Source organism: Bacillus sp. ISL-7, from assembly GCF_018613065.1.
In genome coordinates, this window is the sequence record NZ_JAGGQW010000043.1 from 1 (window position 1) to 57,671 (window position 57,671).

The following is a 57,671-nucleotide window of genomic DNA, read 5'->3' on the forward strand; positions in this document are numbered from 1 at the left end:
CCAACTCCTATCTATATCATGGCTTTTGTTTATATCGTTATGTTTTATGTTTTAAAGTATACCATGTTTGGCCGCCATATTTATGCCATTGGTGGAAATGAAGAAGCAGCACGATTAACAGGGATTAAGGTTGAGAAGTCATTAATTAATGTGTATTCCATCAGTGGATTATTAGCAGGTTTAGGTGGGGTCGTTTTAGCTGGCAGGCTGTATTCTGGTCAACCAACTGCAGGACAAATGTATGAGTTAGATGCAATTGCCGCGGTTATTTTGGGTGGAACTAGTCTAACAGGTGGTAAAGGAAAGATACAAGCAACGATCATTGGGGTATTAATTATGGGCGTTATTAGTAATGGCTTAACTCTAATGGACGTTAACTATTATTGGCAGCTTGTTGTCAAAGGTGGAGTAATTGTTGCCGCGGTATTATTAGATCGCTTACGTGGAAATAGTGCAGCTTAATGGAATTCAACAGATGTATTTAACAAAGTAGAGAACAAGAGTAATAAAGGTAAAAAAAGATAAAATATCTTTCCATTAAGTGGATTTTTTCATTGAAAGTAAGACATTTTAAAGGCTGTCGAATGATCGACAGCCTTCATTCTCCATGCAATTTTGCGATCAAAAAGGGGGTATTTGATGAAGTACTTGCTTGGAATAGATCTTGGAACATCTAGTGTGAAGACATGCCTGATTGACTATACTGGTACAGAGTGTTTTTCAGATAGTGAGGTATATAGCATAAATACCCCAGCAAGAAATTGGGCAGAACAAGATCCTGAAGAATGGTGGAGAGCTACAAAGAAGACCATACAGCATTGTTTACAAAAAGTGGGGAGATATGAGGTTGAAATTACTGGAATTGGTTTTTCAGGACAAATGCATGGTTTAGTAATACTTGATAAAGACAAACAAGTAATAAGACCAGCGATCATTTGGTGTGACCAAAGAAGTCAGCAGCAAATCCACTCCATACATAATAAAATAAATAAGGAAGAAGTAGAAAGGCAAACACTGAATTCACTTTCTCCTGGTTTTTTACTACCTTCTTTAATGTGGATAAAAGAACATGAACCTTTTAATTATGAAAAAATAGATAAAGTGGTTTTACCTAAAGATTATATACGTTACAGAATAACTGGTGAGATTGGTACAGATTCAACAGATGCTTGTGGAACATTAATATTTAATATAGAAAGAAGAGAATGGGCTGAAGATCTAATTAAAAAGTTAGGGATAAATAGGAACCTTTTTCCACTATGCCGTGAGCCATACGAGATCGCGGGGTACGTAACTCGAATTGCAGCCAATGAAACTGGATTGAAATTAGCAACCCCTGTCGTATATGGTGGAGGGGATCAGCCGATGCAGGCTGTTGGGAATGGCATCCTTTCTTCGGGGACAATTTCCTGTACGATTGGAACAGGAGGACAGTTATTTTCACCTGTAAATCAAGCAGTTCATGACAGACTATATCGTACAAATACATTCTGTCATGTGAAAAACTGGTACATATTAGGTGCTAATTTAAGTGCAGGACTATCATTAAAATGGTTAATGGAAAATATTTTATATATCGCAGACTTTACTAAGTTAAACAAAGAAACTAGTAAGATTCCATCAGGAAGTGAAAAGTTACTCTTCCTACCATATTTAAATGGAGACAGAACACCCCATATGGATGCTAATGCTAAAGGGATGTTTTTTGGACTTCAATTAAAGCACAATCGTTACCACATGTTGAGAGCGGTGATGGAAGGTGTTGCTTTTTCATTGCGTGATTCATTAGAGATTTTTAATGAACTGCAAATACCTGTTGAGCAGGTTATCGCTTCAGGTGGATTTATCCAAAGTGATTTATGGATGCAAATTGTAGCAGACGTTTTTCAAAAAAGTATATGTACTACCTTGACGAAGGAACATGCCTGTAAAGGAGCAGCAATTATGGCAGCTGTAGGTACAAAAGTCTTCAATTCAATGGAAGAAGCTGTAAGTGAAATGGTAAAAAAGAGTGATAGGCTAGTAGAGCCAAATGAAAAGAATGGATATGTATATAATGAGCAATATGAGCTATTTAAATCTCTCTATATACAAAATAGAGAACTGTTTATGATATAGATCTAGATACTTTGTATTCTAAATTAATAGAAGCGGTAAGAATGGAGAGTGGAAAATAAATGAATAAAACATCCCGCTCAGTTATGTGCGTTGGAGAGCTGTTAATCGATTTTTTCTGTACAGATATTGATGTTAATTTAAAAGAAGGTGATCATTTCCTAAAGAAGGCTGGAGGTGCCCCAGCGAATGTAGCAGCTGCAATTTCAAAGCTAGGTGGGGTGGCGAGTCTTATTGGGAAAGTAGGAAATGACCCATTTGGATCATTCTTGATAGAAACTTTAAACGAGGTGGGTGTAGATACATCGATGGTTGTTACCGATGATTTAGCACCAACAACCTTAGCATTTGTTTCTCTCCAAGCAGACGGTGAAAGGGATTTTGTATTCAATAGAGGAGCAGATCAACATCTAACAGACGAAAACTTAAATTTAGATAGACTAAGTAGAGCAAAAATACTACACTTTGGATCCGCAACAGCGTTACTTGATAACCCTTTTAAAACAACCTACTTTAATGCAATGAACTTTGCGCAAAATAGTGGAATATTCCTATCATTTGACCCTAATTTCCGTAAGGATTTATGGAAAAATAGAATAGAAGAATTTATTAGTTTAGCTAGAAAAGGTATATCCATGGCTGATTTTGTAAAAGTAAGTGAAGAGGAGCTTGAACTTATCACAGGAAAAATGGATAGGTATGAAGGAATAGAGAAGCTCCATCATTTGGGAGCGAAAATTGTGGCTGTGACTCTTGGAAGTGAAGGAACTCTTCTTTCAAATGGAAATGATGTGGGTGTAATAAACAGTATAGAAATAAATTCAATTGACTCTACCGGTGCTGGTGATGCATTTGTCGGTGCTGCTTTATATCAGTTTGCAAACTTGGAGTCCATTAATACAATTCTTAATGATTTTAGTAAACTGAAGGAGATCATTTTATTTGCAAATAAAGTAGGGGCACTTGTATGTACAAGGGTAGGAGCGATATCTTCCTTACCAAACGAAGAGGATATATTAAAAATTTAGTCATTTTTACTCATGCAGGAAGTTTAAAGAGTCTGATTACAAGAATAAGATAGAAGTCATTCTTAAAGCAGTGACATTTATATTCAGCAAAGAAAGGAATCGTGGCATGATCTGCCGTGGTTCCTTTTTATATGAAGGCTGAGAAATAAAAAAATGCCGTGCCGATTTAGTTGGTTTTTTTTTACTATTTTTTTATAACGGTAATCCATTATTAACCCCTAAATTTATACGATATAAAAGTTTTTTATATGTGGTTATAATTTTATATCATTTTATTTATTTCAATAATTGCATTATTCTTAGACATATAAATACTTCTCTAATGAGAAACAGAATCATGGGGGATATTGTGCATGGAAATACAGAAAACCCAAAAAAATTCTTGTCGATACTTTCATGGTCCAAATCTTGGCTATAAAATGGAAAATGCAGTCGTTAGTTTCTTTCACTGTCAACTAGTTATATGTAAGATCCAGAAACTTAATTATTAGAAGACTAAGAGCTTTATAGTGTGGCTCAATTAAAGCTATCTCGTAGAAGATGGTACCAGTAGTTCAATAGGGGAGTATATTATGGAAGCAAAATATTGTAAAGAGTCACGAGTTATAAGAACAAGTCGTGTATTTCCAAATGACGTAAACAATCACCATACATTATTTGGAGGAAAATTAATGAGTGATGTGGACCAGGTAGCTTCTATTTCAGCGGCTCGCCATAGTCGCAGGGAATGTGTAACTGCTTCAACCGATTCAGTTGACTTCTTATATCCTGTTCGTACAACAGATTCGGTCTGTTTTGAATCATATGTGACATGGACAGGGACGTCGTCTATGGAGATTTTTGTGAAAATTATTGCTGAAGATTTAAAAAGTGGTAAACGTACAATTGCAGCAACAGCTCTATTAACATTTGTCGCACTTGATGAACATAAACGTCCAACACATGTTCCACAGGTTATTCCGGAAACAGAAGAAGAGAAAAAATTGCATGAGACCGCACCAGAGCGAGCAAGGGTTCGCAAAGAAAGAAAACAAAAGAGCAAAAAATTAGCTGCTTTTTTAACAACAAATTATCCTTAAAGTCAACAAAGCTTATGTTAATTTAGTTAACGAATAGTATATTTTTCTCTTCTTATAACAGAAAAACTTCACTAAACAACGGTTCAGTGAAGTTTTTTCGTCATTGAGACTATGCAAGGACTCTCTCAAGTATATCAATGTCTAACCTGTTTCCATCCAATAAGGATCCATCTGCTGCCTCCCCGGCCACTTCCCCTAAGCCCTCGTCTTCGATGAATTGAGCCAGCATCGAACGAACGGCTTCATCATCATCTATTATATGAAAAAGTAACAAATCAGCCTTTCTCCATTAAATGATTGGCCGATAAACGGATAGTGAAAATGGACCCTGTTCCTTCTAATCTATTCTGCACTGTAATATCACCTTCAAGTTGTTCAACTATTTCCTTTACAAAGGATAATCCCATTCCCGTTGATGGATTTCCGGAATAATCATATTTAGTGGTAAACCCGGGCTTGAAAATTAAATTTTTATGTTTCTGGATAAAACCAGGGCCATTATCTTTGATCTGGAATTTAACCAAATGGTTTTCCCTTTCAATACTAATGGTAATCTTGCCCGTTTTATCGATGGCTTCTACGGCGTTAGTGACGATATTATTGATAATCGATAAAAGGGTAAAAACATGGTAAGGGGGATGAGCTCCTGTAATGGAATATTCAACTTGAATATTTTTTCCAAGGATACTGGCATATTTTTCATTTGTTCGTTTGATAATGGAAACTAGTTCAACCAGGTTCATATAATCTGTAAAACTTTCATCAGAAATAAGTTTTGAAAGTCCCGCATAAATACGTTGGTTATCTTTTTTTATTTCATGGACTTCGCCGGCTATTGTCAATGCCTGCCTGCCGAGGTCCTTGACTGTATGGGCAGTCGTCCCTTCGATTTGCAAAACATTTAAGCATTTGTATAGATCATATGATTTTTTTGTGATGTTTTCAGCATCTAGCAATGTTTTTTTTAAATGAATTGATTCCTCGTATAAATTGGAAATGAGCATGAGCATATGCTCATTTTGTTTTCTTATATGTTTTTCCCTTGCCTGAGCCTCATATAACTGCATGATCGTGAAAAAGCTGACAACCAGAAAGCTATGTGATATCGCCATAATCAGAATTTCGCTAAGTGCTGCCAATTTAATCGTTTTTCCCAATACAAAATATTGCATCAGTATCTCTGTCAAATCCGACAATATTTCGATGGTGATGCCAATCAATCCAATTAAAATAGGACGGTGATAAAATCGGTTTACTTTTGCCAAATAAAATAAACAAGCATAGGCAAAATAAAAGAAAAAACTAGGAAAATTAGCTTCAAAAGAGGAAGTCAAATTCATATTACCTTGGTTGATGAATTCTAGTAAAATGCGAAAGACCACAACTTGTATAGCTGTCAATAAACCAGACAAAATAGCGGGAATTTTTCGGAACAATAACAAAAAGAATAAAAATATTGGTACACCAAAACTGACCCGGAACGTTTCATTAATCGGATAGAAATTTAATTCACCCGCCAAAGGGACTGTAATCATCATCAAAACGAGTATGAATAGGTCTTTTTTTACTAAAGGACTGATGTTCAAGCAGATCACTTCCTAATTTTTCTGAAAATTAGTATACAGATAGATTGGCCACAATACAATGCAAACTTTATTATTAGATACTCCAATTTTATTCGAGTAAAAAATTAAACGAAAGATAAAAAATTTTCTGTAGGTTTTCGTTATCTTTTGTAGTTCTAATTATAGAATCAATAATATCATTCCATCAGAAAATAGAAAGCGTTTTCTTTTGAGCGTGAAATGTTTTCCCTAAAAAAGAATTTAGAAAGAGAGGGTTGGAAGAGTTGATTCACATGATTAAAAAAAAGGAAAGAGATCAAATCGGGAACCAAAAGCAGGATTGGTTGGATGAATGGGTGGATCATTATCGTTCCTATGGTACAGAAGGACGATGTGCAAGCTACATTCCTGCTTTGGGAAAGGCAAACCCGTCACAGTTAGGTATTTGTATCGTAGGATCAAATGGACTAGTGGTCAAGTCGGGTGATTGGCAAGTCCCTTTCACATTACAGAGTATCTCAAAAGTGATCAGCTTTATAGCGGCATGTGTAAGTCGCGGAATTCCTTATGTGTTAGATCGGGTCGATGTGGAACCAACTGGAGATGCCTTTAACTCCATTATCCGCCTTGAAATGCATAAACCAGGTAAGCCGTTTAATCCCATGATCAATGCAGGAGCAATTACCATCGCATCACTGCTTCCGGGAGAATCATCAAAAAATAAATTGGAGTTTCTTTACAAATTTATCGAAAAAATGATAGGGAAACGTCCGAACATCAATGCGGAGGTTTTTCAGTCAGAATGGCAGACTGCCAATCGAAATAGAGCAATAGCCTATTATTTAAAAGAGACAGGTTTTTTAGAATCAGAGGTGGATGAAGCTTTAGAAGTTTATCTGAAGGTGTGTTCCTTAGAAGTAAATACGGAAGATATAGCCCTGATTGGAATGATTCTTGCTCATGATGGATATCACCCAATTCAAAAACAACAAGTACTGCCTGTTGAAGTGGCCAGACTTTCCAAAGCCTTAATGCTTACCTGTGGAATGTACAATGCTTCAGGCAAATTTGCCGCCTTTGTAGGAGTACCAGCCAAAAGCGGGGTATCGGGAGGTATTTTAGCAACTGTTCCCCCAAGTATGAAAAGAGAACTGCCTTTTCAAGATGGATGTGGAATTGGTATTTATGGACCAGCTATTGATCAGTATGGCAATAGCCTGACGGGTGTTAAGCTATTGAAACATCTATCGCAAGAATGGAATCTGTGTATTTTCTAAAAACATTCTTATCAGAAAGATGTAATCGTCGAATTGTATAAAAATACGATTGTCCATGGAAGATTTCATTGGACATTTGAAAAATTCATACGAAACTAAGAAAACGATGCAATAAAACTTTTATTATTTAAATTATGGGGTGATATTAATGGCATTAACAACTACTGTAGAACGCCTAACCGAAGAACAGAAAAAAGAAAAGGAATCTCTAGATTTATTTCTTTCTACACAAACGGTCATAAAAGAGGCGTTGGATAAATTAGGTTATTCAAATAATGAATTTGAATTATTCAAAGAACCTATCCGAATGCTTACTGTCCGCATACCTGTAAAAATGGATGATGGTTCGATCAAAGTGTTTACCGGTTTTCGTTCCCAACATAATGATGCAGTAGGTCCGACAAAAGGAGGCATACGCTTTCACCCAGAAGTGAACGAAGAAGAGGTAAAAGCCTTGTCTATTTGGATGAGTTTAAAGTGCGGCATTGCGAACCTCCCTTTCGGAGGTGGAAAAGGCGGCATTAAGTGTGACCCGAGATTAATGTCGTTTGCAGAACTGGAAAGATTGAGTCGTGGTTATGTTCGTGCCATCAGCCAAATTGTCGGGCCTACAAAAGATATACCGGCACCCGATGTATATACAAACTCTCAAATCATGGCTTGGATGATGGATGAGTATAGCCGCCTTCGTGAATTCGATTCTCCAGGATTCATTACGGGCAAGCCCCTTGTTTTAGGGGGGTCAAATGGACGTGAAACGGCAACAGCCCGGGGTGTAACCATCTGTATTGAAGAAGCGGTAAAGAAAAAAAACATTGAATTGCAAGGTGCCCGCATAGTGATTCAAGGTTTTGGGAATGCAGGAAGCTTTTTGGCCAAATTCATGCATGATGCTGGAGCAAAAGTGATTGGTATTTCGGATGCATATGGTGCTCTTTATGATCCACAAGGGCTTAATATTGATTACCTGCTCGATCGACGCGATAGTTTTGGTACAGTAACAACTTTATTTAACAATGTTATCACGAATCAAGAATTACTGGAAAAAGAATGTGACATTCTGGTGCCGGCTGCCATTTCCAACCAAATTACAGCACAAAACGCCAATCGTATTAAAGCTTCCATCGTAGTGGAGGCAGCTAACGGGCCAACAACCCTTGAAGCAACCAAAATTTTGGATGAAAGAGGAATCCTCCTTGTTCCGGATATATTGGCAAGTGCAGGTGGTGTCACCGTATCTTACTTTGAATGGGTTCAGAACAATCAAGGATTTTATTGGTCAGAGGAAGAGGTGGCTGAAAAATTACGAAAAGTAATGGTCGATTCTTTTGAAAATATTTATCAAACAACACATGATCATCAAGTTAATATGCGCTTAGCAGCGTATATGGTTGGTATAAGAAAACTGGCTGAAGCCTCACATTTCCGGGGCTGGATCTAAAATGCGAGATTTTCTACAATTATATGGAAGAAGGAGATTTTCTTGTGGATTATCACTGTCCATTCAAAAAACAATCTAAACATGTTTGAGTTTGACACTGAAGAAGAAGCAAAAGAAGCTTTCGAAAAAATGAAGGGCTCTAAAATTCTTACTGAGATCCTTTACCTGTCGAAGATCCACTAGCGGGTCTAGATATCCAACGTAAGACAAGTTATGTAGACTATATTGGAGGGAACAAATCAATGGGCCCCAAATTGGTTAGGTTAGAGGGTCATCTCACATGCCCATTAAGCTAACAAAATGGGGTCTTTTTTTCAATGGTTTCTTTCCACAGCGAAAAAAGAAACATTTTCTTCCGCTGCATAAGCATCCATGTCTATACGGAGATCAGCTAACGCTGCAAATGATGCTGATGCAATAAACCCTGTTAAAAAATGATCTTTTATTAAGATTCCAGCAGCAGGTGGCACCATCGCCGGCACTGACCTACTTCGATTCGAACCATTTCTATCAAACTGATGTCCTAATTACTTCAATATAAACTACTAAATTTTAAAAAGGGGTGGTAAAATGCCACAATTATTACAAAATATGATTGGTATAACAAATGAATTCCTTTGGTCAAAATTACTAATTATTATGCTTGTTTCTTGCGGGATTTATTTCACATTTAAATCGAAATTTGTACAGTTTCGAATGTTAAAGGAAATGGTCCGTGTTTTAATGGAAGGGAGAACTAGTTCTAAAGACAACATTTCCCCATTTCAAGCGTTCTGTATTGGTATGGCCGCTCGCGTTGGGACGGGTAATATCACAGGAATTGCGATTGCGATTGCATTAGGCGGTCCTGGAGCGGTATTCTGGATGTGGATTATTGCTATTATTAGCTCAGCATCCAGCTTTATTGAAAGTACGTTAGCGCAAGTATATAAAGTAAAAGATAAAAATGGTTTCCGCGGGGGCCCATCCTATTATATGGAAAAAGGATTAAACAAACGTTGGATGGGAGTATTATTCTCCATTTTAATTACGCTTTCTTTCGGTCTTGTATTCAATTCTGTACAATCAAATACCGTTTCAATTGCTTTTGAGAACTCATTTGGTACAGATCGTTTAACTATAGGGATTATCATGGCACTTGCTTTCGCTGCGATTATCTTTGGCGGTGTGAAGCGAATTGCAAAAATGGCTGAATACAAGGTTATGATTCTAGCTGTGTTATACATTGGTATTGCATTATTTATCATAGCTACGAACATAACAAAAATGCCGGAAATTCTTTCTCTTATTGTTAAAAATGCGTTTGGCCTTGAACAAATAGCTGGCGGTTCAATCGGCGCTGCACTCATGAATGGAGTTAAACGTGGTTTGTTCTCGAATGAAGCTGGAATGGGGAGTGCGCCAAACGTTGCCGCAACGGCAACAACAAGTCATCCGGTTAAACAAGGACTTATTCAAGCATTTGGCGTATTAACGGATACACTGATCGTCTGTACAAGCACAGCATTTATTATTTTACTTTCTGATGCTTACAAACAACCAGGGCTAAGTGGTATTGCACTTACACAAGCAGCATTAAGTGAACATGTCGGTTCCTGGGCATCAGGCTGTCTGGCTATTTTTATTTTTCTATTTGGATTCGGTGCGTTAATCGGTAACTATTATTATGGGGAAACAAATATTCGATTTTTACACAAAAGTAAAGTATGGTTGATACTATACCGAATAAGCGTGTTAGCCATGATTTTATTCGGTTCCATTGCAAAGGTCCAGTTTGTATGGGATTTAGCGGATTTATTTATGGGCTTAATGGTTATCATAAACTTGATTGCTATTACATTACTAGCAAAAATAGCCTTTGCTGCTTTAACGGACTACATGAAACAGAAAAAAGCTGGTAAAGATCCTGTCTTTTATAAAGATTGTATTAAAAATCATGAAGGCATTGAATGTTGGGAGCACACTCCAGCTACTTCAAGTTCAATAAAGGAAAAAGCGATGTAAATAATACAAAAAGATGTTCAGATACAGCACACGGGCCAACAAGCTTATCATCGATGGAAAACGGGAGAGATGACAGCTGTGAAGGCGAGAAAAATAACATTATATAATAGAAGGAACTCGTAAAAAAAGTTGCCTTTGCTCAACGAGAGCAAAGGCTTTTATCAATTGGGAATACTTTATCATAATCACCAGCTTTATATATTTATATATCTTAATGTCTACTAACGTGTATTCAAAATTCTAAAACGGATTTCATTTTAGTAAAAATGAAATCTTGCTTTGAGTAATAATTTAGATTCACATGGAGAAAATAAGAAGGAAAAATCAATCACCAATAGGAGGAAAAAACAATGACAATGGTACAAGAAATTATGACAAAGGATGTTAAGGTGTGTGCATCACATGACTCTGTGACAGTAGCCGCAAAAATAATGCGTGATATCAACTGTGGTTCTGTTCCAGTTTGTGAAGGTAGAAAAGTTGTTGGAATGATTACAGATCGTGATATTGTATTGAATTGTGTAGCTGATGGGAAAGACTGCAATTCCGTTCATTGCCATGATAGTATGACTTCGGATGTAATCACTTGTTCGCCTGATACAGATGTACATGAATGTGCTCGTATGATGGCAGACCATCAAATCCGTCGCATTCCAGTTGTACAAAATGGTGAAATGATTGGTATTTGTGCCATTGGTGATCTATCAACAGTCAACATTCATGTAAACGAAGCTGGAGAAGCATTAAGTCATATTTCTGAACAGATTCAATAGGAACTGTTAGTTACATCCATTCCACCTGTAAAAGGCAATTAAAGAAAAACCAAAACAAGACAATAATTTGGGATAAACCTAAAAGTACTTAAAAATGGTTTATTCCTTTTTTTTTTTAATAACTTTTAAATTACCAATACAATTTTGTTAACAATATTGACAGAAAAGGGTAACTATCTTATTATTCTAATTGTTAACCTATTGTTTATTTTGGTTTACAATTAGTATTACAAGGTTAGGAGGTAGAATGTATGCAAGAGGGAAAGTACTATAGCATTAGAATGAGAGCTGCCAAGAATGGACCTCATGAACATGGAGGAAAGCATATATCCGGTGGAGAACTACTTTCAACATATAGCAATATGAAACATGCAGTGAATGCTTTATTGGAAAAGGGCTTAACTCATTCAAGAGGAAACCCAGATTTTATGCAGATTCAGTTTGAATCTATTAACGAGCCTATAAAACTAGTTAAGCCATTACAAATTGCGACAAATGAAGTGGAATCAGTAGATGAAGGGCAATCATTCGCCAGGAGACTTTTGGAGAGAGAGGGGATCCCAAGAACTAGCATTGAAAAAGCGTATCAACTGATGACTGAATATTCAGGAATCAGGGGTGCGATTTTGATTGATATCCATTCAGGTGAACGAATTGATGAACGGAAAGAAAAGGGCTTGCGTGTTTCCAGAATGGACTGGTTGGACACGAATTTTGAAAAATGGGCTGACTACTATAAGATGCCTAAGAATTCCAGAGTGAGGGAGGCACTTGTACTTGCAACAAAGGTGAATGAGCATCCAGCTACTGTCGCAGAATTATGTTGGTCAGATGATCCTGAGTACATAACAGGCTATGTAGCTAGTAAAAAGCTAGGCTATCAACGCATTACAAAATTAAAAGAATACGGAGATGAACACGGCTGTCGAATCTTCTTTGTGGATGGCTTAAGCGATCTTCATTCATACATACACTACCTAGAAAAACAGCCAATTTTTATTCAATGGGAGGAAGAGAATGACACAAGAGCTAATTGAAAAAAGTAAAAAGTATCTTTGGCTGCCTTTCACTCAAATGAAAGATTATGATGAAAATCCTTTCATTATTGAGAGTGGAAACGGAATTAAAGTAAAAGACATTTATGGTAAGGAATATTATGATGGATTTTCTGCTTTGTGGCTCAATGTACATGGCCACCGAAAAAAAGAATTGGATCAAGCGATTAAGAAACAACTTGAAAAAATAGCCCACTCTACATTGTTGGGGATGACAAATGTTCCAGCAACAGAGCTTGCTGAAAAACTAATTGAAATAAGTCCTGAAAAGTTAACACGTGTCTTTTATTCAGATAGTGGAGCAGAAGCGATGGAAATTGGTCTTAAGATAGCGTTTCAATATTGGATGAATATTGGTAGACCAGAGAAACAAAAATTTATAGCGATGCAAAATGGCTATCATGGCGATACGATTGGGGCCGTTAGTGTTGGTTCAATCGAGCTTTACCATCAAGTGTACGGCCCATTAATGTTTGAGAGTTTTAAAGCACCAATTCCTAACACATATCACTCTAAGAGTGGTGATCCTGTACAGTGCCGCGATGAATGTTTAGATATACTTGAACAGCTCTTGATTGAAAATCACCAAGAAATAGCTGCACTTACTATTGAATCAATGGTCCAAGGAGCCGGAGGTATGATTGTGATGCCAGAAGGATTTTTGGCGGGTGTACGTAAGCTTTGTACAAAATATGATGTCTTAATGATTGTTGATGAAGTAGCAGCGGGATTTGGACGTACGGGGAAAATGTTTGCCTGTGAACACGAAGGTGTCCAACCAGACATAATGGCAGTTGGAAAAGGGATTACAGGAGGCTATTTGCCAATTGCTGCTACATTTACAACAGAGGAAATCTATATGGCATTCTATGATGACTACGAAAAGTTAAAAACGTTGTTCCACGGTCATTCTTATACAGGGAATCAGCTTGGATGTGCAGTTGCAATTGAAAATTTACGTTTGTTAGAATCTGAAAATATTGTAGAACAGGTAGCCAAAAAGGCAGAGTATCTCCATTTACTCCTACAAGAGCTGCAATCGCTTCCGCACGTTGGGGATATTAGGCAACTTGGTTTTATGTGTGGAATAGAGCTTGTTTACTCAAAGGAAACAAAGGAGCCCTTTTCTGCTCATAAACGAGTAGGTTATCAGGTTACTTTAAAAATGAGAGAGCTTGGTATGTTAACGAGACCATTAGGTGATGTCATTGTATTTTTTCCTCCGCTTGTTAGTACTAGGGAAGAAATTAAAGCGATGGTCATGATCATGAAAGAAGCTATCAATGAGGTAACAAATGGGGTGACGAGTGTTGGATCTTGATAGATGGTTAAGCCATCGATTAGACAAGACCAAAGAGGCTGGTTTGTATCGAAAGTTTCGAACAATGAATACGGCTCCGCTTCCTGAGATGTTGATTGATGGTCAGAGACAGATCGTCTTTTCATCAAATAATTATTTAGGGCTGGCGAATGATCGACGTTTGGTTTATGCGGCAGAAACGAGCCTACATGATTTTGGAGTAGGAAGCAGTGGCTCAAGGTTAACGACAGGTCACACTGAATGGCATCAAAAACTTGAAGAAAGAATTGCAAGCTTCAAGCAAACGGAGAAAGCTCTCCTGTTTTCAAGCGGTTATTTAGCGAATGTCGGTGTGCTATCGTCATTGCCTGAAAAAGGGGATGTCATTTTAAGTGATCAATTAAATCATGCCAGTATTATCGATGGCTGCCGGCTATCCAATGCTGACACAGTCATTTATAGCCATGTCGATATGGGTGATCTTGAAGAAAAGTTGAAGGAAACAGCGTCATATCAGCGGCGTTTTATTGTAACAGATGGAGTATTTAGTATGGATGGTACGATTGCACCTCTTGATCAGATGCTCTCACTTGCTAAACGTTATCATGCCTACGTTATTGTTGATGATGCACACGCAACAGGTGTTTTGGGGGAAAATGGCAGGGGCACAAGTGAATATTTTGGTGTTCATCCTGATGTGGAGATTGGAACCTTAAGCAAGGCTGTTGGTACGGAGGGTGGTTTTGTTGCTGGTTCGAAGGTGTTAATTGATTTTCTGTTAAACCATGCGAGAACCTTTATTTTTCAAACAGCCATGCCGCCGGCAATATGTGCTGCTTCGTATGCAGCCATAGAGATAATTGAAGATAGTAAAGAAATACGCCAACTGTTATTTTCAAATGTAAAAAAAATAAAAATCAGTCTTGAAGAAATGGGTTATACCGTGAAGGGGGATCTTACACCGATTATTCCTGTAATCATTGGGGATACCGAAAAGGCTGTACAATTTGCGAAAAAATTACAGGAAAAAGGAATACATGCACCAGCGATTCGTCCACCAACCGTCCCAATTGGAGAAAGTCGTATCCGGTTAACAGTCTCCTCCGACCATGGTTCAAAAGAAATCGATTACTTGCTAGAGTCCTTTAATTTCATCGGAAAAGAGTTGAATATGATTAAATGAACGGTTTTTTTGTAACAGGAACAGATACAGGAGTTGGAAAAACCATTATTTCTAGTGGACTTGCAGCTGTATTAAAAGAGAAAAATGTGGATGTTGGCGTATTTAAGCCATTGTTGAGCGGTACTTCACGTGAAGATCCAGAAAGTGATACAAGCTTACTGAAGCAACTGTCACAAACATCTTTATCCTATGAAGAGATTACCCCTTTTGAATTTAAAGAACCACTTGCACCGTATGTTGCAGGGAAGCTAGAAGGGAAGATAGTGGGGATTGAAGATGTATTAAGTCACTGGGAAAAGATTAGAGGAAAACATGAATTTTTCATCGTAGAAGGTGCTGGCGGTATTTCAGTCCCACTGGGTGAACATTTCTTAGTTAGTGACTTAATTCAGGCGTTACAGCTGCCAATTGTGCTTGTAGCCCGACCTAATCTTGGTACAGTAAATCATATTTTTCTAACGGTTCAATACGCAAAAAGCCTAGGTCTGACGATTGCCGGAATCGTGATCAACGGCATAAGTGAATGTCCTGATCTTGCGGAAAAAACAAACCCGAAACTAATTGAAGAGTTATGTGGTGTGCCTATATTAGGCATCACACCTAAACTTAAAGAAATAACAAAAGATAACATTCAAAAAATGGTAAAGGATCACATAGATGTGACATTACTAATCAATCAAATGGAGGTAGGAAAATGAATAAATGGATGGAACTTGCAGATCAAGTGTTAGATGGGAAGGAAGTAACAAATTAGGAGGCCCTTTCAATCTTAGAATGTCCAGATGAGATAAATTTAAGAGTTTAACAGAGATGTGAGTTACACATCTCTGTTAAACGATCGTGATCGTATTTTAGGGGGCGTGACATGACAACCGATTTAAATCAAACCATACCATTTTCATTTACTTCTCCTGAGTTTTTTAAAAATCCTTATCCATTTTACGATAAGCTGCGTTCCATTCATCCGATCTATTGGGGAAATCTATTAAAATATCCAGGATGGTACGTGACAGGATACGAAGAGGCGATAGCGATTCTTAAAGATACTAGATTTAAAAATCGCACCCCGCTGCCTCAGACTTCAAAAAAATATGAGCGGCTAAAAAACACCCAAAATGACATGATGCTTTTTAAAAATCAACCAGACCATAAGCGGCTGCGTTTACTGGTTAGTAACGTATTTACTCCTAGAATGGTGGAACATCTTCGTCCTTATATCCAAGAAACGGTAAACGATTTACTGCAACAGTTTCAAAATAAGAAAACAATGGATGTGGTTTCCGATTTAGCGTTTCCTTTAGCAAGTCTCATTATAGCGAAAATAATAGGAGTACCTCAAGAAGAGCGATATCAATTTAGAGAATGGGCGGCAAGCTTAATTCAAACCATTGATTTTACCCGTTCGAGAAAGGCGTTAGACAATGGGAATGCAATTACTATAATCTTAAGGGATTATTTTAAAGAACTGATTAAAAGACGGAAACACTGCCCTGAAGAGGACCTTATCAGCTTGTTAATAAAGGAGGAACAGCAAGGGGACAGGTTAACAGACGAGGAATTATTGGCAACCTGCATTTTACTTGTTATTGCCGGTCATGAGACAACAGTCAATCTTATCAGCAATTCAATCCTTACCTTATTGAAACATCCTCATCAACTGATGGACCTAAAGGAAAAACCATTACTTATTGAAGGGGCGGTTGAGGAGTTTTTGCGCTATGAGAGTCCAACACAGATGACCGCTCGGATTGCTTCGGAGGATATCGAGATCCATCAAACAACTATTAAAAAAGGCGACCAGGTATATATCCTTTTGGGAGCTGCCAATCGCGATCCGAATAAATTCCATGATCCTCATTTATTCGACATAACGAGGAATCCGAATCCCCATCTTGCATTTGGATATGGCACGCATTTTTGTTTAGGTGCCCCGTTGGCACGGTTAGAAACACAAATTGCGATTAAATCACTCCTGGTTTGGAAAGACAACCTTCAATTAGCGGTTCCTGACTTGCAATGGCGAAAAATGATTGGGTTTAGATCGTTAAACGAACTGCAAATTATATTTGACTGAGTTAGGATTTAGAGATTGCATATTTGGAATAGTGAGTACGTACGGTAAAAGAAAACGGACACAAACTTGGACTAACCTAAGTAAATAAGACAATATATACGTTTATGAAGTGAATGTCTATAAAAAAGATCAATCCCTTATTAAAATGGATTGATCTTTTTATCAAATTCTAGCTTTTATATCCAAAGCTTAAAAAGTCCTTCATTAATTCCTAAATTATACATATAATAGATTCCAAACATGACACTTATTGCTCCTGTTATCAGGATAAGGCTGCGACTTAATTTAAAACGTTTCTTGCTCATTACAAATGGAATGCCGAGAATCGTTGTGAATATTAACATACCTATTGTTGTACCTACTCCAAATATAAAAATATACAAAACACCTTGCCAAACTGTGTCAACCGCGCTCATCGTAAGTAGTACCAATGCCGCACTTCCTGCAAGTCCATGAACAAATCCAATGAACAATGATTTAAAATAGGATACATCTTTCTTGTTCAAATGATCATTCTTTGAATGTTCTTCTTTTAGATGAGAGTGTTGTTTGTGCTTTCTAAATTTAAGTAAGCTCGTAATACCTAAATAGATAAGCATAATACCTACAAGAAATTCTAATGACATGGACCATTTATCCGACAAATCATTTTTCATTAGGATTAATATAATCCCAAGGATAAAAAGAGTGGCAGTATGTCCAATGCCCCAAAATACCCCTGCTAGAGAGGCATGCCATAACTTTTTGCTATTACTGGCAATAGTTGATACGGCAATGACATGATCAGGTTCAATTGCATGTTTAATCCCCAAAATGAACCCAAGTGCCAACACGGAAAACAAAGTAATCTCCATCAAGATCCTCCCTTAATTTCGATACCCTTGTTGAATACTGAATCCAAATTTTTCACCTTAATATTTTCTAAGAAAGCTTGGGGTTGTATCAAACCATTCATGACTAATCATATGATGGACATTCTTAAATATTCTTTCAATTTCCTGTGTTGAGTTTGCTAAAACCCGTACGGTAAATCCTTTAACAGCTAATTGGGATAATCCAACTTTATAGGTATTCGTTTCTGATTGGATCACATGATATAACCGATCCAGTAGCTCAGAGGTGGTTTGTTCCCCGATAACTAGCATAGAGCCCAAGTGAGAAAAACCTTCCATAAGTCCAATCGTTTCCACATTATGGTTTGCTGGACTTAACTTAATATGATCATAAGTCACAAGTTCATGATCCATGTATATTTCATTCATTAATTGAAGCCGGTCATAGCTAAATCTTTTCCCATCTGGAGACCAGCCTGGCGTAATGATATCTGAATAAAGAAACGTAGCGCCTTTTTCCATGTGGATAACATTTTTTTGTTTATATCGCGCTTGTCGATAGGCAATCAAAGGATCGGGAGTATACTCCAGAAAGCTGCCTTTCTTCAAAAAGATTTCCGTTTCCTGATATGCATGTGTATGGGGGGTTCTATACACTTTCGTAGCAGACTGTGTCGTTAATGTGAGTCTAGCCTGTTTCTCTAATGCAATTTGTATGCGGTATCGATCACCGTCTAAGTAGCCTCCCCCAGGGTTTAAAATATAATAGCAGACTTGTCCCGAATCGTTGTGATAAATAGGGCGCATTACTTTCAATGCGCCCTGGAAATATACACTTTTTGCAACTGTTTTTCCTTTTCGATTTTCAACAGCTAAACGTAATTCTCCTGTCCAACCTGTCATTCTAAGCCAATCCCTTTAAAAGGGTGTCCTGCTTGATCCAGTTGATGACTTCATCAAGCCCCGAATTATTTTTTAAATTTGTAAAGACAAACGGTTTATCGCCCCGAAAAACCTTAGTATCTGATTCCATTACTTCTAAGCTTGCGCCAACAAAGGGAGCTAAATCTGTTTTATTAATAATAAATAAATCAGATTTAATCATTCCCTGTCCGCCTTTTCTTGGAATTTTTTCACCTTGGGCTACATCAATGATATAGATAGAAAAATCAACTAACTCCGGGCTAAATGTGGCCGCAAGATTATCTCCTCCACTTTCAACAAAAATAAGTTCAACATCCGGATGTTTCTCTTTTAATTCATCGATGGCTGCAAAATTCATTGAGGCATCTTCGCGGATTGCTGTATGAGGGCATCCACCTGTTTCAACACCGATGATACGATCAGAAGGTAAAACTCCATTTTGCATAAGGAATTTAGCATCTTCCTTTGTATAAATATCATTTGTCACAACTGCCATGCTAATTTCTCCATCTAAATCTCGGGTAATCTTCTCAATTAACAATGTTTTTCCTGCTCCAACAGGACCGCCTACGCCAATTTTTATCGGTTCCATTTCAACACGTCCTTTCCTAAGACATAAAAATACGAATATTCACACGCTCATGCATCATTTGCGCTAATTCTAAACCTGGAGACACAATTCCAAAATCCTCTTCGTCCAAAAGTTGAATTTTTTCGGTTGCCTTGGCTAAAGCAGCTTGGAACTCTTGAATGATTTTTTGCCCGGCTGTTTGACCTAACGGAATGGCACGTACCGCATTTTGAACTAGACTTGACACGGTAGAATATAAATAATAGAGCGTTGTGTTTTCTTGTGAAACACCAAGATGATGACCAATCATCGTAAACACAATGGCCGGATGTCCAAAAGATTTCTTTTGATGGATTCGTTCTCTATATTGGGCAAGTAATGGATTCTGATATAAAGATTCCACAAGCTTTAACATCCGTTCACCCATTCTCTGTGACCCATCTCTTGTTTCTCGTGGTAAATTCTGAACCATTAACAACCGATCTATTTTCCAAACCTTTTCCATCTCGTTATTTTCTAATGATTCATAGACAAGACGAGTTGCCAGCCCATCTGAATAGACGAGCTGCTCATTTAAATAAACTTGAAGCCACTGGGCAAACGTGGCTTGATCGTGTACGATATTTTCCTGAATATAACTCTCTAAGCCATATGAATGACTAAAAGCACCTGTTGGAAAGTTAGAATCACAAAGTTGAAACAAAGACAGTGTTTTGTCAATCATGACTATGACCGATATGCCGAAATGCTTGCTTTACTTTCCTATCTTCGCGTTTAAAAGGGATTTGCAACTCCTGCAGCAATTCTTCCACTAGGTAATCATATTGTACGAGCATGTCATCCTCTTCAAATTGCGCTGGAAGGTGGCGATTTCCCAATTGATGAGCAATCGTCCCCATTTCCTTCAAGGAACGCGGGCTAATAACGAGTACATCATCTGATACAACATCCACAATAATCATATTTTTATCATCCATAAATAAAACATCACCAGCCACAAGATCACGTGGATTTTTTAGTCGAATCCCTATTTCTTTGCCGTGGTCTGTTGTCACTCGCTGAATTCGTTTCACTAAATCAGAACTTTCTAGATATACCTTTTCCTTATGTCGTTTTAAAAGTTCTTCCATTTCCATTTCTTCTATATTCGTTACAATACTTTCAACAATCATTGTTTTCACCTCAAAATAAGAAATAGCGTTGTCCCATTGGTACTTCGTCAACAGGATCACAGGTAATCAGTTCCCCATTTACTTTTACTTCATATGTTTGGGGATCTACAGTAATTTCAGGAGTTTCGGAATTAAGCTTCATATCCTTTTTTGTTAATTTTCGAATTCCGTGAACAGGGAGAATGATTTTTTCCAATCCCAATTTCTCATGTACTTTGCCATCAAAGGCTGCTTGAGAGATAAAGGTAATCGAGCTTTTAGACAGGGCTTTCCCTATTGAAGCATACATCGGTCGATAAATAATCGGCTGTGGTGTCGGAATGGATGCATTGGCATCACCCATTAAGGCTTGAACAATAAAGCCATTTTTTAAAATGAGTTCAGGTTTCACACCGAAAAACGCTGGATTCCAGAGCACAAGATCAGCAATTTTCCCTACTTCTATAGAACCAACATGATCAGAAATACCATGTGTAATCGCTGGATTAATGGTAAATTTGGCAATATATCGCTTTACTCGGTTATTATCTGAATACTCGCTGTCACCTTGCATAGTTCCTCTTTGTTTTTTCATTTTATCTGCAGTTTGCCATGTACGTAAAATAACTTCCCCAATCCGTCCCATTGCTTGTGCATCTGAGCTGACCATACTAAATACTCCCATATCTTGAAGGATATCTTCTGCTGCAATTGTTTCCTTTCTAATTCGGGAATCAGCAAAAGCGATATCTTCTGGTACAGCAGGGTTCAAATGGTGGCAAACCATCAGCATGTCTAGATGTTCATCAATCGTATTCACGGTATAAGGCAAGGTTGGATTCGTAGAGGACGGAAGAACATTCATGAATCCAGCCGACTTGATTAAATCAGGAGCATGACCACCCCCTGCACCTTCCGTATGGTACATGTGAATAACCCGATCCTTAATGGCTGCCATTGTATTTTCCACAAATCCCCCTTCGTTCAAGGTATCGGCATGAAGGGCTACTTGTACATCAAATTTATCAGCTACTCTAAGTGAATGGTCAATAGCCGAAGCGGTAGCTCCCCAGTCTTCATGAACTTTAAGACCAATGGCACCTGCACGTATTTGCTCCGCAAGCGGTTCTTCTGCTGCAGCCTGGCCTTTCCCAGTAAAACCTACGTTAATGGGCAATCCTTCAGCAGCTTCGAGCATCCGATGAATATTCCATTCACCAGGAGAAACGGTTGTTGCTCTGGACCCTGCAGTTGCACCGGTTCCTCCTCCAATCAGAGTGGTCACACCGGAGGTAAGTGCTGTATCTACCTGAGCCGGGTTAATAAAGTGAACATGTGTATCAATTCCACCGGCCGTTACAATCATTCCCTCACCGGCAATAATTTCAGTGGAGGCTCCAATCACAATATCGACACCATCCATGACTAATGGATTCCCTGCTTTTCCAATTGCAGCAATGACCCCATCACGAATACCAATATCAGCTTTATAAATTCCGGTATAATCCAAAATGACGACATTTGTAATCACTACATCCGGTATCCCATCTCCACGAGTGACAAGGGGATGCTGCCCCATACCATCTCGAATAACCTTCCCGCCGCCAAAGACGACTTCCTCGCCGTAAGTTGTAAGGTCTTTTTCAATTTGAATGATTAAGTTCGTATCGGCTAAACGAATGGAATCACCTGTTGTTGGTCCGTACATTTCGGCATATTGTTTTCTCGTCATTTTAAAGCTCATTGATTAGACCCTCTTTCAATGGAACCATCTGTTTTATTGTTAAATCCATATACTCGACGTTCTCCACCATAGGGAATCAATTCTACTTCTTTCTCATCGCCAGGTTCAAAACGAACGGCAGCACCTGATGGAATGTTCAAACGTTTCCCGAACCCTTCTTCTCTATTAAATTGGAGAGATTCATTTACTTCATAAAAGTGAAAATGAGATCCGATTTGGACGGGACGGTCGCCGGTGTTGGTTACAGATATCTTTGATGTCGTTCTTCCAGCATTACAAATAATATCTTCTTCCTTTAAAAATAGCTGTCCTGGTTCCACTTCAATGTGTTCCATAAAGTTAAGCCTCCTGTTCATTCTTATCGAATTGGATCATGTACAGTTACCAGTTTGGTTCCATCAGGAAATGTAGCTTCTACTTGAATATCGTCAATGATATCTGGAATGCCATTCATGACATCTTCGCGAGACAAGATTGTTGCGCCAAATTCCATTAATTCGGCAACCGTTTTTCCATCCCTTGCACCTTCTAGTACTTCATAAGTAATTAGCGCAACAGCTTCTGGGTAATTTAATTTTAAGCCCCTTTCTTTTCGTCTTTTAGCAAGATCCGCAGCAACGACAATCATGAGCTTATCAATCTCACGAGGTAATAATTGCATGGTAAACCTCCTCTTTTTCATATAATTACCAAATGTATTTTTCTTAATTAAGAAAATACTAATATGTAGTCATCTTTTAGAAAAGCAAACATAAATAGCTTTTCCATATAGATTTGATTTAATCTTTTATTTTTTCATTTAGAAATTTTTTTAAGGAGAAGTGTTGTCGATGCTAAAAGACAATAGTATATATTTGCCAGAGGAGGCTTACTTATCAAGGAGGGAGTTTCCTTCAATTATTTTGGCGTCGCTGAAAGGGGTCTCTCAAGTCATCTTTATTGAGAATGCTGTTTCTGGTGTCCTTATTCTAATCGCTATTACTCTTTCATCTTATGAATTAGGAATTATTGCTTTTTTGTCTTCTCTTATCGGTACATTAATCGGAAAAATAGGCGGGGCAAATGAAAAAAGTGTAAATTCCGGTTTATACGGGTATAATTCTGTGCTAACAGGCATTGCCCTTACATTATTTTTAACTGGATCTTCTCGGTGGATTATTGCTTTAGTAGGGGCACTTATTGCGGCGATCTTTGCAGCTATGATGGTCCATTTTATGAAAAATGCTGCACTTCCTATTCTTACGATCCCTTTTATCATCCTGACTTGGTTTATGCTATTAGTTTCTTACCGATTAAAAGTATTCCAATTAAGTAACACCTTAGTTCCTCAAAGTTTATCGCACTGGAAACTAGATATTGAAGGTGAGGTAAATTGGACGGATGGAATTTTTAATGGAATTGGACAAATATTTTTTCTGGATAATATCCTATCTGGAGTGTTGCTGTTTATTGCTGTTTTTTGGGCAGGATGGAAACTCGGTCTTTATGCTGTAGTAGGAAATGCGGCTGCTTTGCTTACAGCTTACGGACTTGGAGGGGAGCACTCATTAATTATACTAGGGCTATATGGCTACAATGCAATATTGGCATGTATGGCAGTAGCAACTGTATTTAGCACTGAAGATAATCGATTTAAGAGTATTTCAGGGATTGCAGCTGCTTGTTTAACAGTCCCACTTACTGCTAGTACCAGTACCTGGCTTTTACCATATGGTCTTCCTGCCCTAACTATGCCTTTTGTCCTTATTACTTGGCTTTTTTTAGGGGCGAGAAAAGTTTTGCCAACATTGTAACTACGAAGGATTGACCTTTTGAGTGATTTTGTGGGACAGTCCATCAACTGTCACCTTTTTATTTTCCAATGTTATTAAAGAATTCCACGGGGACGGTTCTAATTAGGGAAGTGTAGATCACCAGAGCGGTCCCCCTGGTTTCCATCTACTAAATTGATAAATTTCCTTATTCCTTTACGGATTTGTTCTTCATTAGCATAGGAATAGCTTAAGCGCACCCATGAGGATGGCTGGTTTAATGGATCACAAACACGACCAGGAACAATGGAGATTGATTGTTGAAGGCATTTAACTAATAATTCATCTGTCGATTGATGGTTGGAAAGCCGTACCCATAAGTTTAAGCCACCATCTGGGCTGGTCCAGTGCAAATCTGTTACCGCTAGTTCTTTCTCCATGATTTCCTTTCTTATTTGTAAGGCAATTCGTAGTTTTTCAACGTGTTGTTGCAGTCTGGGTGATGAAAAGTAATGAAGGAAAATCTTTTGATTCAGGAGTGGAGATCCGTTATCAGCTAGTGATTTCACCCCTAGGAGTGGTTTCATAATGGATGATTGTGCATTTACTACCGCAATTCGTAGTCCAGGTGAGATATATTTGCAAAAGCTCCTTACATAAATCACGATTCCAGATGTGTCATAGGTGTAAAAGGGAGGAGGCGGCTCTTGGTCAAAATAGATGTCGTGATAGGCGTTATCTTCGATTAAGAGACAGCGATATTGCTCAGCTAATTGGACTAATTGCTTTCTTTGTGCGGCTGGGACCGTGTATCCAGTTGGATTATGGAAGGTTGGATTCATATAAAAGAGTCGTGGCTTGTATTTTTTCATCATAAATTCAACATGCTCTAAATCGTATCCGTCAGGTTGGATGTCCACGGTTACAATATTTGCTCCTTGTGCTCTAAAAGTATCAATTGCGGCACTATAGCTTGGCTGTTCCATTAAAATGGTGTCTCTTGATTTAACAAAAGCTTGAGCAATGAGGTAAATCGCTTGCTGAGAACCAGTCGTGATTAACAGGTTATCCGCTGTCGTAATCGTTTTATACTGGTTAATAAAATATTCGCACAGTGCTTCCCGCAGCTCCTTGTCCCCTTGAACGGTTGAGTAGGTTGCCAGTACTTTGGGATAGAGATCAAACACTTTTTTTACGTAATCGGATAAAAAGAGATTAGGCAAGAGGCTGGGGTCAATTAACGCCTGTGAAAAATTATAGGAAACCGGAACTTGATGAATCTCGGATAAGTGATTTTTTTGTGCGTATGCTGAAATAAGAGGATTCTCTAGATTTTCAAATTTCGCTCTTCCACTTAATTGAACATAATATCCTGATTTATCTTTGACATATACTTTATTTTGTTGTTTAAGCAACTGATAGGCTTTTAAAACCGTTAATCGATGAACATTCATTTCCTCAGCTAATTTTCTTACAGAGGGAAGCTTATCCTCTTCCTGCCACTCATTGCGTTCAATCCGGTGTAAAACATAATCATAAACTTGTTTAAATAGATAATCACCATTGGTCATGTCCTTCCCCCATTTCTCCTTGATTGTACCACGATTCCTTATTGAACTGTTCTATTGATGATAATCTGTTCTATCCCCAACCTCCTATAATGGATAAAAAAGGAGGAATTGTTAATGGTGATGATTGGTTATTTGTTCATGTGTTTGATTTTTGGTACGACCTTTTTAGCAATAAAAATAGGGATAGATGCAGGTATTCCACCCTTTTTCTCTGCTGGACTTCGGTTTTTTATTGCAGGTTTTATTCTTTTTGGGTTCATGGTCTTGCGAAGAAAAACCACGATAGGTTTGTTATTTCGTAAGGAAATGCTGATTACAGGGATCGGTTTAACCTTTGGGACGTTTGCAACTTTATATTGGGCAGAACAATATGTGACGTCTGGTGCAGCCGCTGTGCTATCGGCTACCGGTCCGATGATAATTTTATTGATCCAAACGACCATATTGAAGAAGAAAGTGAATCAAATTTCTTTTATTGGATGCCTTGTAGGTGTTGTGGGAGTTGCTCTTCTCATTTTGCCAAGCTTTACTCTTCAGGGGGAACGGTACTGGTTAATGGGGTGTCTCTTGATTGTCATTGGCGAGGTATTTTATGCTTCTGGGGCCATTTATTCAAAACATGTGATGGAAAAATTTGAATCAGCTTCCCCCATTGCATTAAATGCAGCCCAAATGATGCATGGGGGAATCTTACTCATTCTTTTGTCTCTTTTTACAGAGGATATACAGTTTACTAGCTTGACTAGTACAGCATCCATAGGCTCGTTTCTTTATTTAATAGTTTTTGGCTCAATGATAGGTCATACTCTTTTTTACTGGCTAGTCTCGAGGACCAATCCTGTTTTTCCGTCTACCTGGCTTTTTATTTCTCCTCTCATTGCTATGGTACTAGGTGTTTTGTTTTATCGGGAATATCTTTCTTGGGAATCAGGTATAGGTGCTTTAACGGTTATTTTGGGGACGATTCTGGTGCAGAGTGGCAATCGCCAAAGAATGGTGCCTGTCACCACCCGAAGTATGACGAAATAGACCTTAGATCGGATTGTACTTGAATCCGGTCTTTTCTTAATATAGAAATAGGTGAAAAATTCCGTTTTATCCTTCTACTATAATAATGGTTAAATATGAAACGTTTTAACTAGTAAAGCAGATTCAAGACAGTCGATGTATCCAAGAGGAACAGAGATACTGAACCGGCGTCAAATAACAATAGTTTCTGTAGATGAATTATACCGGATTGCAGAAGAATTAGGGGGAGACTCGGGCTTCCAGTGTGGTTAGGAGCAAATCTCTTGGTAAAAGAATTTCCGGAATTAACCAAGCTCACCATTGGGTCACGGATCCTTTTTCCAAGTGGTGCAGGATTAATATGTATGGGAGAAAACCAGCCTTGTACGCTACCTGAGGATGAAATCCAAAATCATTATGAAAACCATGAGAAGTTGTCTTTCCGTTTTGTGCGTGCAGGTTATAAGCGACGGGGGATCGTATGTGCAATAGAAAGACCCGGGGAAATTCACGAAAATGACCAAGTTAAAATTTGGATTAATGATTTTGCCAATCCGATGCAATAATGAGAATGATAACTTTGATAGATAGTAAACCATGAGGCAGCTCAGCAGCTGACTCATGGTACAAAAGCAATCATTATTCTATTAATCCATACTTTTTTAATGATTCGATTAGCTGGACTTTAGGTTGAAATCCAGTGATCCTCCCAACAAGCTGGCCATCTTGAAAAAGCAATAATGTAGGGATTCCCATTACCTGAAACTCGCTGATAAACTCCGGATTATCATCCGCATTCACTTTTACAATTTTTAGATCAAATTCTAGATCGATTTCCTCCAATACGGCTCCAATCAACCTGCAAGGAGGGCACCATGGGGCCCAGCAATCGATTAGCACCCACTTGCTTGTTTGGATTTCCTTAAGAATTACCTGTCCCTCTGCCTGTAAAATGCTCATGAACTATCTCACCTTTCTGTTCGTCGTTGATTGTAGTATATGATGAGGTATAATATAAGTAAAATTAATACTTTGAATATTATACATAAGTAAAATCTAATGTATGGAAATGAGGAATCCTATGACTCTATTTCAATTAGAGGTTTTCTTAAAGGTAGTGGAAACAAAAAGTTTTACAAAAGCTGGTGAGCAAATCGGCCTCTCACAATCGGCAGTCAGTCAAGCGGTAGCAGCATTGGAATCAGCGCTAAATATAAAATTATTAAACCGGCACAGGACTGGTGTCAGTTTGACGGAAATCGGCAAACGAATCGCGAGCTTAGTTAGAGATTTAATCATGATTAAAACAAAGATCATTAATGAGGCAGCTGGAATCACGGGACTTGAAACGGGAACGGTTAGAATCGGAAGCATTTCGGGCATGTCAGCCAAACTACTGCCAGGAATGATCAGCTCATTTAAAAAACGGTTTCCCGGTGTAGAAGTAGTGCTCTATGAGGGGAATTATGAAGAGATGAGAAATTGGATTAAATTGTCAGTCGTGGATGTTGCCGTGGTCACGGAAGAAAAGCATGAATTCGAATTTTTTCCATTACTGCAGGATAAAATGGTCGTTTTTGTACCAGAAACCCATCCACTGAGTCATCAATCATCTATCGAAATAAAGGATATCGCCAGTGAACCTTTCATCATGCCAAAAGAATGTGGTCATGTCATCCGGGCGATCTTTAAGGAACAAGGTTTCTCACCTAAAATTCAATTTGAAGTCAGTGATATCGCTACTATCATCGCAATGGTTCAAGAAGGGGTTGGAAATACGATTCTTCCGGAGCTGGCCATCCCCTCCACCTTGTCCAAGATCACTGCTTCCTATTTAAGCCCGCAAGTGTACCAAAATTTAGGGCTTGAGGTCCGTTCAACAGAGTATACAAGCCCTGCGATAACAGCATTTATTCATGAGGCACAAGAATTCACTAAGAATTTATCATTGGAATTGTTTAACAGCTATCATTCCGTCATAGTAAAAAAAAGATAATGGATTTCATGCTTGCAGCCAAGTTAATTTTTTAGACTCCCTGACATAGAAATACAAACCCATAATTAATATAAGGATGTGAAAGGTAATCATTCCAATAAGTTTAGGGGGCGCTGAAAATAACGGGAGCAAGCAATAGGCATATCTTGTCAACTTTTCAAGCACTTGTTCAAGCTATTATTCCAGCAACTACTTATTTTTCAAAACCTTTTCAAACAGCGGGTGCATTGGAATTAAGAGTTTATGAGTATGTTATTTGGATCTTGGATCATTCAATTGCTCTTCCGGTAAAAAAGCAGCTAAATTTAGTCAATAACCCCATGTCAAAAGCAACGGCTGAATTGCTGGACTCAGGGGCTGCACAATTTATTCGGACGGGGCAGATTCAATATCCTTTTAATGTGTATGCATTTCCTGGAGGAGGTCCGTTCACAACGCTATCGCCAATTGACCGTTTAAACCATTTCCCTAATAGAGCGGCTGGAAATTAATTTTGAAACCTTGAATCTACCTTATCAAAACAACCCCGGGCTTATTCGGAATATGATGGATGTACTCAATCAACTCACCCAATTTGGCCTCTATTCGGAATGGCCGGGATACGGTACGACACGTTTGTTTTCGCCTGAATATAGAAGAGTCGAATATTTTCACATGGATGGATCCAGACCCAATATCCAGGTCCCTCAAACGGATATCGTGATTTTCGCGGGTGCTTAGCATCTTTGCCGCATAAGAAGGTGAAGGACTAACGGAAAATCAGTACGTGATTGTCATTGGAGCAGGCGGAGGCGGGGCCGTTACCGCGAAAGAACTGGGAGAGATGGGACTAAAGGTTTTGGTTCTAGAGCAGGTCCTTGGTATGGTAACAAAAAATGGCCCTATTCAAATCAAAAGCCCGGAGCCAGATTCAGTTCGTCACCTGAAGATTTAGATGTAAGGCTCCATAAACAATTATTAAACAAGTTTGAAATGAATATGAATGATATGGTTTCCGGCAGGTTTCGGTGGGGACCTGCGGACCAAAGCCTTTTACTGCAGAAGATCGGGAGCAATTTAGGAGGCTTTTTAAACAAATTATTTCTCAATATGAATAATAATGGCGAACAGTGACAGGTACTGTTCGCCTTTTATGGTTTATCTAATATAAAGGCACGTGTGGAACATCATTGTGAAACAAGAAAATCCGGGGGTTGACAGGCACGGAAACACTAATGATTTAGTCGTTTTTTAGCTGAATTTCGTTCTGAAGTAATTGGAATATGTTTCAGTGCTTTACCTAAGCCGTAGTGGGGCATATTTCCATATATAGATTCATAAGATCCATTTCTTATTTGATAGGTTTCGTGGTAAATTCCAACAGCATCATTGTTTCCTACCTTTTTATTAAAATTTTCCCATGCACTCAAATGCTTCTCATTTTTTGCATAAGCGTGTAGGTCTTCCATTGAACGCCAATATTGGATCAATGCAGTCGTTCTAAGTCCAAAATAGCTTTCCATCGATAAAAATCCCAATTCATCTTTGTTCGTATAAAGCTCCTTAATCATTCCAGGCATTGCATTAAATACTGGTAACCACTTATGAAGTGCAAATCGCTTGTTAACTCTCATTCCAATGATAAAAACGACAATATCCTCTGTATTCTCAGTGGTATAACGCCCAGTATAGATATGTTTGGCCATTACTAATCTCCTCCTTAGTTAAAAACTCTCAAGAGTAAACTCGCACCAGTCCATGGCAGCCTTCGTGGTCCTTTTTCCATAATCTAATGTAAACAACCAATACATTGAATCCTCCTCGTTATCTTTGTGATTAACAATGGCCAGTTCGATCGATAAGTAAGTTTGGTAACGCTCTTCTAACTTTTTCTTGTAATTCTCTAGAAGCAAGACCGTCTTTTCTCTGGACTGATAGCGGCCAAAAAACAATTTGAGCAAAATTTCATTTCGTTCAACAGGAAGTTGTTCTATGGGATGTTCCAACCAATTTTTTAAAGTTTCTATTCCTTTTGAAGTGAGGAAGTACTCATTTCTATCCGGCTTTCCTGGGTTTGATGAAGTACGAACTTCTGCTAATCCCTCTTGGACGATTAATTTAAGAGTTGGGTATATTTGACCGTAACTTATCTTCCAGAAATGATTTAAGCTCTGATCAATGAGCCGTTTAATGGCGTAACCAGATTTGCAGTCAGTGGTTAAAATTCCTAAAATCGCATAGAGTGTATCGTTATAATTTTTCAAATGTCCTCACCTATCTAAAAGATATATAATCTTTAGATATATATTATTAAATAAACTAAAAAATAACAAATTAATTTTCAGAATAGAAAAAATAATTAAAACTTGTTATAAATGGACAAAAAAACTAATCAATCGTTTTGATTTTTCATGAGTAATATTAATAGAACTATTTAATTTTGAATTTAAGGAAATTATTAGAAGCATTATGAATATATAAATAAAGGCAATAGCCTAATTTTTTAACAGGGGGAGTTTTTTAAGTGTCAAAAAAAGTTTTAATCCTAGCAGGAGATGCTGTAGAGGCATTGGAAATTTATTATCCGTATTTTCGTTGTCTTGAAGAAGGCATCGAGGTACAAATAGCAGCACCATCAAAGAAGAAGCTGCAAACAGTAGTCCATGACTTTATTGGATGGGATACTTATACGGAAAGCAAAGGATACTTAATTGAAGCACAGTTAGCTTTTGAAGATGTAAATCCGGACGAATTCGATGGGCTCATTATTCCAGGAGGACGGGCTCCGGAATACATTCGCTTAAATGAAAATGTTCCAAAAATCGTCGCGCACTTTTTTGAAGCAAATAAACCTGTGGGGGCCATTTGTCACGCAGGTCAGGTATTAACAACCGTTCGTCAATATTTGGAAGGTCGAGAATTGACCGCCTATATCGCTTGTAAGCCGGATGTAGAAGCAGCAGGGGCAACCTATATAACAAATCCGCTCCATGTTCAAGGTAATCTCGTTTCTGGGCATGCATGGCCAGATCTTCCGGGGTTCATGAAAGAGTTTATTAATCTGTTAAACCAATAAGACTATGACTATTATCTGATTATCACTTAGTTAACTATAACTAGAAATAAGACATAATGGATACAGATTCAAGGGGCAGCTTGAGGAGTGGGCTGCCCTTTATTTTAGTTAGTATTTATCTCGAAAAGAAGTGTCAGCAATCCTGTCTACATAAAATTCACCGTTCAAATAATTGATTACAGAGACACTGCAATTATCATGGTGAGGATAACCGCCCATTTTTGCTAATTGCATTAAGTAGTTGCCTATTGTTACCCCATGTGAAAATACTAGGACATTTCCACCCTCATTTTTATGCTTATGAATGATTTCATCGATAGCAGAGCTTGTTCGTGAAAATAGCTGTAAATAGGATTCCCCTCCAGGTGCTGACATATTTAAATCGTTAAGACTAAATAATGTCTCTAGGATATTCCCATATTGAGCTAGAATTTCCGTTTGTAATAGGGATTCCAAAACACCAAAGTTCATTTCCTTTAGACGTGGATCAGTAATGATGGGGATGTTTCGATGGCCAATGGCATACCTAGCCGTATCTACTACTCTCTGGCTTTCACTTGCGTATACTGCTTTAAATTCTATTTCAGATAAACCGATTCCTACAGATTTAGCCTGTTCAATTCCTTTATCTGTAAGTGGTGAATCACAAAATCCCTGTAATCGCTTCTCTACATTAAAATGGGTCTCCCCATGCCGAACAAAATAAAGCTTCACTTCTTTTTCAGAGGACACGCGTAAACACCTGCTTTGTATTGGAATTAATTGATTGATAAAATAAATTTTACCACACCTTTCGAGTAGTTTGTAATTAAATACACCAAGCATTTCCAGTCCAACCTAGGTTGTGAGGTATTATTTTTAGGAATTGTTTGTACGAAAGTGAGTTTTCTTTTGAAAAAAGTCTGGGCAAACATAAATGCGGTATTAATTGCAGATAATCCAAAGGCATTTGTAACTAGAAGAATATCAGAAGCAAATCTTGAGTCTGGGGGGATTCGTGGGGTTCGCCACTTTGGAATTAACAGTAAGGCTGATTCAAGGCAACCGATGCATCCAAGTAACAGGCGAACAGTGACAGTACTGTTCGCCTGTTATTTGTTATATAGATTAAAGTTGTTCGTGGAACATCGTTGTGAAACAAGAAAATCGGGGGCGTGACAGGCACGGAAACTCAATGGTTTAGCCGTTTTTTAGCTGAATTTCGTTCTGCAGTAATTGGAATATGTTTCAGTGCTTTACCTAAGCTGTATATAAAGAAGGTAGGAAATGGATTCTAAACATTATAACGTTATATTGACTTGAGTGAAATTACGTGGTAACCTACTCTTGTAAGAAAAACAAAAAAGGTAGATGTAACCGTATACAAGTACCCATTTTATTAGGTTTACCGAAAAGGATGAGGGAAATGAAAGATTGTTTTGTATTACAGAATGTAAAACTTGTCAATGGAAATTCAGTAGACATCAAAGTAGAAAATAAAAAAATCCAAAACATTGTTCCGGCGGGAACTGGAAATGGCGGGGAGGCAATTGACTTTAATCATAAAGTAATTGTTTCCAGCGGCTGGATTGATTTGCATGTCCATGCCTTTCCTGAATTTAATCCATATGGAGATGAAGTGGATGAGATTGGCTATAAAACAGGAGTAACAACGATTGTTGATGCCGGCAGTACTGGCGCTGATCGTTTGCCAGACTTAGTAAACAGCTGTAAAAAGTCGAAGACGAATGTTTTTGCCTTTTTAAATATTTCACGTATTGGTCTAAAGCGAATCGATGAACTAACCGACCTTTCTTGGCTGGATGAAGATGCTTTAAAAGGAGCCATAGCCGAACACAAAGATTTTATTATTGGACTGAAAGCAAGGATTAGTAAAAGTGTTGTGGGTCCAAATGGAATAGAACCATTAAAAATGGCCCGGAAATTTTCTAAGGACACTGAGTTGCCGCTGATGGTTCATATTGGTTCAGGGCCGCCGGATATTAATGATGTCCTCGATTTACTTGAGAAAAAAGACATTATCACCCATTACCTAAATGGGAAAGCCAATAATTTATTTGATGAAGCTGGGAAACCTCTTCCGAAGCTGCTGGATGCCATTAAACGGGGAGTACATTTGGATGTTGGCCATGGAAATGCTAGCTTCTCTTTCCAAACGGCAGAGCAGGCGAAAGAGTATGGTATTCACTTCGATACGATCAGCACGGATATCTATCGAAAAAATCGCTTGCACGGCCCAGTTTATAGTATGGCCAGTGTACTATCTAAATTTTTGTATTTAGGATATCCCTTAAAAGAGGTTATTGATGCCGTTACAGTTAAAGCGGCAGACTGGTTGAATAAGCCGGCACTCGGAAGAATTTCAGTCGGAGATTTAGCTAACCTCACATTATTTTCTATAGAGGATAAAGTGACTCAGTTGATAGATTCTGAAGGAGAAGAACGAACAGCAGAGCAGAATATTGTCGTAAAAGGAGTGGTAATCAATGGAGAATACATTGAATGCTAAATATGGTTTGAAAAGGGTTATCAATGCAAGCGGGCGAATGAGTATTTTAGGTGTTTCAGCTCCCACAGACACCGTAATGGAGGCCATGAAAATAGGCGGGCAAAATTATGTTGAAATCGCTGATTTAGTCGATAAAGCAGGACAGCATATCGCTGGGCTGCTTCAATCAGAGGCAGCGGTTGTCGTGAACTCAGCATCGAGTGGAATCGCTCTTTCGGTAGCAGCAATCGTGACTGAAGGAAATAGACGAAGAAGCGAAAGACTTCATCAAGAAACGATTCAAAAAAATGAAATCATCATTCTGAAGGGCCATAACGTTCAATACGGGGCTCCGGTGGAAACGATGGTTTTTCTCGGCGGCGGAAAATTAGTGGAAGTCGGTTATGCCAATGAGGGCAAAGCGGAGCACATTGCCGATGCCATTACTGAAAATACGGCGGCGATTCTTTTCGTTAAATCTCACCACGCTGTTCAAAAAAATATGATTTCGGTTGAAGAAGCATGGGAAGTGGCGCAAGCGAATCATGTTCCATTGATTGTCGATGCAGCTGCGGAGGAAGATTTGAAGAAATATGTACAAGTGTCCGATTTAGCGATTTATAGCGGCTCGAAGGCGATTGAAGGTCCAACGGCTGGTATCGTTGCCGGAAAACAAAACTATATCGATTGGCTTAAGGTTCAACTGCACTGCATTGGCAGAAGCATGAAAGTCGGTAAAGAAACAACCTTTGGACTTTTGCAGGCATTGGACGAGTATTTTGTCAAGATCGACAATAGCGAAAGGGAAAAAGCCAGTCTGGCTGTTCTCAAATCACTTGAATCCATTGACGGTGTAAAAGTAACGATTGTACAGGATGAAGCGGGACGTGCCATTTTTAGAGCTCGGATTCAGATTGATCCGGCTTTGACGAAAACAACTGCGAAGGAAGTAAATGACCAGTTAAGGAATGGTGAAATTGCGATTTATACCCGTGATTACGGAATTCGACAGGGCTTTTTCGATCTTGATCCACGACCATTACAGGGTGACGACATTTACGTAATTGAAGCCCAATTAAGAGCCATTTTAGGAGGAAGCGAACAATGACAAACATCGAAAAACGTTTTTATCACAACCGAGTCGCATTGAATGTGCTGGCTAATAGTATTGAAAATGCAGTCGAGGTTTTTGAAGCGGCGGAAGGCCATGTACTAGTTGGGGTGCTTTCCAAGGATTATCCTACGGTAGAGGCTGCTGTGACAGCGATGAAGGAATACGGGGCAGCGATTGATGAAGCCGTATCAATTGGCCTTGGCGCTGGGGATAATAAACAAGCAGCTGTGGTAGCGGAAATCGCTAAATTTTATCCGGGTAGTCATATCAATCAAGTGTTTCCTGCTGTCGGGGCAACACGTGCCAATTTAGGGGAGAAAGAGAGCTGGATCAATTCTCTTGTATCACCAACTGGAAAAGTAGGGTACGTTAATATTTCTACTGGTCCTGTAAGTGCGGCAGTTGGTGAAACAGCCATTGTTCCAGTCAAAGCGGCGATTGCCTTAGTGCGGGATATGGGAGGAAATGCCTTGAAATACTTCCCGATGAAAGGCTTAAAGCATGAGGAAGAGTTCCGTGCCGTTGCACAAGCTTGCGGTGAAGAAGGGTTTGCCTTAGAACCAACTGGAGGCATTGATTTAGATAATTTTGAGACCATTTTAGAAATTGCATTGGAAGCAAAAGTGCCTAAAATTATTCCTCACGTTTATTCTTCTATTATTAATAAGAAAACTGGAAAAACAAATCCTGATGATGTGAGGACACTACTCGCCATTACAAAAAAATTGGTTGAAAAGCATGCCTAAACAAATTGTTGCATTCGGTGAAGTAATGATGCGTTTGCAGGTGCCGGGATATGAATTACTGACTCAAGCTAACACATTACAATACTCTTTTTCAGGCACGGGAGTAAACGTTGCTTCTGCGATGACCAAGCTAGGCTATGATGGCTATCTTGTGACGAAATTACCAGAGGATCCTTTAGGTGATGCAGCCATTTCTTTCTTACAGCGATTGGGAATCAATCGGAAATTTGTTTCTAGAGGCGGAAAATATCTTGGGTTGTATTTTTTAGAAAATGGTTTTGGACAGCGGGCGAGCCGGGTTACCTATACCAATCGCCTGGAAAGCAGCTTTAATACCGCTCATGTTTCGGATTACGATCTGGATTTGATTGCCGAGCAAACAGATATTATTCACTTTTGCGGTATTACGCTTGCCATGACCGATGGTGTTCGTGCTAGTATGAAAGAGCTGGCTAAAAAGGTAAAAGAAAAAGGCGGATTGGTTTGTTTCGATTGTAATTACCGCCCTTCCTTATGGGAGGGAGGGTACAGTGAGGCGAAACCTCATTATGAAGACATGCTGGCTTTGGCTGATATCGTCATGATGAATGAAAAAGATGCGATGTATATTTTAGGAATGGAGACAGCAGAAACCTCCCGGGAGGAACAGCTGAAAGACCTCATTCCTAAGGTGGCAAAACACTTCGATATTCAAACGCTTGCGGGAACACACCGAGGGATTAATAGTGATAATACCCATTCTATACGGGGATATTTGTATAAAGATGGGCAGTTTCACTTCTCAGAAAAGATTTCTTTTTCCGTGTATGATCGAATTGGAGCCGGAGATGCTTTTACTAGCGGGATTTTACATGGGGAACTGGCTGGATTTTCACCTGAGAAAACAGTCCGGTTTGCAGCTGCAGCAGGAATGCTGGCCTGCACCATTGTTGGCGATACCCCGATGTCGACGGAAGATGAGATCTTGTCCGCCATGGCCGGAACCATTGATGATATAAAGAGATAAAAGGAGCGAGTAGGGAATGAATGTGAATCGAAAAAAGGGACCTATGTACTTACAAATAAAAGAAATATTGAAGGATCGTATTTTACATGGTGTTTATGCAATTCACACGAACATTCCCTCCGAGCCTCAATTAGAAGAAGAATTTAATGTAAGCAAAATTACGATACGGAATGCCATTAAAGAACTGGCTCAAGAAGGATATCTGGAGAAGAAAAGTGGTAAAGGAACAAAGGTCATCGCGAATGTATCGTCTGCGAAGCTTTCAAAAGGAAAACGCTTTACGGAACTATTAGTAGAAGAAGGCCACCACATCACCAAAAAGGTGTTAAATATTAAAAAGGCTGAATTGTCTTCAGACTCGGAACTTTATTCTTTATTTGGAAGCCATTGTGTCCAAATTGAACGACTCTACTTATTGGACAACGAGCCCTATATTCATTTCACTCATTACATCTTATTAGACATAAGTGAGGAAGAATTAGAGGATGTCAATTTCGGATCTTTGTACCGCTTTTTAGAAGAGCAAAACATTAGACTGGAATCATTCCGAGATGAGTTTGCTGTTTCGATTGCACCTAGTCATGTTAGTGAAAGATTAAACGTAGAAAAAGACACAGTGGTGTTAAAAAGAATTCGTCGTTCCAGTGATGATGAAGGAAATGTATTGGAATATAGCGTGGGTTACTATAATACAGGTAAACAAAATTATATTGTTAATTATAATGATTCCATTCAGTAACCCATTTTTTTGAATAGTATGTAAGCGATTTCTTAGGGGAGAGTGAGAAAATATGAGTTTATATTTAATAGGTATTACGTTGGCAGCGATTGTCATCGTAATTTTAGGAGTATCGTGGTGGAAATGGCATGCATTTATTAGTTTAACTGTCGCCGGCCTGTTTCTTGCTGTTTTTTCTGGCGTACCAATGGACAAGATTGTCACAGCCTATGAAACGGGAGTGGGCGCTGTCCTTGGACATCTGATTGGAATTTTAGCGTTGGGAACCATCTTAGGTAAAATGATGTCTGACTCAGGTGCGGGCATGCAAGTAGCCGATTTCTTTATCAAAAAATTCGGTGTGAAATACCTGCCATGGGCGATGCTTCTTTCTGGTTTTATTATTGGGATTCCTGTGTTTTTTGAGGTTGGTCTAGTAATCTTGCTGCCTTTGGTTATTTCGATTCGCAAATCTAATAAACAAAACATTCTATTAATTGGTATCCCGGTGCTTGCCGGATTGTCGATTGTGCACGGATTAGTTCCTCCGCATCCTGGTGCGATGACAGCGATTGGCATTTATAATGCAAACTTAGGACATGTAATGCTTTATTCATTAATTATAGCTTTTCCAACGGCCGTCATCGCCGGACCTTTATTTTCAAAATGGATTCAAAAACGGGTAACTCCTGTTGGAGAACCGGAATTAATCCGCGTGGTGACAAAGTCAAGCGGGTTACCAAGTATAGCGATTTCGTTTTTCATTATCTTGCTGCCTGTTTTATTAATAATGTTAACGGTAATTGCCCCATATCTTTCACTGCCAGGTGCTATTGAAAAATTTCTATTGCTTATTGGCAGCCCGGTTATTGCTTTACTAATTTCATGTTTTGCAGCCTATTTCTTCTTGGGTTTCCGCCAGGGTATGGACAGGACGTTAATTAAAAAATTAACGGAAGAATGTTTATTACCATTAGCTTCGATTATTCTCATAATTGGGGCAGGCGGAGCGTTCAAGCAAATTCTAATTGAAAGCGGTGTAGGGACAGCGATTGCAGCAATGTCCGAGCAAATGTCCTTATCACCGATTGTCCTAGCCTTCCTAGTTGCGGGATTAATCCGAGTCGCTACCGGTTCAGCAACTGTTGCGCTAACAACCGCAGCTGGAATTGTTTCTCCAGTAGTGGAGCATATGTCAGGTGTTAACCTAGAATTATTAGTTATCGCTACTGGTGCAGGTTCATTAATGCTTTCACATGTAAATGATGCCGGCTTCTGGTTGGTAAAAGAATATATGGGATTGACTGTTAAAGAAACATTCAAGACATGGACAGTTATGGAAACGCTCCTTTCTTTTGTCGCCTTTATTTTAGTTTTAATTTTGGATGTATTTGTTTAAGGTCATAGATTTGACTTTTTGAAAAAACATTAGAATACTATAAAAATTGGGGAGTTCCATTAAACAGGAACTCCCTATTTATTTATTGCTCCTAATTATATAAATTACTACCAAGTCTCAGGTTTTTCTTACAGCAGGAGTCGACTCTTTATCAGATTATTCTACATAAAATTACAATTATATTATTTTACTGACTGATTCATTGTTTTTAGTCCGTTTGGAATTCTTTCAAAAATAATTTCAAAATAGGTAGCAACACCATATCCAGAAGTAACCGGAGCGAATAATTGGATGAATTTCCAACCATCTTTCGCATGGTTAGCAATGATTTCATGATAATCTTCCTTTGGCATATTGTTCCATTTACTAAGTTTAATTTTTACTAATTTATATTCGAACATTATTCAAACCTCCATTTTAAGAAATATAGTGATGAAACGAAAAAAATTTAAAATACGTATGGAATCACAAAATTGCTAATAAACAGAATGGCAATCAAATAAAGCGCAGGGTGAACTTCCTTCCCTTTCCCCATTAAAAGCTTCATCAATGGGTATAGAATAAAGCCGATAGCCATGCCATCTGCAATGCTATACGTTAATGGAATCAATACAATAATTAGAAGTGCAGGAAAGCTCTCACTTAAATCGTCCATTGAAATATGAACAATGTTTTGCAGCATAAGAACCCCGATTAATATCAGAATGGGCGAAACCGCACTTGCGGGAACCATTTTAATCACTGGTATAAACAAGATAGAAACAAGAAACATAAACCCGGTCACAACACTGGTTAACCCTGTTCTTCCACCGGCTGTAATTCCCACTGCTGCTTCTACAGATGAAACGGTAGGACTCGTTCCAAAGATTCCAGCAGATAAAACCGAAACAGCTGTAGCCTGGAGTGATTTCTTACTGCTTTCAGGACGGTTTAACATCTTGCTTTGTCCATGGATCAAGCCGATATTTTCAAACACAACTACCATTGCAAATGAAATGGAAGTTAGCCAGAATACGATATTGCCTGCTTGTACCCACGATGCTTGGCCAAAAACGTCAAAGTAGTCATGGAAAGATGCCATGGAAAAAGAAATCCCCTCAAAAGTAGCTCCCCCGAGCCAAATCGATAAAAACGAGGTAATCATAATACTTAATATAAGATTTCCAGGTACATTTTTAATAAATAATATAATTGTAATAATCAAACCAATAAATGTTGTGATGGCAGAGGGACTGCTTAAATCCCCAATGGCAAGCAGGGTGTGCTCAGAATTCGTAATAATACCAGCATTGTCAAACCCAATTAAAATCAATAAAATTCCGATTCCGATGGTAATGGCTTCTTTTAAGGAATTAGGAATGGCGGACGTAACTACTTTCGCCATTGGTGTAAAGGCAATAGCAACGAAGATCAGCCCTGAAACAGAAGTCATCGCCAACGCTTCCTGCCAAGTAAATCCCCCAGATTGAACGATGGTATAGGTAAACATCGCATTGAGCCCCATACCAGGAATGAGGAGAAGAGGGGTATTACTCCATAATCCGACAAGTACACATCCAAAAAAACTGGTTAATATTGTCGCAATGATTCCCGCCTCCATCGGAATTCCGGATGCTGCTAAAATCGTTGCGTTGACAATAATAATGTAAACCGCGGTTATATATGAAATAAAACCTGCGGAAAATTCCTTTGCCATTGTCGTACCATGTTGATGCAATTTAAAAAAACGTTCCATATCAATCCCCTTTTCTAACTACCGGATGAAATCGATAGTTATCATATCATGGACATATACTATACGAAAAATATATAATTTATATGGAAACCATACTTTTTTTATATAGCAGGAGAAAATCAATGGACATTAAACAATTACGGTATTTTATAGCAATAGCTGAGGAAAAGAATATAACGGCCGCTGCTAATCGGCTGCATATGTCTCAACCACCACTTAGCATACAGTTGAAACAATTGGAGGATGAGCTAGGTGTTAAATTAATCGAGCGAAATGGCAAGAGAATGGAGTTAACCGATAAAGGAAACGTACTCTATAATCGCGCTTTGCATCTTGTGAACAGTGTTGAAGAACTAAAAAATGAATTACAAGAAACAGAAGAGGGGAAAAGGGGTGTTCTAGCTGTGGGGATCAATACCTTACCGGTTACAGGATTTCCAGAAATGTTCCAATCCTTCCACAAAAAGTATTCCCTTGTTTCCGTAAAAATCGTTCAAAATGATTCACTTTATTTAGCGGAAATGGTAAAAACGAGGGCCATTGAAATGGCATTTGTACGTTTGCCACTTGAACATCGTGGTTTGACTTATCATCATCTAATTAATGAGCCCTTTGTTTTCGTGAGCAAGAAGAAAGCACACATATTATCTTTGGAAGAAATTTCACATATGCCTCTTATTATTCCAAGTTCTGAGGGCTTAGGTATCTATAATGTTATTCATGAAGCATTTTCTAGACAAAAGCTTCCACTAATAAGTATTGCGGAATGCTCTGATATGCATGTATTAATGGAGATGGTTAAGGGAGGGATGGGAGCAACGATCGTGCCAAAATCTGTTTTAGATGTCTATGGAGACAAAAGTCTCTACTCTACACCGATTAAGGATGCCAATTTGATCTCTTCATTAGGAGTCATTTGGCTTGAACATCATTTTGTCTCCACACCTGCTAAAAATTTTATGGAGCTAGTAAAGGAATACTATAGGCTTTCATGAACATAATGACTAAAGGAATAATGATGGATTGGAGGCCAAGGATGATGGCTGAAATTAAATTTGAAATAAAAGAGACTATTGGGGCAATTTCACAGTCCCCAAAAGGCTGGAGCAAAGAACTAAATCTGATTAGTTGGAACGGAAAAGAGCCCAAATATGATTTACGTGAATGGGCACCGGACCATGAGAAAATGGGAAAAGGTGTTACATTGACGGTTGAAGAGCTAAAGTCGTTAAGGGATTTGTTGAATGGGCTGGGGTTATAATTAGCTCAGGAATTGGGGCCATTAGCTATATAGGGGCCCCTTCTTTATTCATATTAGATCCTTAAATTAGTTCTACTTGGGTTTGGTTACATAGCGGGTTCATGTGAACATTTTTGTTTTTTCTAATGGAATGCTCGCCCTATCATTCGCCCATACTACTATGGGTGATGCAGAATGCCATGTCAAAAAAGTGACGATTTACGGCGATTAGTGGAAGAGGCAAAAAGATATACAAGAGATGGCAAGGTTGCAGACTATATTCCCGAGCTGGCTAAAGCAAATCCAGGTGATTTGTCTATTGCTATTAATTATCCTGACGGAAGATGTATCTCAGCGGGGGATATTGATAAAAAGATTACGCTCCAAAGTATCTCAAAGGTAATAAGCTTAGCTCTTGTTTTAATGGAAAGAGGTTTTCGTTATGTATTTGAACGGGTTGGGATGGAGCCTACTGGAGATCCGTTTAATTCTATTGCCAAATTAGAAACAATGGCACTAGCTAAACCATTAAACCCGATGATCAATGCAGGGGCACTTGTGGTGACTCATATGATTAAAGGGGATTCAGTAGAGGATCGGTTTAATCGGTTATTAGGCTTTATCCGGGAATTGTCCGGCGACCCTTCGGTTGGATATAGTGAGAAGGTAGCCCGATCCGAATTTGAATCTGCTGATTTAAATCGGGCATTATGTTATTTTCTCAAACAGCATAAAATCATCACTGAAGATGTTGAAACATTATTGGATTTATACACAAAACAGTGTGCTGTCGAAATGAATTGTTTGGATTTAGCGAGAATCGGCATGATATTTGCGATGGATGGAGTGGATCCTCTTAACGGAAAACGGTTTATGCCCGACGATGTAGCAAGAATTTGCAAAACTTTTATGGTTACGTGCGGAATGTATAATGCATCGGGCGAATTCGCCATAAAAATAGGTATTCCGGCTAAAAGTGGTGTATCAGGCGGAATCATGGGGGCTGTTCCTGGTAAATTTGGACTTGGAATTTTCGGGCCTGCATTGGATGAAAAAGGGAACAGTGTTGCTGGGCTTAAACTTTTGGAACTTTTATCAAGAAATTATCGACTGAGTATGTTTTAAGGTAGAGCTGAAGTAATGGAAGCTGTCAGAAAATACAATTGTTTTATGACGGATTTTATTAAATGACTAGTGGATTACCGGTATTATATCGAATGGAATGGTCAAAGACTCCTGACCCAAACCTGCCATTGTTCCCTCAAATGGGAATATGTCTAATAAATGAAGTCGACATGACGGAAAAGGAACTAAACAAAGCACTTCCGGAAGATTATGGTGAAAATCAAATTAGAGCACGAAATACCTGCAACACTATATATAGAGTTTACAAAAAAAGTTTAGTCTTCTCTTTTCGAGAAGACTATTTTTCATGGATTAATTGCTTAACTGCTGGAATGTCTGCCGGTGCCCACCTTAGTGAATCTAGATTTTCTGTTTTTAGCCAAATTAACTTGGAATGCTCACTTGTAGTTGGTGTTCCTTCGACAACCTTACATTTTATTGATATTAAATTAATGATAAATGTTTCGTATTCATGTGTATTATCGTTAAATACTTCATTTAGTGTCTCTATTTTACAGCCCAATTCTTCATCGATTTCCCTTACGAGGGCTGAGTAGATGTCCTCATTTGCTTCCACTTTTCCGCCTGGAAACTCCCACATATTTGGAATAGACATTTCTGGGGACCTAAGAGCACAAAGAATCTCATTCTGTTCATTTTCAATAATTGCTGCAACTACTTTTACGAGCTTTTTCAATGTAATCCTCCTTGATGATTGATTTACTAGTCATAATATATCACTTTTGATGTAAATATTCTTTAAGGGAATTTTTCTTTTTATTGTGAAAGTCTTGTTGGAAAAATAAACCTAATAATCTATCATTAAGATAATAGAACGAATCGGTTTACAGGAGTGATGTTTTGGAAAAATAACTAGTAGTCGTCAGGAAGCTACCAAAAAGTCACAAAATACAGCCTATATTTTTGCATTGATAGCTGAGGCATCTAACAGAGAGTTTGAGTATAGTAAAGTTAGACTAATTTATATTAAAAAGAACGAATATTCCTGTTGATGGGGGATCTAGCAATGCAACTATATTTTTACGATGAGAGATATAAGAATGATATCGAACAGTATCAATTATCGGAGGAACAACTTCGATTTACTGGTACGCCAACAGAATGTATCAAACTTTCAAATGAAGATCCAGATCGATATTCAATCTTAGCGATGGATCAAGAAAATTTGGTCACCTTTTTCAATCTACATAAAAATGAAGGAGTAAAACCATTTTCTAATAATGATCGATCCATTTTACTAAGAGCCTTTTCGACAGATTTCCGTCATCAAGGTAAGGGGTATGCCAAAAATGTACTTTTGCAATTACCTTCCTTTGTAAAGGAACACTTTATTGAAACGAATGAAATTGTCCTAGCAGTTAACCTTCAAAATACGGTCGCACAAGGATTATATAAAAAATGTGGATTTATTGATGAAGGAGAACGAAGGATGGGGAGCAAAGGGGAACTAATCATCATGAGTTATCATTTGTAGGTTTTAGAAGTTTCTTTAAAAAGGAACTCCAAATCCAAAAAAGCCCTAGTATTAGTTAATGAAAGGGGGGCATAAAATTGAAAATTAAGTTTGCTTCCATGCTATTGATCATATCGACCTTTCTTACGGCTTGTAACCTTGGAGTAAAACCGGAGGAACATTTAGGAGAAATATACAGCGTTGCGTTGGACGCAATCATGGAAAAAGACGAGGCATTGAGTAGTGAAATGAAATTTATTGCTATTGATATGAGCAATTTCGACGATGGATTAAGTGCGAAGGATAAAAAAGAAATTATGATTTTTTTCAAAGATAAATATAAAGTCGATGTAATGGATGCCACTTTTGATGAACTAAAAGAAAAAGGTTACTACAATGCAGATAAAATGTCTTTGGATGGTGTACTCCTTAGAATAGAGAAAATGGATTTTAAACTAAATAACAATGTTTTCTTTGAAGGTTCTAAATATAGATCAGGATTAGGTGCAATTGGTGTAGAAGGTACTGTCCACTATACCGAAGGAAATTGGCAAATAAAAAAGTTGAAAGAGACCTGGATAAGCTAATTTTAAATAAAGGTGTTTGACCCCCTGGCGCATTAAAGATTTAACACAATGGGGGTCAGGCACCTTTTATTAGAACTATTTAAAAAGAATACTAGTTTCATAAAAGGATTTCTCACTTTTTACCGGCTTTTAAATAATTTAAAATTATCATATAATATAAGTGTATAAATCTATAAACAACATTTTTACACTATAAATGGTTATAATTAAGACAGAAAAGGTGTGTGACTAGGTCGCGCTTAGGTTAGTGTGACGTCTAGCCAAATTTTAGGGAAAAGGTTGATGAAAATGAACAACATAGAAACTAAAACAGACGTCATTTTAATTGGCGCCGGAATCATGAGTGCGACTTTAGGGACACTCTTAAAAGAATTAGTACCGGAATGTGAAATTACTGTGTTTGAGAAGCTCGCAAACGCAGGTGAGGAAAGCTCTAACGAGTGGAATAATGCGGGTACGGGGCATGCGGCACTATGTGAACTTAACTACACAGTCGAAAAACCGGATGGATCTTTAGATATTAGTAAAGCAATAAAAATTAATGAACAGTTTCAGGTTTCCATGCAGTTTTGGTCTTATCTTGTTAACAGCAAGCTGATGCATAATCCAGAGGATTTTATCAGACAACTGCCTCATATGAGTTTAGTACAAGGGGAACAAAATGTTACGTTTTTAAAGAAACGTTTTGAAGCGCTGTCAAACAATCCCCTATTCCAAGGGATGGAATTTTCGGATGACCATGATAAACTGGCGGAATGGATTCCGCTTATCATGGAAGGCCGTAAAGTGAATGAACCGATAGCCGCAACTAAAATGGACGCTGGAACGGATGTCAACTTTGGTGCCTTAACACGGATGTTGTTTGATCACTTAGAGAGTAAAAATGTCAATATAAACTACAAACATAGTGTTAATAATATTAAACGTACTAGCGACGGCTTGTGGGAATTGAAAGTGCAGAATCTCGATAGCGGTACGGTCGAGCGCCATACGGCAAAATTCGTCTTTATTGGAGGCGGGGGAGGAAGTCTGCATTTACTGCAAAAATCCGGTATTCCTGAAGGAAAACATATTGGAGGATTCCCGGTAAGCGGAATATTTATGGTGTGCAATAATCCGAATGTTGTAGAGCAGAATCATGCAAAAATATACGGAAAAGCTAAGGTTGGTGCTCCACCAATGTCTGTTCCGCATCTTGACACAAGATTTATCGACAATAAAAAATCGTTGCTATTTGGACCATTTGCCGGCTTTTCACCAAAGTTCTTAAAAACTGGTTCCATGTTTGACTTGGTAACTTCTGTAAAACCAGATAATATCTTAACTATGTTGGCGGCAGGCGTAAAAGAGATGTCATTGACAAAATACTTGATTCAGCAAGTTATGTTATCGAAAGAACAACGCATGGAGGAGTTACGTGAGTTTATCCCGAACGCCAAAAGCGAGGATTGGGATTTAGTAGTAGCGGGCCAACGTGTGCAAGTTATCAAGGATACTGAAGCTGGCGGCAAAGGAACGCTTCAATTTGGTACGGAAGTTATTACTGCTGCTGATGGCTCGATCGCAGCATTACTAGGCGCTTCACCGGGTGCTTCTACTGCCGTGCACGTTATGCTTGAAGTAATCAAAAAATGTTTCCCGCAACATCTGAATAAGTGGGAACCGAAAATCAAAGAAATGATTCCTTCTTTTGGCATGTCACTAATGGAAAACCCCGAGCTTCTGCACGAAATTCATACATCAACAGCAAAGACGCTTGGTCTAAGCGAAAAAGAGCTGGAAAAAGAGTTGGTCTTTAGTTAGACCTTAGGATGTAGAATCCAAGGTTGCTATTGAATAGATTCACTCGATAGTTTTTAAGAGAATTATAAAAAGAGTGGAGAAAAAACTAACTAAACGGTTAATTAAATTGGACAACCCTTGGTATACATGGACTGAGAAACTAACCAAACGTTTGATTAAATACTTTTCAAGAGACCCTGATAACGCTCATCAGGGTTCTTTTTATTTTCTATATTTTTATATAAATGGTGAAGGAGAGTTAGAGAAAAAAGAGTCTTGACCAACAAAAATGAACACAGGCATAAGGCTCCCGTGTTCATTTTCAAATAAGAGTAAAATTATTATTCAATTTTTAGAAAAGCTGAGGATAGGTGTAGGTTTTTCTAGTCAACAATCGCACTCCGATAGATTAAGTACAACTTTTCACAAATAGTTGAAACCGACTTTCTTCTGATCTATTAAACTAAATCCCCTGTACGGCCAAAGAACCTTTTTGGAGATGATCTGAAAGGAGACTATACGCAACTACTTTCTTCTTGTACTGTTTGACTACATCAATGCGATCGTTGTAGCTAAAAACAAATAACCTAACATCTTTTTTGCCTCTTTGTGTATCAATAACTAATGGAGTCTCACTGTTCTCTGGATGCAAATATAATTCCTCGGTCCCTGGAAATATATAATGCTGCTTTAAAAATGTTGCTTCGTTAAAGGAATGAATAACTTGAATTTTGTCTTTACCTTCTAAGAGTTTTCCGTCAATTGTTACAGTGACATTCGGTTCACTAAGTTTTGAATGAATTTCAAATTTCCTTATAAGCCATTCCACAGGACCAGTTGGAAGACAAGTCATTAATATTTTTACAATACTTAAAAGAATTATCGAAATTACAGCCCAGGTCATTTTCCATCATCTCCATTAAAGCTTTAATTTATTATTAGGGTTTATTATTAATTAAATAATATCTCAACTAGAACAATTATTAACCATCCAATTCGGTTAAAAATATACCATCCACTTTCAGAACTTCTCTTATAAAATATATTCTAAAATAACAAAAAGGAAGGGTGAATAGGTGTATCTTACCCACTACTCCCCCGGTGTTTTTTCATAGGATAATTAAACTGAAAAAAAAGGGGAATGCAATATGAATGAAAGCCGGTCAAAAAATATATTTGACTATATTGTTGTGGGGACTGGACCTGCTGGTGCAGTTATGGCTAAGACACTTACAGATGATAAAAAAACCTCGGTACTCGTTTTGGAAGCAGGAGAAAATAATGATCGGGATCAGCCAATTAGAGATTCTAGATTTGCTCCTGAACTTGAAGAGAAGTTTTTCCCACAGTATTTTTGGCAAGGAGAAGGTGTACCACAACCAGAGGTGGATGAAAGAGCTTTTGAATGGACAACAGGCCGTCTTTCAGGCGGGGGATCTTCCATCAATGGGGAACAGTATGTCAGACCTACACCAGCAGTATTAAAGGAATGGGAAAGGCTTTTGGGTTCGTTGTGGTCACCCGAACAAGCGATTCAAAACTTCAAACAGTTAGAAAATTATGATGGGAAAACGAATAATCCAGTAATTCATGGCTTTCATGGTCGTTTAAATATCAGACAAACTCCTACTAATCCTCCACATGTAACGAAAAAATTAGTTTCAGCGATAAAGGATGCAACAGGCTTTCCTAATATTCTTGATTATAATGACCCCAGAACTCCACTGGGTCCTTTTAACCGATGGCAATTATATCAGCGATCGAATGGAGAGCGTGAGAGTTCCTCAACTGCATTTTTATCTTCAGATATCATGACTCCCGATGGAATTGGAGTAAATGATCGAAAATTAAGGGTTTTTTATAAATCAACCGCCCTCCGCATTCTATTCGAGGGTAAGGAGGCAATTGGAATTGAATTTCTTAAAGAAGGGCGAATGGTACAAGCATTTGCCCGGAAAAAAGTGATTATTTCAGCAGGGATAAACAGTGCCCAGCTTCTCATGTTATCTGGGATTGGACCTTCCAAGGATTTAAAACAGACTGGCATACCAATTGTTTTTGATAATCCCAATGTTGGTAAATATTTAACCAATCATACGTTAAACACCGCTACCTTTACGATGAATCAAAAGGATATTCCTGAACTTCAAAACGACCCGTTTTCCCTTTATACAGGTGGAGCCTTCTTGCCTCATCCTCTTTCAGGAAGAAGTGATCGCAGTAGAGCAGTACAACTTATAGGAATTCCAGCAGAGGGAAATTTAATCATTGCGATTCTATTTTTAAAACCAAAAAGCCGAGGAACGATTAAAATACAAAATAATGATCCCTTAAATATTGTACTTGCTGATGAAGGTTTTCTTGAAAACGAGTATGACCTCAACTCCATTAAAGAGATTTATAGGACGTATATTAAAAATATTGCAGAAAAACTATCAAACATTGATCCAACATACCAGCTGGTAAATCCAACACTTGAAACAATGAATGATGATGAACAACTTGAAAATTTCATTAAAGAAAACTTTGGTCATAATCACCATCAACAAAGTTCACTACGAATGGCACCATTGAATAAAGGTGGCGTAGTTGATCGTTTTGGAAGTGTACATGGAGTCGATAATCTAATAGTTGCCGATGCACAGATTATTCCCTTTACGGTTGATGGCAACACATCTGCAGCAGCATTCCTCATTGGATATACCATTGCCAAACAATTAATGCAGGAAAAATGGAATTAAATAGATTACAGAATACCCCAAACCGTTTGACGTATAAAATAATGATTCCGTAAGAAAGCAGCAAAAAAAATAACTATCACTAAACTCTTGTCCACTCAAAATTAAAAAGTAAATCATAGTGTAATAGCAAAGGGAAATCCTTTTACTAAAATAACTATAACAAAGGAGATTACATGATGAGTTGGAATGAGAGAAGAAACCTATGTCAAGAATTTGCTAGGATCCTCGGTGGGAGTGGAAGCCTAGATGAAAATGGAGTTTGTTTAGTGCAAAAGTTTCGTGATATTAACTTTACAATTCTTGGACGCGAAACACATTCTCCACTAGTTAATCCTCAATTTTTTTCTTTTGAAAATTTAGATCGACAAGGGAATGCGTTAAATTTAGGTGAAACAGTTCTTTTACAAGAAGAAATTAACCCCTTATTAACGGAACTTCGTAAACGGGACATTATCGTTACTGCTGTTCATAATCACTGGTTGTTTGAACAACCAAGAGCAATGTACATGCACTTTGAATCAGTTGAACCGCCACTGCAATTTGCAAGAAAAGTAAGGGAAGCCTTTAGAGTTTTAAGAGGCTAATTTTAACACGGCACTATTTAGGCAATCATCGTCTTATATAGTGCTTTTTATTTTTCGTTTCGTATGATAGTAATAGTTAGTTTGCCTACTAGCATCATTAGCAAACACTTTTGGTAAATCTGGTCCGTTTGTAAAAAAAAAGCTGCCATTTTGGCAGCAAGGATAGCGAAGTAACCTAGTAATCTAAGACACGCTTGGCGATACTTTCTGTTCTGCACTTTTTTTCTTCAACCAAGGTTTGGAGACCCACCGGTTCAAGGCGAAAAATCCTCGTATACATTCATCAAGTCCTTGGGCCAGCCAAATTCCTAGTAGTCCTAAACCAAGTGTAATTCCGAAAAAGTAACTAAATACTACGGCAATGCCCCACATGCAGATCACACCAATGACTACTGGGAACCGTACATCACCTACTGATTTTAAAGAACCCATAAGGACGATATTCATGGCACGGCCAGGTTCAATAAATACAATTGCCCACAATACTGGAAGTGCTATAGCAATAATGTTAGTATCTGTTGTAAATATAGTTAAGATGGGCTTACCAATGAGAGCAACAGCAAGAGAAACCGCAGCTGATACAATGACGGCAATTTTTAATGTCTTAAGACCCCTCTTCAGGGCTCTGTCGTATTGCATAGCTCCGATATAGCGGGCATTCAAAAGTTGTGTCCCTTGGGCAATTGCCACTGTAAACAGGAAGCAAACCATCGATATATTTAATATATACACCCGTGCGGCTAATGCTGCATCACCGGTAAGTGCGACAAAGCTTGTAATCACCACTTGCGAAAATTGGTAGGAAAGGTTTTCTCCAGCGGATGGAATACCGATCGACAGGAGCTCCTTTACATCGGTCTTATTGATTTGAAAGATATCCTTTATATGAAACTTTAAAGCTAGTTGTTTATAAACAAAGTAAAACAGTGCTACAATGATAAAAATTCGGGCAACAAACATGGAATAGGCCACCCCAGCAACCCCTGTTACAGGAAGGCCGAACCACCCTTTAATGGCAATAAAGGAACCGATAATACTAATCACATTCATGATGACCGTAACGACCATAGTTTCTTTTGTATGTCCGTAGCTGCGCAAAACAGCACTTAAAGCTAAAGATATGGCTTCAAGGAAAAGAGATAGACCTATGATGGTAAGGAAGGTGTAAGCAAAATCGTAAACTTCACCGCTAAGTCCGTAAAATTTTAAAAACAAACCGCCAAAAGCAACCACAATGATGGTCATCATAACTCCAAACCAGAAATTCACTCCAAAGGAAGATCTTGCAAGGCGTCGCGCCCGGTCCAATCGGTTTGCTCCTAAATTTTGACCGATAAGGATAGTCGCTCCGATGGCTGTGATGTTAAATACTAAAATAAAAATATTAAGAATCTGATTGGCTACTCCAACTCCTGCAACAGCGTTGTCTGAATATCCGCTTAAAATTAACGTAGCAACAATTCCCATACTCATATGAAGCGATATTTCGATAAAAAGAGGCCACGTGATACTAAACAATGATTGATTCTGGTACTTATTATTCTCTACAGTCAATTTATTCTCCTTCTTTACTCAAAATCATATAAAACCTATATTACTACATTTACTCTAAATGAAAATAAAAAAGTTACTTTTAAAAATTCCAGTTGGACGGATGGACATTCACCTTGTCCTATTAACAACCGAAAAAGGATATTGTGCTGAAAATGTAAAAAGCTTACTCAAAGAGTAAGCTTAACTTCCTTTATAAACACTATCACATGTTCCAGCTTTTGGTTCATAATAACAATGATTTTTATATTGACCAGATTGAGGTTGACCGTACCATGTTGGAGGACATGGAGCATATGGATTAAAGTACCAAAGGGCATATTTCCCAGGGTGTTCTCTCCAATAATCCAAATTCTGTTTTGCTAATCTTTTCTCAGAAGTTCTCGCTCTTTGATAAAATACATTTCCTTTTTGAACAGCTTCAAAGGAAAAATTCCCTCCTTGTACTTGAAAAATTACTTGGCGAATTAATCTTAAACCTTTAAAGTCTAAACAATCTGCTTTAAGACGATTAACAATTACATTTCCAACATATAACATTCCTTGTATTCCTTCACCTTCGGCTTCCGCTCTCATCATCCTTGCCATTAAGTCAACGTCTGAACTTCTGTAATTTACTCTTGGCATTTTTTCACCCCAAAAATATAGTATGAAAAAGAGCCTGCATTAATGTAGATTTTTTTCAAATAAAATTACTTTTCATCCGACGTCCAAATATATTTCTGTTGTTCCATTCATATTTGCGTGCAACACGTAAATATTCATCTTCATTCCCCTTATGATCTTTTAGTTCTCCGTAAAAAAGATAATGCAATCACTACGACAGTTACAGGGAGGATAAGCCAGAGCCAATTAAATGAGTGATTTTCTTCTTCGGAGTATGTTTCGTTTTCAAAATTTTCATAAGAAGATACCGTTTCTATTTCTTCAGGCACTACCGTGTCCGATTCATTTTCATCAAAACTAACCGTTTCAGAATATAAATCATCTTCTACTGGTTCATCTTCTGGTATTTGTACATCCATCTCTTCTAAATCAGCCAGCGTATAAACGTTCCCTGATTCATCCGCATATGTAGGTTCAACATCGTTTGCATCGTTTAGCATTAATAAAACCGTTCCAAAAACAAGCGTTTTTGATAACACATCGCCAGAAAAATAACGTGTAGATTTTGGATATTTTGTCGTAAGTGAAGAATAAGATGTCGGTTTTGTCGTTGTGTTCGTTGTACTGCTTGAGCTCGGTTTTGACGGCGAAGTCTTCGGAGTCGTCGTAGACGGTTTGGTATAGCTAGGACTCGTCCCCCTCGTCCCGCCTATTCGTGTTTTTGCCTCAGCAATGACATTACAAAGTAAAAAACTTAAAACAAGGATAGATAGCACACTAATCATAGTTTTTTTCATTTATATCCCCTCCTATAAAATAGCCAGCTCAGATTAAAGAACCTGCTTCCTTTAATTGACTATGCTTAGTAGAATAATATTAACATATTTTTCCTAATTAAATACGAAAAGCCGTGCGATTTAAATGAGATGGGCCTGTCGTTTGTCCTTTACGAAAAAAGGCTGTTTTTAAAAACTTTATCTGGGAGTACATCGTCTATTGTTTATGAAGGAGGGATGGACGTGGAAGAAATGACTTTGGAAGTATTAGATACAGAAGACAAAGAAGTACTTATAGACGAAATTATGAATAGTTATGGTCAGGAAGTCCTCCAGCTTGTTTTTTCATATGTAAATAATCGTACCATAGCAGAAGACCTAACTCAGGATATATTTGTTAAGTGCTATAAAGGAATGCATACATATAGCGGCAAATCGAAGTTAAGAACATGGTTGTGGAGGATCCGTTAGTTGTTTCTTGTTCGTGAATTCCATTTCTTGGAAGTTTTTAAACTATTATCAGAAAGATCGATTGTTGGCCTATCTAAACCCGGAAAAGTATTCGGATGGACCAGGATTTATGATCCTGCGTGTGAAAGAGCTTCTGCTAAAAGCAGGCTGGTTTGGTAACGCCATGAACAAAGAAATTATTCCTGAGGCCCATACTAATTTAGTGTTTGTAAGTTTAACCTCCTATTACGGTTGGCTTTTTGCCATTATGCTAGTTTTAATCCTTTTCCTTTTTAGTGTAAGAATCATTGTCATCACAAGTAGGATAAAAGATTCGTATGGAAAACTTCTTCTAATCGGTGCAGTTGCACTTTATACGATACAGTTAGCGACTAATATCGGAATGACACTAGGTGTTTTCCCATTCATTGCGATGTCCTTGCCCTTTATAAGTTATGGATTAATGCCAACGCTGCTCAATGCGATATTAATTGGGATTGTCTTAAGCGTATATCGCCGAAAGGATCTAACGAGAATACAAATTTGAACTTCAGATAACCCGAATAGGAAAAAGCCAAGCAGTGTGTTTCTCAATGGAAGCACACTGCTTTTAGCGCGTTTTTAGGAAGATTATGAAAAAAATATAGACTTATTCAATTAACTGCCTTTATATACAGTATGATTTTCCACCGTATTAAACGTAAGCACTGATACGAAAAATGTCAGTTTTCTGTTTTTGTAGAAGCATTATCAACAGTAAGTATTTATAGTTTTTAACTTTAACAAACATAGGACTTTACTTGGAGGGGTGGGTATGATGACTTTGCTGCCTCTGAAACTTCCTGCTATCTTTATAGGAACTCTTGCGATGATATCATATGGAATAAGTTGAAAATATACAAGATTTTATTTACCTTTATATATTTTTGGCTTATTTACATAAAAATAACATTTCCATAAATGAATAATTAATAAGGGTAAAATAATACTTGCATATATAGATTAATTGGTCCAAAGGACTTTAAAAAAAAATCTAATAATTTGGCCTAAATTCAAATTTTAACTGATATATTCCAACTATCAAATCATACATAGATTAATTGTACAGGGGAAGATAGTTTACTGGAGTTTCCTAAAAACTAATTTTAGAAATTGTGAGATATTTCATTTAAACTAACGGGGCAGGTTAATTGAAGAATTGAATAATAACCTAGCAACTATGTGTTAAGATATAAGGCAGAATTACTGAAAGGGTTGAAAGAAAATGTCAAGAGGGGAACACTTGCTGCAAGAACAACATGGGACTATAAAGAAAGCATCCTCTTTTTATGAGAACCAAATGCTTAATTACCTAAATGATAAGATGATACATTTTATAGTTAAGCAAGGTATGATGTTTATTGCTACAGCTGATTCTAGTGGAAACTGTGACTCCTCTTTTAGAGCTGGCTCAGTAGGTTTTGTAAGGGTTATTAATGATAAAACATTAATATATCCTGAATACAAGGGGAATGGTGTTATGGCAAGTTTAGGAAACATCATTGAAAATCCCCATATAGGATTAATGTTTATAGATTTTTTTGAGCATTCCATTGGGTTACATGTAAATGGTACAGCCTCTATTATAGAAAATGGACAATTAGCCTCATTAAAGATGACAGAAAAGATAATGAATGATATTAAAGAAAAAGAAGGTAATAGACCAGAACGTTGGGTTATTATCAAAGTTGATGAAGCTTATATTCATTGTTCAAAACATATTCCAAAGTTAAAACAAATCGACAAAAAAATATATTGGGGAACTGATGATGAGAAACAAAAGGGTGGGGATTTTTTCAAAGCAAAACAAAGTAAAAAAGATTAAAAAAATATAGCTAGCGGGTGCGATTGCTTAACAAAGTGGTCGCTTTTTTCTTCTTCAAGTAACGGGAGCAGGATAGTGGAATAAGAAATTTATGGGAATATACTGGTTCCAAATTTTAGGTAAATCTCAAATAACGGATTTGACTACAGTATGCTTTCATTATTTTGAAGCAAACTATACAAAGCACTGTGATTTAATTAACGTTTAAGATGAAAAAGGGATGGTGTAAGATGAAAAAGCAGCTTCCACCTGGCCAATTCGAAACAGAAAAATGGCCAATACTGCACACAGGGGATGTTCCCGAGTTTAATGAAATCACATGGGATTTCAGACTTTTTGGTGAGGTGAAGGAAGAAAAGTCCTTATCCTATAAGGAAATCATGGAGCTTCCAAAGACCATATCAAGCGTTAACATGCATTGTGTTACCACCTGGTCTAAATTTGATACAACTTTTGAAGGAATTGCACTTAGAGAGTTATTGAAATTTGTTGAAATTAATGAAGGTGTAAAATACATTAAAATTTACGGATACTACAATGGGGACAGATTTGGTTATTCTGCAAACCTGCCGCTAGAGCCTTTATTAGGGGACGATTCTTTGTTTGTATACCGTTGGAAGGATAAAAATCATGATTGGCATGATATTGATCAAAAACATGGTTATCCACTAAGGTTTATTCCACCAGAAGTATTTTATCTATGGAAAGGCTCAAAGTGGGTTTCAGGGATTGAGTTTATGAAAGTAGACGAGGCTGGTTTTTGGGAAGAGCTTGGCTATTCGATGACAGCAAATCCATTTAAAGAAGAGCGGTACCGTTAACACAGGCTACGAAACAAAAAGGAGGGTGAGAAGTACTTAAACTTTTGATACTTTGCTTCCAATAAAAAAGCAAGGCCATTTTTTTTGTAACGGTGCAGGTTAATGGAAGAAGAATGGATTTTCAACTTCTGTCCACTGTTGACTTTGAATTAACTATTAGCTTTTACTAACAATGTAGATTAGTATCACCCTTTTAGGAACAAATATAAACTTAAATTTACCGAATGTTGGCTTATTCGTAGGATTTCAAATATGTACGGAGTACCAGATTCTTCAACATAAGGGCACGGACCCATTAGTTTAGCATGATTGGCCTCCCACCCCTTGGATAGGCATGACGAAGGAATGATAGGGCATTGACCCGTTGAGACATGGAAGGGAAAGCCTCCAAGGGCGGCGTGGAGCACGTACTATATGGTAAAGTATGGAGTAATAATTTACTCCTCTATTTAACTATGCCTTCAGGTAGCCATAATGATTTGAACTCATTTCAATTTACCGTTTCACCTAACCGAAAGGTTATGAAATCCTGCGAATAAGCGAGTATTCGGGAGAAAATCGTATTAAACTGAGGGAGTTGAATAAATTAAATGGGATAAAAGATACACAAGTTATTCGAAAAAAGGTTAAGTAAGGAAGATTTGGCAAATCATAAGTAGAAGGAGGATTTGAAATGAAATTTACTATTCGTATTTTCTTCAGGGAAAACTTTAATAATTCAATATTTGAAAGAGAGCTAAAAAAATCCTTAGAGGAAATTAGTGTATCTGTTACAAGTATTAATTTTAATCAATTTGAAGAAAAATACATACATAATAAAAGGAATATTATTGAGATAAATGTTGAAGTTAAAGGGGACTATATCGATTACAGAACCGTTTTTGGTTGTGTATTTTTAGTATTAGATGAACTTTCTTTAAATTTATCTGGATTAGATATAAATGAATAATAGGCTTCCCTAAGTGCTTTGGTATTTTTAAATTTTCCCTTATAAAAAATTTGTTTTTTAAGGAGGAAATTATGAAAGAATTTATTATTTCATATATAGAAGATAATGAAATTGGAAAAAGGAAATCCTCGTTGTAACGAAGACTTTCAATCATGCTATGAAGAGTATATTCAAAAATATCCAACCATGGTAGGTATTGTTCAGCAATTTGATGAAGAGCACGAAACCATAAATTTTCTCCGCCCTAACAATATTCAAATAGAAAAAGTTACTGACGAAATCTTCGAGGAAGAAGAGAAAAAAAGAGAAGTTTATGATGGATGGATGATATATATCCACATTTCAGACTGAAGTGTTGACCATTTTGTCAATGCTGCAAAATTCATAGCTAAAAATTATCGAAAATCAGGCTGCTAA

At 37.8% G+C, this 57,671-nt stretch carries 63 protein-coding genes and 1 pseudogene; 41 read left to right on the forward strand and 23 right to left on the reverse strand.

The annotated features are described in order from the left end of the window. The 4 genes from J7E66_RS17315 to J7E66_RS17330 form a co-directional block, all read left to right on the forward strand. The coding region (locus J7E66_RS17315) for an ABC transporter permease (protein ID WP_374103859.1) at positions 1–462 on the forward strand (462 nt) is incomplete at its 5' end. Between the two features lie 177 nt (positions 463–639). Beyond that, the gene (gene xylB, locus J7E66_RS17320) at positions 640–2,118 is read left to right on the forward strand and encodes a xylulokinase (protein ID WP_215002105.1); all 1,479 of its coding nucleotides are present in this window, start codon (positions 640–642) and stop codon (positions 2,116–2,118) included. A 59-nt stretch (positions 2,119–2,177) separates the two neighbouring features. After that, positions 2,178–3,143: a carbohydrate kinase family protein gene (locus J7E66_RS17325; RefSeq protein WP_215002107.1), complete on the forward strand. Its 966-nt coding sequence runs from the start codon at positions 2,178–2,180 to the stop codon at positions 3,141–3,143. A gap of 572 nt (positions 3,144–3,715) precedes the next feature. Beyond that, a complete protein-coding gene (locus J7E66_RS17330) occupies positions 3,716–4,222 on the forward strand; it encodes an acyl-CoA thioesterase (RefSeq protein WP_215002108.1) in 507 nt (168 codons plus the stop codon). A gap of 109 nt (positions 4,223–4,331) precedes the next feature. Here the strand turns inward: J7E66_RS17330 and J7E66_RS32905 are convergent, their stop codons facing one another. Together J7E66_RS32905 and J7E66_RS17340 are read right to left on the reverse strand one after the other, a co-directional pair. Further along, the gene (locus tag J7E66_RS32905; protein ID WP_215002110.1) at positions 4,332–4,496 is read right to left on the reverse strand and encodes a response regulator; all 165 of its coding nucleotides are present in this window, start codon (positions 4,494–4,496) and stop codon (positions 4,332–4,334) included. A 1-nt stretch (position 4,497) separates the two neighbouring features. Further along, a complete protein-coding gene (locus J7E66_RS17340) occupies positions 4,498–5,817 on the reverse strand; it encodes an ATP-binding protein (protein ID WP_308162531.1) in 1,320 nt (439 codons plus the stop codon). Between the two features lie 263 nt (positions 5,818–6,080). On the opposite strand from J7E66_RS17340, the gene J7E66_RS17345 reads away from it, so the two are divergent. Further along, on the forward strand, positions 6,081–7,064 hold the full coding sequence (locus J7E66_RS17345; RefSeq protein WP_215002112.1) for a glutaminase: 984 nt from the start codon (positions 6,081–6,083) through the stop codon (positions 7,062–7,064). Positions 7,065–7,212: 148 nt separating this feature from the next. Next, positions 7,213–8,505 carry a Glu/Leu/Phe/Val family dehydrogenase gene (locus J7E66_RS17350; protein ID WP_215002114.1) on the forward strand — a complete coding sequence of 431 codons (1,293 nt, stop codon included), beginning with the start codon at positions 7,213–7,215 and terminating at the stop codon, positions 8,503–8,505. Positions 8,506–8,819: 314 nt separating this feature from the next. Here the strand turns inward: J7E66_RS17350 and J7E66_RS17355 are convergent, their stop codons facing one another. Further along, a complete protein-coding gene (locus J7E66_RS17355) occupies positions 8,820–8,987 on the reverse strand; it encodes a hypothetical protein (RefSeq protein WP_215002116.1) in 168 nt (55 codons plus the stop codon). Positions 8,988–9,075: 88 nt separating this feature from the next. On the opposite strand from J7E66_RS17355, the gene J7E66_RS17360 reads away from it, so the two are divergent. The 7 genes from J7E66_RS17360 to J7E66_RS17390 all read left to right on the forward strand — a co-directional run bounded on the left by J7E66_RS17360 (position 9,076) and on the right by J7E66_RS17390 (position 16,894). Then, complete coding sequence (locus J7E66_RS17360) at positions 9,076–10,509, forward strand: alanine/glycine:cation symporter family protein (RefSeq protein WP_215002118.1); 1,434 nt, start codon at positions 9,076–9,078, stop codon at positions 10,507–10,509. Positions 10,510–10,859: 350 nt separating this feature from the next. Then, on the forward strand, positions 10,860–11,282 hold the full coding sequence (locus J7E66_RS17365; protein ID WP_215002120.1) for a CBS domain-containing protein: 423 nt from the start codon (positions 10,860–10,862) through the stop codon (positions 11,280–11,282). Positions 11,283–11,533: 251 nt separating this feature from the next. After that, positions 11,534–12,319, forward strand: coding sequence for a 6-carboxyhexanoate--CoA ligase (bioW, locus tag J7E66_RS17370; protein WP_215002122.1), 786 nt, complete (start codon positions 11,534–11,536; stop codon positions 12,317–12,319). Further along, complete coding sequence (gene bioA / locus J7E66_RS17375) at positions 12,300–13,658, forward strand: adenosylmethionine--8-amino-7-oxononanoate transaminase (protein ID WP_215002124.1); 1,359 nt, start codon at positions 12,300–12,302, stop codon at positions 13,656–13,658. Before bioW ends, bioA begins: the two co-directional genes overlap by 20 nt. Then, positions 13,648–14,820 carry an 8-amino-7-oxononanoate synthase gene (gene bioF / locus J7E66_RS17380; RefSeq protein ID WP_215002126.1) on the forward strand — a complete coding sequence of 391 codons (1,173 nt, stop codon included), beginning with the start codon at positions 13,648–13,650 and terminating at the stop codon, positions 14,818–14,820. The genes bioA and bioF overlap by 11 nt, the downstream gene beginning before the upstream one ends. Further along, positions 14,817–15,518: a dethiobiotin synthase gene (gene bioD / locus J7E66_RS17385; protein WP_215002128.1), complete on the forward strand. Its 702-nt coding sequence runs from the start codon at positions 14,817–14,819 to the stop codon at positions 15,516–15,518. The genes bioF and bioD overlap by 4 nt, the downstream gene beginning before the upstream one ends. A 167-nt stretch (positions 15,519–15,685) precedes the next feature. After that, on the forward strand, positions 15,686–16,894 hold the full coding sequence (locus J7E66_RS17390) for a cytochrome P450 (RefSeq protein ID WP_215002130.1): 1,209 nt from the start codon (positions 15,686–15,688) through the stop codon (positions 16,892–16,894). Positions 16,895–17,070: 176 nt separating this feature from the next. Here J7E66_RS17390 and J7E66_RS17395 read toward each other — a convergent pair whose 3' ends face one another. Genes J7E66_RS17395 through J7E66_RS17430 form a run of 8 tightly spaced genes read right to left on the reverse strand, consistent with a single transcriptional unit; the run spans position 17,071 to position 22,778 of the window. Further along, entirely contained in the window at positions 17,071–17,748 is a 678-nt protein-coding gene (locus J7E66_RS17395; protein ID WP_215002133.1) for a sulfite exporter TauE/SafE family protein, read from the reverse strand. Between the two features lie 57 nt (positions 17,749–17,805). Further along, positions 17,806–18,630 (reverse strand): urease accessory protein UreD, encoded by an 825-nt coding sequence (locus tag J7E66_RS17400; RefSeq protein ID WP_215002135.1) that lies wholly within the window; start codon positions 18,628–18,630, stop codon positions 17,806–17,808. Between the two features lies 1 nt (position 18,631). Then, entirely contained in the window at positions 18,632–19,243 is a 612-nt protein-coding gene (gene ureG / locus J7E66_RS17405; protein WP_098262975.1) for an urease accessory protein UreG, read from the reverse strand. Positions 19,244–19,259: 16 nt separating this feature from the next. Next, positions 19,260–19,946, reverse strand: a complete 687-nt coding sequence (locus tag J7E66_RS17410) for an urease accessory protein UreF (protein ID WP_215002136.1) — start codon at positions 19,944–19,946, stop codon at positions 19,260–19,262. Next, entirely contained in the window at positions 19,939–20,394 is a 456-nt protein-coding gene (gene ureE, locus J7E66_RS17415; RefSeq protein WP_215002137.1) for an urease accessory protein UreE, read from the reverse strand. The genes J7E66_RS17410 and ureE overlap by 8 nt, the downstream gene beginning before the upstream one ends. 10 nt (positions 20,395–20,404) lie before the next feature. Continuing rightward, complete coding sequence (gene ureC / locus J7E66_RS17420) at positions 20,405–22,117, reverse strand: urease subunit alpha (protein WP_215002138.1); 1,713 nt, start codon at positions 22,115–22,117, stop codon at positions 20,405–20,407. Beyond that, a complete protein-coding gene (gene ureB / locus J7E66_RS17425) occupies positions 22,114–22,452 on the reverse strand; it encodes an urease subunit beta (RefSeq protein WP_251032978.1) in 339 nt (112 codons plus the stop codon). The genes ureC and ureB overlap by 4 nt, the downstream gene beginning before the upstream one ends. Positions 22,453–22,475: 23 nt before the next feature. Then, positions 22,476–22,778 carry an urease subunit gamma gene (locus J7E66_RS17430; protein ID WP_066250648.1) on the reverse strand — a complete coding sequence of 101 codons (303 nt, stop codon included), beginning with the start codon at positions 22,776–22,778 and terminating at the stop codon, positions 22,476–22,478. A 169-nt stretch (positions 22,779–22,947) separates the two neighbouring features. On the opposite strand from J7E66_RS17430, the gene J7E66_RS17435 reads away from it, so the two are divergent. After that, positions 22,948–23,910: an urea transporter gene (locus tag J7E66_RS17435; protein ID WP_215002140.1), complete on the forward strand. Its 963-nt coding sequence runs from the start codon at positions 22,948–22,950 to the stop codon at positions 23,908–23,910. A 98-nt stretch (positions 23,911–24,008) separates the two neighbouring features. On the opposite strand, the gene J7E66_RS17440 is transcribed toward J7E66_RS17435, so the two are convergent. After that, positions 24,009–25,439, reverse strand: coding sequence for an aminotransferase-like domain-containing protein (locus J7E66_RS17440; protein ID WP_215002142.1), 1,431 nt, complete (start codon positions 25,437–25,439; stop codon positions 24,009–24,011). 114 nt (positions 25,440–25,553) lie between these two features. On the opposite strand from J7E66_RS17440, the gene J7E66_RS17445 reads away from it, so the two are divergent. Beyond that, positions 25,554–26,468, forward strand: coding sequence for a DMT family transporter (locus J7E66_RS17445; protein WP_215002144.1), 915 nt, complete (start codon positions 25,554–25,556; stop codon positions 26,466–26,468). A 242-nt stretch (positions 26,469–26,710) separates the two neighbouring features. Then, the gene (locus J7E66_RS17450; RefSeq protein ID WP_374103860.1) at positions 26,711–27,013 is read left to right on the forward strand and encodes an MOSC domain-containing protein; all 303 of its coding nucleotides are present in this window, start codon (positions 26,711–26,713) and stop codon (positions 27,011–27,013) included. A 73-nt stretch (positions 27,014–27,086) separates the two neighbouring features. Here the strand turns inward: J7E66_RS17450 and J7E66_RS17455 are convergent, their stop codons facing one another. Beyond that, positions 27,087–27,407: a thioredoxin family protein gene (locus J7E66_RS17455; RefSeq protein WP_215002148.1), complete on the reverse strand. Its 321-nt coding sequence runs from the start codon at positions 27,405–27,407 to the stop codon at positions 27,087–27,089. Positions 27,408–27,528: 121 nt separating this feature from the next. Between J7E66_RS17455 and J7E66_RS17460 the strand changes: the two genes are divergently transcribed. From J7E66_RS17460 to J7E66_RS17470, 3 genes are all read left to right on the forward strand, one after another. Then, positions 27,529–28,443, forward strand: coding sequence for a LysR family transcriptional regulator (locus J7E66_RS17460; RefSeq protein WP_215002150.1), 915 nt, complete (start codon positions 27,529–27,531; stop codon positions 28,441–28,443). Positions 28,444–28,589: 146 nt separating this feature from the next. Then, positions 28,590–28,934: a hypothetical protein gene (locus J7E66_RS17465; RefSeq protein WP_215002152.1), complete on the forward strand. Its 345-nt coding sequence runs from the start codon at positions 28,590–28,592 to the stop codon at positions 28,932–28,934. A 275-nt stretch (positions 28,935–29,209) separates the two neighbouring features. Next, positions 29,210–29,377, forward strand: coding sequence for an NAD(P)-binding protein (locus J7E66_RS17470; RefSeq protein ID WP_215002154.1), 168 nt, complete (start codon positions 29,210–29,212; stop codon positions 29,375–29,377). Positions 29,378–29,654: 277 nt separating this feature from the next. On the opposite strand, the gene J7E66_RS17475 is transcribed toward J7E66_RS17470, so the two are convergent. Both J7E66_RS17475 and J7E66_RS17480 read right to left on the reverse strand, forming a co-directional pair. Further along, complete coding sequence (locus J7E66_RS17475; protein ID WP_215002156.1) at positions 29,655–30,128, reverse strand: DUF4188 domain-containing protein; 474 nt, start codon at positions 30,126–30,128, stop codon at positions 29,655–29,657. An 18-nt stretch (positions 30,129–30,146) separates the two neighbouring features. Beyond that, complete coding sequence (locus J7E66_RS17480; protein WP_215002158.1) at positions 30,147–30,686, reverse strand: PadR family transcriptional regulator; 540 nt, start codon at positions 30,684–30,686, stop codon at positions 30,147–30,149. Between the two features lie 260 nt (positions 30,687–30,946). On the opposite strand from J7E66_RS17480, the gene J7E66_RS17485 reads away from it, so the two are divergent. Next, a complete protein-coding gene (locus J7E66_RS17485) occupies positions 30,947–31,498 on the forward strand; it encodes a DJ-1/PfpI family protein (RefSeq protein WP_215002160.1) in 552 nt (183 codons plus the stop codon). Between the two features lie 108 nt (positions 31,499–31,606). Here the strand turns inward: J7E66_RS17485 and J7E66_RS17490 are convergent, their stop codons facing one another. Continuing rightward, positions 31,607–32,230 (reverse strand): histidine phosphatase family protein, encoded by a 624-nt coding sequence (locus J7E66_RS17490; protein WP_215002162.1) that lies wholly within the window; start codon positions 32,228–32,230, stop codon positions 31,607–31,609. A gap of 159 nt (positions 32,231–32,389) precedes the next feature. Here J7E66_RS17490 and J7E66_RS17495 point away from each other — a divergent pair, with 159 nt between their 5' ends. From J7E66_RS17495 to J7E66_RS17525, 7 genes are all read left to right on the forward strand, one after another. Beyond that, the gene (locus J7E66_RS17495; RefSeq protein WP_215002163.1) at positions 32,390–32,656 is read left to right on the forward strand and encodes a hypothetical protein; all 267 of its coding nucleotides are present in this window, start codon (positions 32,390–32,392) and stop codon (positions 32,654–32,656) included. A gap of 247 nt (positions 32,657–32,903) precedes the next feature. Further along, positions 32,904–34,007: an amidohydrolase/deacetylase family metallohydrolase gene (locus J7E66_RS17500; protein WP_215002165.1), complete on the forward strand. Its 1,104-nt coding sequence runs from the start codon at positions 32,904–32,906 to the stop codon at positions 34,005–34,007. Next, positions 33,985–35,094 (forward strand): DgaE family pyridoxal phosphate-dependent ammonia lyase, encoded by a 1,110-nt coding sequence (locus tag J7E66_RS17505; protein WP_215002167.1) that lies wholly within the window; start codon positions 33,985–33,987, stop codon positions 35,092–35,094. The genes J7E66_RS17500 and J7E66_RS17505 overlap by 23 nt, the downstream gene beginning before the upstream one ends. Next, positions 35,091–35,846 carry a 2-dehydro-3-deoxy-phosphogluconate aldolase gene (dagF, locus tag J7E66_RS17510; protein ID WP_215002169.1) on the forward strand — a complete coding sequence of 252 codons (756 nt, stop codon included), beginning with the start codon at positions 35,091–35,093 and terminating at the stop codon, positions 35,844–35,846. Before J7E66_RS17505 ends, dagF begins: the two co-directional genes overlap by 4 nt. Next, the gene (locus J7E66_RS17515) at positions 35,839–36,852 is read left to right on the forward strand and encodes a sugar kinase (RefSeq protein ID WP_215002171.1); all 1,014 of its coding nucleotides are present in this window, start codon (positions 35,839–35,841) and stop codon (positions 36,850–36,852) included. The genes dagF and J7E66_RS17515 overlap by 8 nt, the downstream gene beginning before the upstream one ends. A gap of 16 nt (positions 36,853–36,868) precedes the next feature. Beyond that, positions 36,869–37,591 (forward strand): GntR family transcriptional regulator, encoded by a 723-nt coding sequence (locus J7E66_RS17520; RefSeq protein WP_215002173.1) that lies wholly within the window; start codon positions 36,869–36,871, stop codon positions 37,589–37,591. A 52-nt stretch (positions 37,592–37,643) separates the two neighbouring features. Then, positions 37,644–38,969 (forward strand): GntT/GntP/DsdX family permease, encoded by a 1,326-nt coding sequence (locus J7E66_RS17525; protein ID WP_215002175.1) that lies wholly within the window; start codon positions 37,644–37,646, stop codon positions 38,967–38,969. A 182-nt stretch (positions 38,970–39,151) separates the two neighbouring features. Here the strand turns inward: J7E66_RS17525 and J7E66_RS17530 are convergent, their stop codons facing one another. Further along, the gene (locus J7E66_RS17530) at positions 39,152–39,370 is read right to left on the reverse strand and encodes a DUF4177 domain-containing protein (RefSeq protein WP_215002177.1); all 219 of its coding nucleotides are present in this window, start codon (positions 39,368–39,370) and stop codon (positions 39,152–39,154) included. A gap of 47 nt (positions 39,371–39,417) precedes the next feature. Continuing rightward, positions 39,418–40,704, reverse strand: coding sequence for an NCS2 family permease (locus J7E66_RS17535; RefSeq protein WP_215002179.1), 1,287 nt, complete (start codon positions 40,702–40,704; stop codon positions 39,418–39,420). A gap of 122 nt (positions 40,705–40,826) precedes the next feature. On the opposite strand from J7E66_RS17535, the gene J7E66_RS17540 reads away from it, so the two are divergent. The 3 genes from J7E66_RS17540 (at position 40,827) to glsA (ending at position 43,069) form a co-directional block, all read left to right on the forward strand. Next, positions 40,827–41,699, forward strand: a complete 873-nt coding sequence (locus J7E66_RS17540) for a LysR family transcriptional regulator (RefSeq protein WP_215002181.1) — start codon at positions 40,827–40,829, stop codon at positions 41,697–41,699. 44 nt (positions 41,700–41,743) lie between these two features. Further along, the gene (locus J7E66_RS17545; RefSeq protein ID WP_215002183.1) at positions 41,744–41,965 is read left to right on the forward strand and encodes a YdbC family protein; all 222 of its coding nucleotides are present in this window, start codon (positions 41,744–41,746) and stop codon (positions 41,963–41,965) included. Positions 41,966–42,139: 174 nt separating this feature from the next. Next, on the forward strand, positions 42,140–43,069 hold the full coding sequence (glsA, locus tag J7E66_RS17550; protein ID WP_215002185.1) for a glutaminase A: 930 nt from the start codon (positions 42,140–42,142) through the stop codon (positions 43,067–43,069). A 298-nt stretch (positions 43,070–43,367) separates the two neighbouring features. Here the strand turns inward: glsA and J7E66_RS17555 are convergent, their stop codons facing one another. Beyond that, entirely contained in the window at positions 43,368–43,766 is a 399-nt protein-coding gene (locus tag J7E66_RS17555; RefSeq protein WP_215002187.1) for a (deoxy)nucleoside triphosphate pyrophosphohydrolase, read from the reverse strand. Positions 43,767–44,096: 330 nt separating this feature from the next. On the opposite strand from J7E66_RS17555, the gene J7E66_RS17560 reads away from it, so the two are divergent. From J7E66_RS17560 to J7E66_RS17570, 3 genes are all read left to right on the forward strand, one after another. Continuing rightward, entirely contained in the window at positions 44,097–44,564 is a 468-nt protein-coding gene (locus J7E66_RS17560; RefSeq protein ID WP_215002189.1) for a GNAT family N-acetyltransferase, read from the forward strand. 77 nt (positions 44,565–44,641) lie between these two features. Then, a complete protein-coding gene (locus J7E66_RS17565) occupies positions 44,642–45,130 on the forward strand; it encodes a peptide ABC transporter substrate-binding protein (RefSeq protein WP_215002191.1) in 489 nt (162 codons plus the stop codon). A 288-nt stretch (positions 45,131–45,418) separates the two neighbouring features. Next, a complete protein-coding gene (locus J7E66_RS17570) occupies positions 45,419–46,933 on the forward strand; it encodes a malate:quinone oxidoreductase (protein WP_215002193.1) in 1,515 nt (504 codons plus the stop codon). A 442-nt stretch (positions 46,934–47,375) separates the two neighbouring features. Here the strand turns inward: J7E66_RS17570 and J7E66_RS17575 are convergent, their stop codons facing one another. Next, a complete protein-coding gene (locus tag J7E66_RS17575) occupies positions 47,376–47,816 on the reverse strand; it encodes a YfmQ family protein (protein WP_215002195.1) in 441 nt (146 codons plus the stop codon). A 244-nt stretch (positions 47,817–48,060) separates the two neighbouring features. On the opposite strand from J7E66_RS17575, the gene J7E66_RS17580 reads away from it, so the two are divergent. Continuing rightward, positions 48,061–49,653, forward strand: a complete 1,593-nt coding sequence (locus J7E66_RS17580; RefSeq protein WP_215002197.1) for a GMC family oxidoreductase — start codon at positions 48,061–48,063, stop codon at positions 49,651–49,653. 176 nt (positions 49,654–49,829) lie between these two features. Next, positions 49,830–50,237: a DUF1259 domain-containing protein gene (locus J7E66_RS17585; protein WP_215002199.1), complete on the forward strand. Its 408-nt coding sequence runs from the start codon at positions 49,830–49,832 to the stop codon at positions 50,235–50,237. 183 nt (positions 50,238–50,420) lie between these two features. Here the strand turns inward: J7E66_RS17585 and J7E66_RS17590 are convergent, their stop codons facing one another. The 3 genes from J7E66_RS17590 to J7E66_RS17600 all read right to left on the reverse strand — a co-directional run bounded on the left by J7E66_RS17590 (position 50,421) and on the right by J7E66_RS17600 (position 53,191). After that, positions 50,421–51,791, reverse strand: coding sequence for an MATE family efflux transporter (locus J7E66_RS17590; protein WP_215002201.1), 1,371 nt, complete (start codon positions 51,789–51,791; stop codon positions 50,421–50,423). Between the two features lie 180 nt (positions 51,792–51,971). Next, on the reverse strand, positions 51,972–52,415 hold the full coding sequence (locus J7E66_RS17595) for a cell wall hydrolase (protein WP_168241952.1): 444 nt from the start codon (positions 52,413–52,415) through the stop codon (positions 51,972–51,974). A gap of 149 nt (positions 52,416–52,564) precedes the next feature. Then, entirely contained in the window at positions 52,565–53,191 is a 627-nt protein-coding gene (locus tag J7E66_RS17600; RefSeq protein WP_215002203.1) for a hypothetical protein, read from the reverse strand. Positions 53,192–53,413: 222 nt separating this feature from the next. On the opposite strand from J7E66_RS17600, the pseudogene J7E66_RS17605 reads away from it, so the two are divergent. From J7E66_RS17605 to J7E66_RS17630, 6 genes and pseudogenes are all read left to right on the forward strand, one after another. After that, positions 53,414–53,635 (forward strand): annotated as a pseudogene (locus J7E66_RS17605) (sigma factor); the annotation flags it as partial. A 19-nt stretch (positions 53,636–53,654) separates the two neighbouring features. Next, positions 53,655–54,167 (forward strand): FtsW/RodA/SpoVE family cell cycle protein, encoded by a 513-nt coding sequence (locus J7E66_RS17610; RefSeq protein ID WP_308162534.1) that lies wholly within the window; start codon positions 53,655–53,657, stop codon positions 54,165–54,167. Between the two features lie 735 nt (positions 54,168–54,902). Beyond that, positions 54,903–55,484: a pyridoxamine 5'-phosphate oxidase family protein gene (locus J7E66_RS17615; protein ID WP_251032981.1), complete on the forward strand. Its 582-nt coding sequence runs from the start codon at positions 54,903–54,905 to the stop codon at positions 55,482–55,484. A gap of 230 nt (positions 55,485–55,714) precedes the next feature. Further along, complete coding sequence (locus tag J7E66_RS17620) at positions 55,715–56,305, forward strand: molybdopterin-dependent oxidoreductase (protein ID WP_215002209.1); 591 nt, start codon at positions 55,715–55,717, stop codon at positions 56,303–56,305. Positions 56,306–56,978: 673 nt separating this feature from the next. Beyond that, positions 56,979–57,254 carry a hypothetical protein gene (locus tag J7E66_RS17625; RefSeq protein ID WP_098935020.1) on the forward strand — a complete coding sequence of 92 codons (276 nt, stop codon included), beginning with the start codon at positions 56,979–56,981 and terminating at the stop codon, positions 57,252–57,254. Positions 57,255–57,365: 111 nt separating this feature from the next. Continuing rightward, complete coding sequence (locus tag J7E66_RS17630; RefSeq protein WP_215002211.1) at positions 57,366–57,605, forward strand: hypothetical protein; 240 nt, start codon at positions 57,366–57,368, stop codon at positions 57,603–57,605. Positions 57,606–57,671 lie beyond the last annotated feature (66 nt).

What these genes read in the sequence shown, in the direction of transcription:
- xylB (WP_215002105.1), top strand. Translation starts at nt 640, where the DNA reads ATGAAGTACTTGCTTGGAATAGATCTTGGAACATCTAGTGTGAAGACA.
- J7E66_RS17325 (WP_215002107.1), top strand. Translation starts at nt 2,178, where the DNA reads ATGAATAAAACATCCCGCTCAGTTATGTGCGTTGGAGAGCTGTTAATC.
- J7E66_RS17330 (WP_215002108.1), top strand. Translation starts at nt 3,716, where the DNA reads ATGGAAGCAAAATATTGTAAAGAGTCACGAGTTATAAGAACAAGTCGT.
- J7E66_RS17345 (WP_215002112.1), top strand. Translation starts at nt 6,081, where the DNA reads ATGATTAAAAAAAAGGAAAGAGATCAAATCGGGAACCAAAAGCAGGAT.
- J7E66_RS17350 (WP_215002114.1), top strand. Translation starts at nt 7,213, where the DNA reads ATGGCATTAACAACTACTGTAGAACGCCTAACCGAAGAACAGAAAAAA.
- J7E66_RS17360 (WP_215002118.1), top strand. Translation starts at nt 9,076, where the DNA reads ATGCCACAATTATTACAAAATATGATTGGTATAACAAATGAATTCCTT.
- J7E66_RS17365 (WP_215002120.1), top strand. Translation starts at nt 10,860, where the DNA reads ATGACAATGGTACAAGAAATTATGACAAAGGATGTTAAGGTGTGTGCA.
- bioW (WP_215002122.1), top strand. Translation starts at nt 11,534, where the DNA reads ATGCAAGAGGGAAAGTACTATAGCATTAGAATGAGAGCTGCCAAGAAT.
- bioA (WP_215002124.1), top strand. Translation starts at nt 12,300, where the DNA reads ATGACACAAGAGCTAATTGAAAAAAGTAAAAAGTATCTTTGGCTGCCT.
- bioD (WP_215002128.1), top strand. Translation starts at nt 14,817, where the DNA reads ATGAACGGTTTTTTTGTAACAGGAACAGATACAGGAGTTGGAAAAACC.
- J7E66_RS17390 (WP_215002130.1), top strand. Translation starts at nt 15,686, where the DNA reads ATGACAACCGATTTAAATCAAACCATACCATTTTCATTTACTTCTCCT.
- J7E66_RS17395 (WP_215002133.1), bottom strand. Translation starts at nt 17,748, where the DNA reads ATGGAGATTACTTTGTTTTCCGTGTTGGCACTTGGGTTCATTTTGGGG.
- J7E66_RS17400 (WP_215002135.1), bottom strand. Translation starts at nt 18,630, where the DNA reads ATGACAGGTTGGACAGGAGAATTACGTTTAGCTGTTGAAAATCGAAAA.
- ureG (WP_098262975.1), bottom strand. Translation starts at nt 19,243, where the DNA reads ATGGAACCGATAAAAATTGGCGTAGGCGGTCCTGTTGGAGCAGGAAAA.
- J7E66_RS17410 (WP_215002136.1), bottom strand. Translation starts at nt 19,946, where the DNA reads ATGATTGACAAAACACTGTCTTTGTTTCAACTTTGTGATTCTAACTTT.
- ureE (WP_215002137.1), bottom strand. Translation starts at nt 20,394, where the DNA reads ATGATTGTTGAAAGTATTGTAACGAATATAGAAGAAATGGAAATGGAA.
- ureC (WP_215002138.1), bottom strand. Translation starts at nt 22,117, where the DNA reads ATGAGCTTTAAAATGACGAGAAAACAATATGCCGAAATGTACGGACCA.
- ureB (WP_251032978.1), bottom strand. Translation starts at nt 22,452, where the DNA reads ATGGAACACATTGAAGTGGAACCAGGACAGCTATTTTTAAAGGAAGAA.
- J7E66_RS17430 (WP_066250648.1), bottom strand. Translation starts at nt 22,778, where the DNA reads ATGCAATTATTACCTCGTGAGATTGATAAGCTCATGATTGTCGTTGCT.
- J7E66_RS17435 (WP_215002140.1), top strand. Translation starts at nt 22,948, where the DNA reads ATGCTAAAAGACAATAGTATATATTTGCCAGAGGAGGCTTACTTATCA.
- J7E66_RS17440 (WP_215002142.1), bottom strand. Translation starts at nt 25,439, where the DNA reads ATGACCAATGGTGATTATCTATTTAAACAAGTTTATGATTATGTTTTA.
- J7E66_RS17445 (WP_215002144.1), top strand. Translation starts at nt 25,554, where the DNA reads ATGGTGATGATTGGTTATTTGTTCATGTGTTTGATTTTTGGTACGACC.
- J7E66_RS17455 (WP_215002148.1), bottom strand. Translation starts at nt 27,407, where the DNA reads ATGAGCATTTTACAGGCAGAGGGACAGGTAATTCTTAAGGAAATCCAA.
- J7E66_RS17460 (WP_215002150.1), top strand. Translation starts at nt 27,529, where the DNA reads ATGACTCTATTTCAATTAGAGGTTTTCTTAAAGGTAGTGGAAACAAAA.
- J7E66_RS17475 (WP_215002156.1), bottom strand. Translation starts at nt 30,128, where the DNA reads ATGGCCAAACATATCTATACTGGGCGTTATACCACTGAGAATACAGAG.
- J7E66_RS17500 (WP_215002165.1), top strand. Translation starts at nt 32,904, where the DNA reads ATGAAAGATTGTTTTGTATTACAGAATGTAAAACTTGTCAATGGAAAT.
- J7E66_RS17505 (WP_215002167.1), top strand. Translation starts at nt 33,985, where the DNA reads ATGGAGAATACATTGAATGCTAAATATGGTTTGAAAAGGGTTATCAAT.
- dagF (WP_215002169.1), top strand. Translation starts at nt 35,091, where the DNA reads ATGACAAACATCGAAAAACGTTTTTATCACAACCGAGTCGCATTGAAT.
- J7E66_RS17515 (WP_215002171.1), top strand. Translation starts at nt 35,839, where the DNA reads ATGCCTAAACAAATTGTTGCATTCGGTGAAGTAATGATGCGTTTGCAG.
- J7E66_RS17520 (WP_215002173.1), top strand. Translation starts at nt 36,869, where the DNA reads ATGAATGTGAATCGAAAAAAGGGACCTATGTACTTACAAATAAAAGAA.
- J7E66_RS17525 (WP_215002175.1), top strand. Translation starts at nt 37,644, where the DNA reads ATGAGTTTATATTTAATAGGTATTACGTTGGCAGCGATTGTCATCGTA.
- J7E66_RS17530 (WP_215002177.1), bottom strand. Translation starts at nt 39,370, where the DNA reads ATGTTCGAATATAAATTAGTAAAAATTAAACTTAGTAAATGGAACAAT.
- J7E66_RS17535 (WP_215002179.1), bottom strand. Translation starts at nt 40,704, where the DNA reads ATGGAACGTTTTTTTAAATTGCATCAACATGGTACGACAATGGCAAAG.
- J7E66_RS17540 (WP_215002181.1), top strand. Translation starts at nt 40,827, where the DNA reads ATGGACATTAAACAATTACGGTATTTTATAGCAATAGCTGAGGAAAAG.
- J7E66_RS17545 (WP_215002183.1), top strand. Translation starts at nt 41,744, where the DNA reads ATGGCTGAAATTAAATTTGAAATAAAAGAGACTATTGGGGCAATTTCA.
- glsA (WP_215002185.1), top strand. Translation starts at nt 42,140, where the DNA reads ATGCCATGTCAAAAAAGTGACGATTTACGGCGATTAGTGGAAGAGGCA.
- J7E66_RS17560 (WP_215002189.1), top strand. Translation starts at nt 44,097, where the DNA reads ATGCAACTATATTTTTACGATGAGAGATATAAGAATGATATCGAACAG.
- J7E66_RS17570 (WP_215002193.1), top strand. Translation starts at nt 45,419, where the DNA reads ATGAACAACATAGAAACTAAAACAGACGTCATTTTAATTGGCGCCGGA.
- J7E66_RS17575 (WP_215002195.1), bottom strand. Translation starts at nt 47,816, where the DNA reads ATGACCTGGGCTGTAATTTCGATAATTCTTTTAAGTATTGTAAAAATA.
- J7E66_RS17580 (WP_215002197.1), top strand. Translation starts at nt 48,061, where the DNA reads ATGAATGAAAGCCGGTCAAAAAATATATTTGACTATATTGTTGTGGGG.
- J7E66_RS17585 (WP_215002199.1), top strand. Translation starts at nt 49,830, where the DNA reads ATGAGTTGGAATGAGAGAAGAAACCTATGTCAAGAATTTGCTAGGATC.
- J7E66_RS17595 (WP_168241952.1), bottom strand. Translation starts at nt 52,415, where the DNA reads ATGCCAAGAGTAAATTACAGAAGTTCAGACGTTGACTTAATGGCAAGG.
- J7E66_RS17600 (WP_215002203.1), bottom strand. Translation starts at nt 53,191, where the DNA reads ATGAAAAAAACTATGATTAGTGTGCTATCTATCCTTGTTTTAAGTTTT.
- J7E66_RS17620 (WP_215002209.1), top strand. Translation starts at nt 55,715, where the DNA reads ATGAAAAAGCAGCTTCCACCTGGCCAATTCGAAACAGAAAAATGGCCA.
- J7E66_RS17625 (WP_098935020.1), top strand. Translation starts at nt 56,979, where the DNA reads ATGAAATTTACTATTCGTATTTTCTTCAGGGAAAACTTTAATAATTCA.